Origin of the sequence: Novosphingobium sp., from assembly GCF_027486195.1 — a bacterium.
Taxonomy (GTDB): Bacteria; Pseudomonadota; Alphaproteobacteria; order Sphingomonadales; family Sphingomonadaceae; genus Novosphingobium.
Window position 1 is genome coordinate 1 of record NZ_JAIXPP010000019.1, and the last position, 47,876, is coordinate 47,876.

Genomic DNA, 47,876 nt, shown 5'->3' on the forward strand with positions numbered 1-47,876 from the left:
ATCGCGCACCGCATGCACGGCGCCATCGGCTTCACCATCGAATACGCCCTCAACCACCTGACCCGCCGCCTGATGGGCTGGCGCAGCGAATTCGGCGGCGATGCCTTCTGGGCCGAACGGCTGGGCCGCCGCGTGGGGGGGCTGGGCGGCCATGGGCTTTGGCGCGAGATGGCGGCGCGGACGGACCGGTTGGTGGGGTGAGGTTGCTTTGAGCAATTGCATTAACCGGGCCGTGGCGCATTGACCGAGGGGTTCCACTTCTGAAAGAACAATTGTTCTATCGGGAGGGAACGATGATGAAGGCCAGCGCCACAGCAACCATGCGCGCAATTGCGGTATCTATGCTGCTGATTTTCGCTGCACCGCTGCAAGCAAAATCGGGGTATTGGCTTACCGTCCCTGACGAACTGCGCACGGAGTCTACGCCAATTTCAGCGGTAGTTCATCTCAAGCAGGATTCGTTGCTTGCCGGAGGGGATCCGAGTGTAACTGACAAAATGGATCGGGGGCTGGTCGGGTCGCTCCTGTTTGACGCATTTCAATCTGCTGCCGCAGGTGGTGCGAGAAAGGCTGTCGATTCAGCCAAGGTGTCGGTGCAGCCAGACAAGATAGACGATTTGCTTATCGCATCCATTCGGAAGAGTTTAGCATCGGTGCCTTGGGTGAAGTTGCGTGAGGGCGCCGTCTTAAAAGACAATAGCCTTACAGCCAAGGATGTCTTGCTGGATAACGCCGAAGGTCGCTATCTATTGGATATCGACTGCTCTTATAATCTGAGCAGTCGGTTGCAGTCCGTTTATGCCTACTGTTCGCTACAAATTGCAGCAAAAGACGCTGCGAAGGGATCGGAGAAGCGCTGGTATCCAGTTAATCTTGTTTACATGCATAATGTCGAGGCTGAAATTTCGATCTCGAATCCGGCAAAGGATAATGAGGGGCGTCGTGAGCAATGGCTCAAGAATGACGCGATATTGCTGAGGGAGAACGTCGCAAGGGTTGTTGATACGGTCGGAGGCCTAGTTGGAAAGCAATTGTTACTATCCGCCATCGATTTGGAGAACGCGAAAACCTTTCCCAGGCAGCGTTTGATGACTGGCTATGTCGGTCTTTCGGTTGACCATGCCGGTCCGGTATTTTCTGGGTACGAAAATATTCAGGAGATCATCAAGCCGAATGCAAATACCAATGTCGTTATTTACAAACCAGGAACTGATGGCATGACCCTGTTGCAGAAGCCATTGTTGATGGCGCCCTACAGTAACCTGTATCACAATTTCTCTGTTTCAGCCCCCTAGAGGCGTGGCTCGCGCACTTGGCCACCGCTGCCGGGAGCCGCCCCCCACCCATCCCTTGACCCCACACCCCGCACCCCTTAATCGTTCAGTTAAACGAACGCATACGGGAGTCGGAAAGCCATGGCTGTAGCCTATATCGTTGATGCAGTGCGGACCGCGGGCGGGCGGCGGAATGGGCGGCTCGCTGGGGTGCACCCGGTCGATCTTTCGGCGGCGACGCTCGATGCCATTGTCCGGCGGACGGGGATCGATGGCGCGGCGGTCGAGGATGTGATCATGGGCTGCGTCTCGCAAGGTGGGCAGCAGGCGGGGCAGGTGGGGCGCAATGCGGTGCTCGCGGCGCGGCTGCTGCCGGATTCGGTGCCGGCCGTCACGATTGACCGCCAGTGCGGTTCATCGCAGCAGGCGATCCAGTTTGCCGCGCAGGCGGTGATGTCGGGCACGCAGGATATCGTGATCGCCGCGGGCGTGGAAAGCATGACCCGCGTGCCGATGGGCTCCACCGCGATCTTTCACATGAAAGAGGGGCTGGGCAACTACAAGTCGCCGCAGCTGGAAGAGAAGTATCCGGGCATCATGTTCTCGCAGTTCATGGGCGCGGAAATGATCGTGAAGAAACACGGCTTCACCAAGGATCAGCTCGATGCCTTCGCGCTCTCCAGCCACCAGAAGGCGATTGCGGCGACGCAGGCCGGGGCGTTTGATGGCGAGATCGTGCCGATTGCCATCGAGACGGCGGACGGCCCGGCGATGCATACGCAGGACGAGGGCATCCGCTTCGACGCGACGCTGGAATCCATCGCGGGCGTCAAGCTGCTTTCGCCCGAAGGCCTGCTGACGGCGGCGAGCTCGAGCCAGATCTGCGACGGCGCGAGCGCGGCGCTGATCGTTTCGGAACGGGCGCTCAAGGCCCACGGACTGACCCCGCTGGCGCGCATCCACAACCTGACGGTGACGGCGGGCGATCCGGTGATCATGCTTGAAGAACCGCTCTTCGCCACCGACCGCGCGCTGCAGCGGGCGGGGATGAAGATCGGCGATATCGACCTTTATGAAGTGAACGAGGCCTTCGCCTCGGTGCCGATGGCTTGGCTGAAGCACACCGGCGCGGACCCGGAGAAGCTCAACGTCAACGGCGGCGCGATTGCGCTGGGTCATCCGCTCGGCGCTTCGGGCACCAAGCTGATGTCGACGCTGCTCCATGCGCTGAAGGCGCGCGGCGGCAAGTATGGTTTGCAGACGATGTGCGAAGGCGGCGGCGTTGCCAACGTGACCATTGTTGAAATGATGTGATCCCTCCCCTCCCGCCTGCGGGAGGGGCCGGGGGAGGGTGTGTTGGCCAAGAACCGAACATGCCCCACCCCAACCCCTCCCCTGAAGGGGAGGGGCTAGTCTTTGATTTCAGGAGAAAATTGCCATGAAGCTTGATAGTTCCGTTTCTGCCGTCGTCACCGGTGGCGCTTCCGGTCTTGGTGCCGCCACCGCCCGCGCGCTGGCCGCGAAGGGCGTTAAGGTCGCGATCTTCGACATGCAGAAGGAAAAGGGCGAGGCCGTCGCGGCGGAAATCGGCGGCGTGTTCTGCGAAGTGAACGTGACCAGCGACGAGAGCGTTGACGCGGGCTTTGCAAAGGCGCGCGCGGCCAACGGGCAGGAGCGCATTCTGGTGAACTGCGCGGGTACCGGCAACGCGGTGAAGACCGCCAGCCGCAGCAAGGAAGACGGCTCGATCAAGCACTTCCCGCTCGAAGCCTTCAACTGGCTGATCCAGATCAACCTCGTCGGCACGTTCCGCTGCATCGCCAAGTCGGCGGCGGGTATGATGACGCTTGACCCGCAGGAAGACGGTGATCGCGGCGCGATCGTGAACACCGCATCGGTCGCGGCCGAGGATGGCCAGATCGGGCAGGCGGCGTACTCCGCTTCGAAGGGCGGCGTTGTCGGCATGACGCTCCCCATCGCGCGCGACCTGATGAGCGAGGGCATCCGCGTCAACACCATCCTGCCGGGCATCTTCGATACCCCGCTGCTGGCCGGCGCACCGCAGAACGTGCGCGATGCCCTTTCGGCTTCGGTGCCGTTCCCCAAGCGTCTGGGCCAGCCGGCAGAATACGCGCAGCTTGCGCTGACGATGATCGAATGCGGCTACTTCAACGGCGAGGACGTGCGGCTTGACGGCGCGATCCGCATGGCGCCGAGGTAATGAATAAATAGGGACAGTCCCCTTTTAACGGGGACTGTCCCTATTTTTGGGAGAGAGCCGAAAATGGCCGATTACACGCAGATCCTGCTCGATGTGGCCGACGGCGTCGCGACGCTGACGCTCAACCGTCCGCACAAGATGAACGCCTATACGCGCACGATGATGACCGAGATCATCGACGCGTTCGACCGCACCGATGCCGATGACACCGTGCGCGCGGTGATCGTGACCGGGGCGGGCGACCGGGCCTTCTGCGCGGGCGCGGACCTGACGCCGGACGACGGCGCGCGGCCTTTCTCCGATCCGACCGAGGTGCCGCTGAACGACGTGAAAGTGCGCGATGGCGGCGGATACTGCACCTTGCGCATCTTCAATTCGAAGAAGCCGGTGATCGGCGCGATCAACGGCGCGGCGGTGGGCATCGGTGCCACGATGCAGCTGCCGATGGACTTCCGCCTTGCGAGCACCTCGGCGCGCTTCGGCTTCGTGTTTGCCCGGCGCGGGATCGTGCCCGAGGCGGCCTCGAGCTGGTTCCTGCCGCGCATCGTGGGGATGAGCCAGGCACTGGAATGGTGCATGACAGGGCGCGTGTTCGGCGCGGAGGAAGCGTTGGCCGGTGGACTCGTCCGCTCGCTCCATGCGCCGGAGGACCTGTTGCCCGCCGCCCACGCGCTGGCGCGCGAGATTGCCGACAACACCAGCGCCGTCTCCGTGGCGATGACCCGCGCGATGCTGTGGCGCAATTCAGCGACGCCGCACCCGATGCACGCCCACCGCGTCGACAGCCGCGCGATCTACCAGCTTTCGCGCGGGGCCGATGCGAAGGAAGGTGTGGCCAGCTTCCTTGAAAAGCGCGCTCCGGCCTACCCCGGACGCGTTTCTTCGGATATGCCCGGGTTCTACCCTTGGTGGGAAGAACCGGGCTGGGAATGAAAGAGCAGACGAACGTGGCAACAGTGGGGGAAACCGGCGGAGAACAGCCGGGCGCAAGGGAACTGCTGCTGGAGACCGCCTCGCAGATCATGCGCGAAGGCGACCAGGTCGATATCTCGCTGTCCGAGCTTTCGCTGCGCTCGGGGCTCAATTCCGCGCTGGTGAAGTACTACTTCGGCAACAAGGCCGGGATGCTGGGCGAACTGCTCGACCGCGACATGGTGGCGATCATCAAGTCGGTCGAGGCGCTGCTCGCCAAGGACAGCATGAGCCCGGAAGCCAAGCTGCGGATGCACATCGCGCGCTGCGTCGATACCTACTTTGCGTTCCCCTACCTCAACCGGCTGCTGATGCGGCTGGTGCGCGACAGCGATCCGGCCGAGGCGAAGCGGATTGCCGACAAGTATCTCGCGCCGCTCAACAAGGCCTATGACCGGCTGATCAGCGACGGGGTGAAGGCGGGCGTGTTCCGGCCGATCGATCCGCAGCTGTTCTATTTCACCGTGACTGGTGCGGCCGACCGGTTCTTTTCGGCGCGGCTGGTGCTGCGGCACTGCTTCGATCAGGACACACTGACCGAGGAGCTGCGCGACCGCTATCGCGAGCATACCGTGGACTTCATCATGGCGGGTATTCTGGCCCGGTGACCAATCCGGTGAGAGCTGGATGCGCTTTTGCTTGCGCGGCGCGGCGGCAGGCCTAGAACCGGGGTATGGCTGACACGCAATCCAGGCTGTCCGACTTCATCCCCTATCGCCTCGCGATTACGTCGAACGCGGTCAGCAGCCTGATTTCGGGCGAATATCATAGCGAATTCGGCCTCAAGATCCCCGAATGGCGGATCATGGCCGTGCTCGGCGATGCCGGCCCGCTGACGCAGCGCGACCTCGTGCGCGCGACCTTGATGGACAAAGTGGCGGTGAACCGCGCGTGCAAGATGCTGGGTGAGCGCGCGCTGGTTGCGCGCAGCCCGAACGAGGCGGACGGGCGCTCGCACCACTTGTGGCTGACGGACGAGGGGCGCGCTATGTACGACCGGATCTGGCCCAACGCGCTTTCGACTTACGAGAAGATCTTCGCCGCGCTTTCGCCGGCTGAAACGGCCAAACTGAGAGCGCTGCTCGACAAATTGCTGCGCGCGGTACGCACCATCGAAGGGGAAAGCCCATGAAACTGGCAAGCTTGCCGCAGCGGCGCGACGGCCGCCTGATCGTCGTTTCGGACGATCTCGCCTGGTATGCCGATGCCGATCACGTCGTGCCGACGATGCAGGGTCTGCTCGACGAATGGGAGCGCCATGCGCCCTATCTCGAGGCGCTGGCGATCGAGCTGCAGCACGGGGCGATCCCGCGCAAGCGCTTCCACGAGCGCGAGGCGACGGCACCGCTGCCGCGCGCGTTCCAGTGGGCGGATGGCAGCGCCTACGTCAATCACGTCGAACTGGTGCGCCAGGCACGCGGCGCTCAGCTTCCGGCAAGCTTCTGGACCGATCCGCTGATGTATCAGGGGGGCAGCGACGATCTGCGCGGTGCGCGCGATCCGCTGGTGCTCCGCGATGAGGCGTGGGGCGGCGACCTTGAGGCCGAAGTGGTGGTGGTGACGGGCGATGTGCCGCAAGGTGTCTCTCCGGAAGCCGCGCTCGATCACATCCGGCTGGTTGGCCTTGTCAACGATGTGTCGCTGCGCGGGCTTATCCCCGATGAGCTCGCCAAGGGGTTCGGCTTCGTGCAATCGAAGCCCGCCAGCCATTTCTCGCCGGTGTTCGTCACGCCCGCGAGCCTTGGGGCGGCGTGGACCGGCGGCAAGCTTCATCTGCCGCTGCATGTCGATCTCAACGGTCACGCGTTCGGGCGGCTTGAGGCGGGCGAGGAGATGACCTTCGATTTCGGTACGCTGATCGCGCATCTGGCGAAGACGAGGGCGATCGGCGCCGGCTCGATCATCGGGTCGGGCACCGTTTCCAATCGCGATCCGGACGGATCACCAGGGCGGCCCGTTGCCGAAGGCGGGCGCGGTTATGCCTGCATCGCCGAACAGCGCATGGTCGAGACGATCCGCCACGGCGCGCCGGCAACGCCGTTTCTCCGCCATGGCGATACGGTGCGGATCGAGGCGAAGGATGCCAAGGGCCACAGCGTGTTCGGCGCGATCGAGCAGCACGTGGTGGCGGGGTAGGGAGAGAAGAAACCCCTCCGACCTGCCTTCGGCAGGCCACCTCCCCATTTGTGCTACGCAAAAATGGGGAGGGCCAGAAAAACCCCTCCTCTTTTCCTCCCCATTTTTCCGAAGGACAAATGGGGAGGTGGCAGCGCGAAGCGCTGACGGAGGGGTAATCTACTTACGTCTTCCGGTTGAGGAAGTTGTCGCTGATCGAGCAGGCTGCGGGGCCAAGGATCACGACGAACAGCGTCGGCAGAATGAACAAGATCAGCGGGATGGTCATGATCGCCGGCAGACGCGCAGCCTTTTCCTCGGCGCGCATCATGCGTTCGTTGCGGAATTCTGCCGAGAGTACGCGCAGCGCCGAAGCGAGCGGGGTGCCGTAGCGCTCGGTCTGGATCATCGTCGTCACCACGCCCTTCACCGATTCGAGATTGACGCGATACGCCAGGTTCTCGAACGCGATGCGGCGTTCGGTGAGGAACGAGAGTTCGATCGCGGTGAGTGCGAATTCATCGCCAAGCTCCGGATAAGCTCGGCCCAGTTCGCGCGCGACGCGGCCAAAGGCGGCGTCCACGGTGAGACCGGCCTCGGCGCAGATAACCAAAAGATCGAGCGCATCGGGAAGGCCCTTGCGGATCTCCTTGGTGCGCTTGTTGATGAGGTTCTTGATCCAGATGTCCGGACCCTTGTAGCCGAAACCCACCGCGCCCGCGAACAGGCCGAACTTCTTGAAGGCCGACCACAGCGGGAAATAGTTCACGCCGTAGATCAGCACGCCGAACAGCAGGCCGAGCACGATCGGGCCGATCATCCGGGCGAGAACGACCGCGACGGCCCATTCCTTCTTGCGGATGCCGGCTTGTGCCAACCTCTGCTGAATGTCGTGAAGCTGGCTGTCCTGCAGAACCTTCAGCGATTCGAGGAAGGTCTTGATGCTGTCGGTCGTATCGTTGCGGCGGACGATGCTCTGGCGCTTCTTCGCGTTGACCGTGACGATGCCGGCCTTGAGCTGGTCGCGCCGATCGTTGAGCGCCTTGACGCGCTTGGCCATGGGATCGCGCACCGTGACCGCGGCGTAGATCGCCAGCAGCATCGCCGCGGCGGCGATACCCATGAGGATCGAGCCGACATAGATGACGTCGATGCCGAGGAGCGTTGGGCCGTGCGGGGGAGGGTTGACTGGCATGATGGGTCTCAGATCTCGAAGTTGACCATTTGCTTCATGATCCAGGCACCAATGCCCAGCCACACGAGGCCGCCGACGCCGGCAATGATGAGCCGCTCATCCACGAAGAACTGTCCGAGGTAGCGCGGGTTGATGGAGTAGATCAGCGCGAAGACGATGAACGGCAGCGAGCCGACGATGTAGGCCGAAGCCTTGGATTCCGAGCTCATCGCCGCGATCTTGAGCTTCATCTGCGCGCGCTTGCGCAGCACGTCGGCCAGGTTCGCCAGCGTTTCGGCGAGGTTGCCGCCGGTTTCGCGCTGAATGGCCAGCGTGATGCAGAAGAAGCTGAACTCGGCCATGTCGAGCCGGTTGGCGGTTTCCTGGAGCGCTTCCTCCATGGTGCGGCCAACCTTGATGCGATCGGTGACGAGCTTGAATTCCTCACCCACTGGGCCGGGCAGTTCGTGCGCGACGACGACCAGCGTCTCGGTGATCGGCAGACCCGAACGCAGACCGCGCACGAGCAGTTCGAGCGCATCGGGAAACTTGGCGACGAACCCGACCTTGCGCTTGTTGATCGCGCGGCCGACCATCCAGTGCGGAATGCCCGCGCCCACCAGCACGCCGGCACCGACTCCCAGCAGCAGCGCGCCGGATTTGATGAAGATGAGCAGCGTGATACCGACGGCAAGCCCGATCGAGACGTAGAGATACTGGGAGAGCGTCCAGCCCTTGCCGGTCTGGTGCAGGCGAAGCGCAAGCGCCTCGAGGCGCGAGCCGGAACCCGCCTTCTTGAAGGTCGCGGGTTTGCGGTTGGCCACTGCCTTGCGGTACTGCGCCTCGACCTTGTCCACCGCGCTTTCCGAGTGGCGGAAGCGCACGGTCTGGAGCCGGCGCGAAGCTTCACGGCTTGCCGAGGGGCCGCTCAGCGCGAGGGCCATCAGCAGCAGAACCAGCGCCGCACCGCCGCCAAGGATCACGAGTTGCATCATGTTCATGGCCGGGTCCTGCCAGTTCTCTCAGTACGTGCGGTGCCGGCGCCGTTGGCCCCCGTGCAGGGGTACAAGCGCCGGCCGCGGATCATGCGGGGTTTCCGGCCTTGGCTTTGCCGGAGGAAAGCATCTTCTTGATGTCGAACTTGCCGAGCAGCGAGGTCTTGGCCCCCGGTGCGCCGCCGTTCTTGCTGCCGCCCTTGTCGGCAGCCTTGGCAGGCTTGCCCTTGGCCTTGGTATCAACCACTTCGCCATCGCTGCCGCTGGCGATGATGGCGGTGCCAAGATCGCGCATGGCCGCGCCCGCCTTGCTGGCGCGGTTGGCGGCAACGAAGGTCTGGCCAAGCTTGGCCGCATTGGCGGCAGCCTTGACGTCGTACGGCACGGTGTAGTTGATCTTGCGTTCGATCGAGGCTTCGAAGTCCGAACGGCTGATCTCGCCGATGCCGGAGTGGACCTTGTTGGCCACCACGATCGTTTCGGCATGCTTGGCATTGGTCTTGAGCCACGACAGCAGGCGGATCGCATCACGCGCGCCGGCCAGCGTGAGCTCGGTGACCACGACCACCACGTTCACGTCTGCCAGAAGGTGCGGGAAGTTGATCAGCATGTTCCGCGGCAGATCGATCATGGTCATTTCGAACGCGTGGCGGAATTCCTCCTCCAGTTGAACGAAAGCGCTGCCGTCGGTCATCAGCGGGGCGCTGATCGGGGCTTCGGCCGAAAGGATCGCCAGGTTATCGTTGGCGCGGATCATGGCGCGTTCGATGAACAGGCCGTCGATGCGGCTCGGGTTGTCGATCGCGTCGGTCAGACCGCGGCCCGGTTCGAGATCGAGCGTGAGCGCGCCGGTGCCGAAGTGCACATCGAGATCGAGCAGCGCGGTCGGCAGGCGGTGATCGCTGCTGAACAGCCACGCCAGCGAGGTCGCGATGGTTGAGGCGCCGACGCCGCCGCGCGTGCCGACCACTGCGGTCGAGACGTGGCGCTTGACGGTCGCGCCATCAGCGGACTTGGGCGAGGCGAAGATCGCCTGCGCCTGCACCAGTGCATCGCGCACCTGGCCCGGCGTCAGCGGCTTCAGGAGGTAGTCCTGGATGCCCGATGCGAGCAGGTCGCGGTAGAGCCGCACGTCGTTGACCTGGCCGACCGCGATCACCACGGTGCCCGGCTCGCAGACTTCGGCCAGCGCGTTGATGTCGCTCAGCGGGTCGCCGCTTTCGGAGAGGTCGACCATCAGGATGGCCGGGCTCGCCGCGATCGAGAGGGACTGGATCGCGTTGCGCAGGCCGCCCTTGTTGCACTTTTCCGGCTGCCAGCCCATGTCGGCCGTGACCGGACGCAGCACATCGAGCGCCGCGTCGTCGCACATGAAGGCCGCGAACATATCGCGGTTGGCGGTTTTCCAGGTCGCGCTCATCGATCAGTTACCCCCGGACTTGCTGGAAACGGTCTTCAGGCCCTGCGCGCCGGTGGCCGGCATCTGGCGATAGGCTTCGATCGCCTTGGTGTTGCTCTGGACCAGCGTGGTGCTGCTGCCCTTGGCGCCGTGAACGAGGTCTTCCTTGTTGGCGACCATCGCAGCCATGTTGCTGTTCACCGCGCAGCCGAAGTTGGGCGAGGTGGCATTGTTGGTGCGGTTGTCGATCTTGTCCGACCAGTCCGGGCAGCCCGGCACGCTGGCCTCGGAGCGCGAGACTACGATGCGGGCGGTGCCCGGCGCGATCGCGCCTTCGGTCACCGGGGCGACTTCGGCGAGGAGGATGCCGAAGCGGCCGGCCACCTGCTCGACCGAATTGCGCGTCTGATCCGAATCGACCGGATCATCGAGCGAAACGCGGTCGCCATAACCAAGGCTCAGCGCATCGAGCCAGCCGGCGAGGCGGCGCTGTTCGGAAACGGGCAGGCCGCCGCCGGGGAGCGTCGAGACATCGAACACGTAGCTGGTGCGCTGCACAACGGGCTGACGCACGCTTTCAAGGCTGCGGTTCATGTCGGCAGTGGGGCTGTTGCACGCGGCAAGCGGCAGGCTCAGCACACCGGCAAGGCACAGGACGCGGAAGGCCCCTTTGGCGGGACGAGCGATACGGGGCAGACGAATGGACATGGGGTAGCCCTTTCTCACTGGATGCTGAAGCCGGGCGCCGCATCGGCGCTGGCCTGACGATTGCGGGCAGGACGGTTCGCCTTCTTCGGCGCGGCTGCGGGCGCGGCCGTTGCGCCGGCTGCATCGGGCAGCGGCGCATCGAGCGCACCGACCTTCGGGCCGTTCGACTGGACCGTGCCGGGCGTCTCGGTCGGCTTGGGCCGATCACCGCCCGTCACGCCATCCGATTCCATATGGCCAAGGAACTGCTGGAGCGCTGTCGAGGTCTTGAAGCCGTCGGTGGGCAGCTTGATCTCGCTCGAATCGACCGGGTTGACCAGATAAGGCGTGACCACGATGACCAGCTCGGTCTCGCCCTTGCGGAACGAGGTCGAGCGGAACAGCGAGCCCAGGATCGGGATATCACCTGCGCCGGGCATCTTGGTAATCGTGTTCTGCGCGTTGTTGCGCAGCAGACCTGCGATCATGAAGCTCTGGCCCGAACCCAGCTCGACCGTGGTCTCGGCGCTGCGCACGGTGAGCGCGGAGACCGAGAAGCTGTTGCTGATGATCGCGCCGTCGGACGAAAGCTCGGACACTTCCGGCTTCACCCGCAGCGAGATGCGCCCGTTGGCGAGCACGGTGGGGGTGTAGGCGAGGCTGATGCCGTACTTCTTGAATTCGATCGAGGTGTTGCCGAGGCCGGTCGAAACCGGGATCGGGTATTCACCGCCGGCGAGGAACGTGGCGGTTTCACCCGAGAGCGCGGTGAGGTTCGGTTCGGCCAGCGAAGTGACAAGACCGATGGTTTCGCCCAGATCGAGCGCGCCAAGGACGTTGACACCGAACAGCTTTGTCAGGCCCGTCAGCGTGGACTGGCCCTGCAGCGGCGTCACGTTGGTGCCGTCCATCAGCACGGCCTTGCCGGTCGTGGGATCGAAGCCGTAGCCCTTGACCGAGGTGCCAATGCCGAGCGGCAGGTTGGGGTCGGTGGTGATCGTCGTCGCCGGCGAGCGGCCCTGGTTCAGGCCGAACTTGAAGCCGCTCGAACCGTCGATCGTGGTGAAGTTGGAGCCGACCTGGCGGATCAGCGAGCGGTTCACTTCAGCGAACTTCACATGGAGGTTCACCTGCAGCGGGGTCGCCATCTTGAGGCGGCTGATCACGTTGGTCTTGTCGTCGACGAAGGCCTTGACGAGGCGCTCGGCTTCGGCGGCATCCTCGGGCGCGGCGATCGTGCCGGTGAGGAGCACCGTGTTGTTCATCGTCGAGGTAACGATGTGCGCTTCGGGCATCGCGAGCTTCAGCATCTGGTCGACGCTGTCGATGTTGGTGCCGACGCGGACATTGGCCGACCACACCACGTCACCGTTCGCGTTGCTGGCATAGACTGTGGTCTCGCCGCCCGCCTTGCCGAACACGTAGAGCTGGTTGGTGGACTTCACCTGGACATCGGCGATGTTGTCGTTGGCGACGAACACGTCGGTCATCTTGCCCGGCAGCGTGACCAGCTGGCCGCGACCGATCGAGATCGCGATGCTGCGGGCCGGGCTGGTCACCGTCTGGGCCAGGGCCGGCGCAGGGGCCGAAGCGAGCGCCAGCGGAACCGCGAGGGCGACGAGAGGGAGCAGGCGGGATGCGATACGGGCCTTCATGGTCTTGCCTTTCGCGGGCGCAGTTTGGGCCTTGATGGAAGCGAGGGTGGTCATGTCAGTGGTTCCCTACGCTGACTTCCTGGGTGTCCTTGCCGCGGGTCACGCGGACCACCGGGCCAGGGCTCAGGAGCGAACGGGCAGCGGAGGTCATCGAGCCGCCCGGCATCGCCCGAGGCATCGCGGAGATCGCCTTCGCCATCGCGGCGGCAGCGGCAGCCGGATCGGCATTGTTGACGTTCTTCGGCTGGAAGCGCGACACGTCACCGCCGGTGGCGAAGCTGTTGCCAGTCGCCTCGATGGGCTTCGACATCGCCTGCCGGATGATCCGTTCCTCATCGGCCTTGCTGGCGCCGGTGGGGATCTTGATCTGGCCCAGTGCGATGGCCTGGTCGAGCTCGCTCGAGTTGTCGGCGAGCGAGCGCAGCGAGAGGCTGAGCGTGCCGACGGTCTGCGCCACCGCGATCTTTTCGGCGATCTTGGGCGTGGCTTCCACGGTCACCGTGCTGAAGGTGCGCACGCGGGTCTTGCCTTCGATCTGCTCCTGCTCGGTCGATTGGTCGGTGGCGAGTACGCGCAGGTTGCGCAGGATGGTTTCGGCAGCCCTGAGCGGCTGGCCCACGCCTTTAACCGTCTGGGTGAGAACGAGGTCGATGTGGTCACCGGGGAAGACGAAGCCCGCAACGGCGGTACGCGCGCTCACCGGAATGGTGACGGCGCGCATGCCCGGCCCGAGCGCAGCGGCGAGGAAGCCGCGGTCACCGGGGGAGACGAGGCTGCCCTGGGTCACCGGTTCGCCTGCCGTGATCGGATGGCGCACGACAGTGCCGAGCAGCTTCGACATGTCGGTCTTGTCTTCGGTAAAGTAGACGTCCTGGACAAGGTCCTTCGGCCAGGGCTGATAGCCCATGGCGTCAGCCGTGATGATGGTGCCGGCAGGGAGCGCGCGATTGGCGACGAGCACCTTGGCGCCCAACTGCACCTTCGCGGCGGCCGCTGCCTGCGGCGATGCGGCGCCCGCAAACAGGCTCCTGGCAGCAAAGGCCGTGCCGATCGCCACGATCAGCGCCCCTACCAGCAGCAACAGCTTCTTCCTGTCCATGGCTACAATCCTGCCGTTTGATCCGCCCGCTTGTTTCGGGCAAAATGGTTAATATAGCGTCAGCCTGCCGAAACGGCGTGCAAGGCGCTCCAGTCGGTGGTGGTGATGATCCAGAGTCCGGCGGTCGCGATGGCGATGCCGTAGGGGATCTTGAGCTTGTCCTTCTGGCGCCGCGCAATGTGCCACATGCCCATCGTGATGGTCAGCACGCCGCCCGCGAGCGCCATGATGACCAGCAGCTTGAGGAACAGCAGCGCCGGCATCCACAGTGCCAGAGCGGTGAGGAGCTTCACGTCGCCGCCGCCCATGGCTTTCAGCGCGAAGAGCCCGGCGAGGACGAAGAACGTCACCACAGCAAGGCCGATCTGCAACGCGACCCCCGGCCATAGCGCAAGACCGGATGCCCACCAGAACAACGGTGCACCCGCGGCAATGGCGGCATTCAGCCAGTTGTCGATCTGGCGGCGGCGGATATCGGTGATCGCGGCAACCGTGAGTGCGATTGCCAAGGCCCCGACCAGTCCGTAAACGATGTGAGTTCCCTGCATGGGGGGTCTCATACGAGACAATCACTTACCAAACGGTAACCAAACAGGCGCCGCATATCCGGGCACTTGCGGATGCCGCCAAAGCTTTGTGACAGGAGTGCTGGCGTGAATGCAGTGTTGGACGGCTCCTGCGATATCCGGCGGGCGATACCCGCAACCGCGCGGGAATGGCGCTGGGCTCTGCCCGATGGACACGAGGTTCGCCGCATCAGTTTCGCTCCCCCCGCCGGAAGGGCCCCGCGCGGGTCGATCCTGTTCATGCCGGGGCGGGCGGATTTCTACGAGAAGTATCTGGAAACGTTGGCAGAATGGGCTGCGGCAGGCTGGCATGTGAGCGCGGCCGACTGGCGCGGGCAGGGGGCCTCCGGGCGCATGACGGCGGATCCCATGGTAGGTGATATTGCCGACTTCTCGATCTGGATTGCCGACCTTCGCGCGCTGTGGTCAGACTGGGTGCGCACCACCCCCGGGCCCCATGTTCTGGCTGGTCATTCGATGGGTGGGCACCTCGTTCTGCGTGCGGTGGCAGAGGGTGCGGCAAGCCCCGATGCCGTCGTGCTGAGCGCGCCGATGCTCGGATTCGTCACGGCGATTCCCCAGTTTGTTCAGCATATCTATGGAAAGATCATGTGCCGGATCGGTAACCCGGAGCGCATGGCCTGGAAGACGAGCGAGAAGCCGGGCTCTGCCAGCAACAATCGCATGGACCTGCTGACGCATGACGCGGAGCGCTATTCCGACGAATTGTGGTGGCGCGCGGCGCGGCCCGAGCTCGAAATCGGACCGGCCAGTTGGCGCTGGGTGGAGCGCGCGGCGGCCTCGATCGAAAGCTTGCGCGCGCGCGGCGTGCTCGAAGCGGTGATGGCGCCGGTGCTGCTGCTTGCTGCCAAGCACGATGCGCTGGTTTCGTGGCCGGCCATCGAGCAGGCGGCTGATCGCCTGCCGCGCGGTGAGCTCGTCGCATGGGGCCCCGAAGCGCGCCACGAATTGCTGCGCGAGGCGGATCCGGTGCGGCGGCAGGTCATGGCCGCGATCGGGAGTTTCCTTGATCGCGCAGTTCCGGCAAAGGCGGTCTGAAACCCATGACTGCACACGAACTCTTCGACATCGCCATCGTCGGCGCCGGCATGGCGGGTTCCAGCCTCGCGGCCGAATGCGCCCCGCACGCCCGCGTGCTGCTGATCGAGGCGGAGGATACGCCCGGCTATCACACCACTGGCCGCTCTGCCGCGTTCTGGCACGAGACGATCGGCGGGCCGCAAATCTATCCGTTGACCGCGGCCTCAGGGCCGTGGCTCGCCGAACACGGCTTCCTCAGCCCGCGCGGCGGCCTGCATATCGGGCGCGAGGATCACCGCGCCACGGCTGAGGCCTTCGTCGCGGAGTTCCTGGCCGCCGGTGCGCGAATCGAGCTCATCGGCCGCCGCCAGCTCGAACAGATCGTGCCCGGTCTGCGGCCGAACTGGATCGTCGGCGCGTGGGAGCCCGAATGCGCGGACATCGATGTTGCCGCGATGCACCAGCACTATCTTGCCGCCGCGCGCAAGGCAGGCAGCGTGCTCAGGGTCCGCGCGCGGCTCGATGGCGTGGAACGCACGGGCGCGGACTGGACGCTCTCGTGGAGCGGCGCTGCGGGGCCAGGTGCGGCGCGCGCCGCGCTGCTGGTCAACGCGGCGGGGGCCTGGGTAGATGGCGTGGCGCAGCTTGCCGGGGCCGCGCCGCTCGGCATCCAGCCGCTGCGCCGCTCGATGGTTCAGCTGCGAGTCGATCCGGTCCCGCCGGAGGCGCTGCCGCTGACACTGAGCTTCGACGAGGATTTCTATTTCCGCCCGCAAGGCGGCCGCCTCTGGCTTTCGCCGCACGACGAGACGCCCGACGTGGCGCGCGATGCCGCGCCCGAGGAACTCGATATCGCCATGGCGATCGACCGGATGGAGCAGGCGGTCGATTGGAAGGTGCTCGGTCTGGAGCGGCGCTGGGCGGGCCTGCGCAGCTTTTCGCCGGACCGGCTGCCGGTCTTCGGCTTTGATCCCGCGCGCGATGGCCTGTTCTGGTTTGCCGGGCAGGGCGGCTTCGGCATCCAGACCGCGCCCGCTGCCGCGCGACTGAGCGCACAGCAACTGCTCGGCTTGCCGCGCGATGCGATGACAGAATCGATCGACGCAGCGAGCTATTCGCCCGCCCGGTTTGCCGCGTAGCGCCGCATTTTCGACTCCCACTGGGCTTGCGTCGTGCTAAACCGCCACGGGGTCCGTATATTTACCTAGGGAGTTAAGGATATGGCGCACCGTTTCGAGATCCGGAAGAACAAGGCCGGCGAGTTCGTGGCCTACTTCTGCTACAACGATGAAACGATTTTCTGGACCGAAGGCTACAAGTCGAAGGCCAGCGCGAAGAATGCCATCGATTCGGTGCTGAAGAACGGTCCGGGTGCCGAGGTGGTCGATACGACGACCGACTGAACCGGATCAGGCCGCAATAGCTGCATCGCTGGCGAGTTTGTCCACCCGCTCGTTCTCCGGGTGGCCGTCGTGGCCTTTCACCCAGACCCATTCGATCTTGTGTGGACGGGCCGCGGCGACCAGCGCGCGCCACAGGTCTTCGTTCTTGACCGGCTTGTTGTCCGCCGTCTTCCAGCCCTTCTTCTGCCAGCCGAAGATCCATTTGGTGATCCCGTCGAGCACGTAGCGGCTATCGGTGTGCAGCGTGACCGCGCAGGGCTGCTTGAGCGCCTCCAGCGCGCGGATGGCGGCCATCATTTCCATGCGGTTGTTGGTGGTTTCGCGCTCGCTGCCCGAAAGCTCCTTCTCCACCTCGCCCATGCGCAGCAGTGCGCCCCAGCCGCCCTTGCCGGGATTGCCCTTGCAGGCCCCGTCGGTGAAAATGGCGACGTGCTTCATGCAAAGATCCCCGGATTGGCCGTGTAGAACCCCAGCCGCCGCGCCGGGCCCATCGGGTCCTTGGGGGTGACGAGTGCATCGGCGGGCGTGTTGAGCCAGTCCCACGCGCGGCTCATCGCAAAGCGCATCGCCGCGCCCTCGGCCAGCAGCGGTAGCGCGGCGCGCTCCCCGGCGCTCAGCGGGCGCACGCTTTCGTAGCCTTCGATCAGCGCTGACGAAACGTCGGGCCGGAAGGTATCGTCCTTGTCGAAACACCACGCGACATGCGTGACCGCCAGATCGTAGGCGATGATGTCGTTGCAGGCGAAGTAGAAGTCGATCAGGCCGGTGACCTTGTCGCCCAGCATCAGCACGTTGTCCGGAAAGAGATCGGCATGGATCACGCCGGAGGGCAGGCCAGTGGGCCAGCTTTGTGCAAGGCGCGGCAGTTCATTCGCGACGATCTGCGCGAGTTCGGGATTGATTCGCGCGAGGCCCTCCGCGCCGCAGGCCTCGGCCAGCCGCTGCCATTCCGCCACGCCCATGCCATTGGCGCGGCTGCCGGGGAAATCGGCAGCGGCCAGATGCAGCCGCGCCAGTTCACCGCCCACTGCGCGCGCCTGTCCGGCGGTCGGCGTGCTGACCGAGACGCCGGGCAGGTACTCGATCAGCGCGAGCGCCTTGTCTTCCCCCGTGGGGCCGGGCCGGGTGACATAGAGGTTGCCCTCCCGGTCATGGATCGTGCGCGGCACCGGGCAACCCCTCGCCGCCAGATGATCGAGCAGCGACAGGAAGTAGGGCAGGTCTTCCAGCTCGATGCGGAATTCGTACATGGTGAGGATGAAGCGCGCGCCGCTTCCATTTCCGCCGGTCGTCTCGAGCAGCCAGTTGCTGTTGGAGACGCCCTCCGCGATCCCTTTCGCGGAAACCAGCGTGCCGACATCGAAACGGGCGATCAGCGCGGCCATCTCCTCCGCGCCGAGGTGTGTGTAGACTGCCATGGGGCCAGCTTCAGTCCGCGAGCTGGCGCGGCAGCTTGAACACCATGTTCTCGACCGTGGTGGTCACGGTCTCTTCCTCCACCGTGCGCCACTCCCGCAGCCGGTCGACCACTTCGCGCACCAGCACTTCGGGGGCGGATGCCCCGGCGGTGAGGCCCAGCGTCTCGACCCCGACAAGCCAGCTTGGATCGATCTCGCTGCCGCGCTGGATCAGGCGCGCGGGCGTGCCCTCGCGCTCGGCCACTTCGACAAGGCGCAGCGAATTGGAGCTGTTGGGCGCGCCGATCACGAGCAGGAGCTGGCACCGCGCCGCGATGGACTTGACCGCAGTCTGCCGGTTCGACGTGGCGTAGCAGATGTCCTCGGCGCGCGGGCCGCTGATATCGGGAAAACGTGTCCGCAGCGCGGCGACGATCTCGCGCGTGTCATCGACCGAAAGCGTCGTCTGCGTGAGGAATGAAAGCGCCGTCCCCGCCGGGAAATCGAGCGCGGCCACATCGTCCAGCGTTTCGACCAGCGTGATCGAGCCTTCGGGCACCTGGCCCATCGTGCCGATCACCTCGGGGTGCCCCTTGTGGCCGACGAAGAGGATGTGCCGCCCCGCCTCAACCTGCCGTTCGGCCTGGCGGTGGACCTTGCTGACCAGCGGACAGGTGGCATCAAGCCAGTCGAGCCCGCGTTCGGTCGCGGCGGCGGGGACCACTTTGGGCACGCCATGGGCGGAAAACACCACCGGTGCGCCATCGGGCACTTCGTCGAGTTCCTCGACGAAGACCGCGCCCTTGGCCTTCAGCCCGTCGACCACGAAGCGGTTGTGCACGATCTCGTGCCGCACGAAGACCGGTTGGCCGAACCGGTCGAGCGCGCGCTCGACAATTTCGATCGCGCGGTCGACCCCGGCGCAGAAACCGCGCGGGGCAGCGATCAGCAGCTTGAGCGGGGCCAGATCGGTTTGGGCAAGGCCGCTCTGGGCGGCAGCGGGCGAAGTCGGTGCGGTGGTGGTCATCACGGGCGACCTTAGCAGGGGGGCGCGCCTGCGCAAACCCGCCACGAGGGGGGCATGCAGCATTGCGCCGGGGGAATGCGGTGGCTAGAGGATGCGCTCTACGTTGCCCGAGGATGCCTGAATGACCCCGTCTGCCTTTCGTCCTGCTTCGTTCCGGCGTCTCGCTCCGCTGGCTGCGCTGGCCCTCGTGGGCACGCTGGGCGCGTGCAAGGGCGGCGGCGGCGAGCTGGTGGTGGACGACAGCGTGGGCGTCACCGCGCTGCGCAGCCCGTGCCCCCTGGTGGAAATTCCGGACATGACCGGCGATGTCACGCTGTTTACCGATCCCGGCCGCACCGATGCGGGCGCGATCGATCTCACCGCCTCGATCACCAACCTGCGCAGCACCTGCGATGATGCCAAGGGCCAGACCCAGCTCAGCACCGAAGCCACCTTCGATGTCTATGCGCGCCGCACCGATACGCGGGGCGCGCGCCGGGTGGTGCTTCCTTATTTCTCCGCCGTGATGCGCGGCGGCAATGTCGTCATCGCCAAGCGGCTCGGCTCCGTGACGATCGATTTCGCTGACGGGCAGGAGCGCGCGCAGGCCACGGGCCGTGCCGGTTCGACAGTCGACCGCAGCGAAGCGACGCTGCCCGATAACGTGCGCAAGCTCCTCACCCGCAAGCGCAAGGCCGGGCAGGCCGACGCCGCAACCGATCCGCTTGCGCTCCCCGAAGTGCGCTCGGCGCTCGCCAAGGCGAGCTTCGAGCTGGTGGTGGGCTTCCAGCTCACCGATGCGCAGCTGAAGTACAACGCCACGCGGTAATCTGGCGCGACGCGTCCGCTTCACCAACCGGCGCGCTAGTTTGTTGGCGAACGCGCGCGGTTGGGCTAACGGCGCGCTCATGACCGATACCGCAACCGCTTCCGCTCTTCCCCTCTTCGCCGATTTCGCCGGTGTGATCGACCGCGCGCTCGATGCGCTGGTCGCCGCCGGCACGCTGCCCGAGGGCCTTGCACGAAGCGGCGTGACCTGCGAGCCGCCGCGCGAGGCCAGCCATGGCGATATCTCCACCAACGCCGCGATGGTGCTGGCCAAGCCAGCCGGCACCAATCCGCGCGCGCTTGCCGCCCTGCTGGTGGAAGAGCTGTCGCGCGAACCCCGCGTCGCCTCCGCCGAGATCGCCGGGCCGGGCTTCATCAACCTGCGGCTGGCCGATAGCGCCTGGCTTGCCGAACTCGCGCTGATCGCCGCGAAGGCTGGCGACTATGGCCGCTCCGGGATGGGCGGGGGCAGCATGGTGAATGTCGAGTACGTGTCGGCCAACCCGACCGGGCCGATGCACATGGGCCACTGCCGCGGCGCGGTGGTGGGCGATGCGCTCGCCAGCCTGCTCGAATTCGCCGGGCACCGGGTCACGCGCGAATACTACGTCAACGATGCGGGCGCGCAGGTCGATGTGCTCGCCCGCTCGGTCCACTTGCGGTACCGCGAGGCGCTTGGCGAGGCAGTCGGCGCCGTGCCCGAAGGGCTCTATCCGGGTGAATATCTGGTGCCGGTCGGGCAGGCGCTTGCCGCCGAATTCGGTGATGCCTATGCCAAGGCGCTCGAAGCCGATTGGCTCGTGCCCTTCCGCACCCGCGCTGTCGCAGCCATGATGGACATGATCCGCGCCGATCTCGCCACGCTTGGCATCCATCACGATCTGTTCTCGTCAGAGGCGGAACTGCAGGCCTCGGGCAAGGTCGATGCGGCCGAAACGTGGCTGCGCGCGCATGATCTCGTCTATGATGGGGAGCTTGAGGCACCCAAGGGCAGGCTGCCAGATGATTGGGAACCGGTGGCGCTGCCGCTGTTCCGCTCGACCAAGTTCGGCGACGATCAGGACCGCCCGATCAAGAAATCGAACGGCAGCTGGACCTATTTCGGCGCGGACCTCGCCTACCATTTCCAGAAAGCACAGGCAGCGGACGCGCTCGTTGATATCTGGGGTGCGGACCATGCCGGCACCGTCAAGCGGATCAAGGCCGCCGTCGCCGCGCTGACGAGCGCCGAATCCGGCACGCCCAAGCCGTTCGAGGTCAAGCTCGTCCAGATGGTCCAGCTGATGAAGGGCGGCCAGCCCTTCAAGATGTCGAAGCGCTCGGGCAATTTCGTCACGCTTGCCGATGTCGTCGATATGGTCGGCAAGGACGTGGTGCGCTTCACCATGCTCACCCGCAAGCCCGATGCGCAGATGGACTTCGATTTCGACAAGGTGGTCGAAGCCTCGAAGGACAATCCGGTGTTCTATGTGCAGTATGCCCATGCGCGCATCCACTCCACCTTGCGCAAGGCGGCGGCAGAGGGCTTTGCGCCCGCGCCGGAACATGTCGCGCTGCTCGGTGCGGAGGAGCTTGGCCTCGTCAAGCTCGCCGCGCAGTTCCCGCGTGTGGTCGAAAGCGCGGCCGCCGCGCGCGAGCCGCACCGCGTGGCGTTCTTCCTCTACGACCTCGCCGCCGGCTTCCACGCCTACTGGAACGTGGGGAACGACCGGCCTGACAAGCGCTTCATTGTGGCACAGGATGCAGCGCTGACATCGGCACGACTTTTCCTCGGCGTTCAAATCGGGCAAGTGGTGAAGAACGGGCTGGCCATACTGGGCGTAGAGGCCGCCGAGGAGCTTTGACGCGATGGTTATCAGCGGAGCCGAGGGGACCGGCGAAAGGGACGACAACACCGGCATGCCGATCAATCCGGCAGCTTGGGGTGAAGCAGCGCAGCACGCTGCCGACGAGGGCACCGAGGCGGTGCAGGGCGCAGCGCATGATGCCCTCAGCACGCCCTTCGATGGCGCGCAGGACGATCGCCTCGCCCTTGGCGACGAGGAACGCCTGCCCTGGCTCGAAAGCGCGGACGATGTCGATTTCGACGAACCGGCGGAAGGCAACAGCCGGCTGATCGGCTTTGCTGTGCTGGCGTTCCTGCTGCTGGCAGCGCTGGTTGGCGGCATCTTCGTGATTTCGCACCGGAACGCCGGCTCGGCCGCCGCCGATGGCAGCCTGATCACGGCTGACAAGGAACCCTACAAGATCGCGCCCAAGGATCCCGGCGGCAAGACGTTCGAAGGCACCGGCGATGCGAGCTTCAAGGTGAGCGAGGGCGAGAAGCCCGTTGCCAATCTTGCCGGCAGCACGGCCCCCGGTTCAACGCCCGCCACTCCTGCTCCCAAGCCTTCCGCTGCGGCTTCTGCGCCGGCACCGGCTGGCCCCGCATCGGGCATCGGCGTGCAGGTGGGCGCGTTTTCGACAGCTGCGTCGGCTGAAACGGCGTGGTCCAAGCTCGTCTCCGCGCATGATGCCCTCTCGGGCCTGTCGCACCGCGTGGTCGAGGGCAAGGCCGATATGGCGACCGTGTTCCGTCTGCAGGCCGTGGCGGGAGACTTTGCGGCTGCCAACGCGCTTTGCGCCAAGCTGCAGGCCGGCGGCCTCAAGTGCCAGGTGAAGCGCTGATCTGATTTCCCCTCCGTCAGCCCTGCTGGCTGTCACCTATCCATTTTTCCCGCAGGGACAAATCGGGAGGTGGCCCGCCGCAGGCGGGTCGGAAGGGTTCTTTCCCCCTTTTCCCCCACGATCCACAGCCTCAAACCTTGCGCGCGCGGCGGGATTGGGCGAATCCACTCCCATGCTCCCGGCGATCTTTGGCTTATCGGGCCTCTCTCTCAGCGATGACGAGCGCGCTTTCTTCCGCGATGCCGATCCGGCGGGCTACATCCTGTTTGGCCGCAACGTCGAAAGTCGCGCCCAGCTTCGCGCACTGACGGATGCGCTGCGAGAGCTGCACGGGCGCGAGCGCACGTTCATCTGCATCGATCAGGAAGGCGGCCGTGTCGCGCGGATGAAGCCGCCGGTCTGGGCGGCCTACCCCCCGGGCGCGGCGTTCGACCGGCTCTACGAACGCGCCCCGATCAGCGCGATCGAGGCCGCACGCGCCCATGCCGAAGCGCTGGGGATCGACCTTGCCGAAGTGGGCATCAGCGTCGATTGCCTGCCGCTGCTCGATGTGCGGCAACCGGGCGCGCACGACGTGATCGGCGACCGCGCTCTGGGGCACGAGCCGCTGCGCGTGGCGGCACTGGGCCGGGCCATGCTGGAGGGCCTCGCACGCGCTGGCGTCGCGGGCGTGATCAAGCACATCCCCGGCCACGGCCGCGCCGGGGTGGATAGCCACAAGGAGCTCCCCACCGTCACTGCCAGTGCCGAGGACCTTGAAACCGACCTCGCGCCCTTCCGTAGCCTGAACGACAGCCGGATCGGCATGACAGCCCATGTGCGCTACACCGCGTGGGACGACGAGAACCCCGCCACGCTCTCGTCCACGGTGATCCACGACGTGATCCGCACCCGCATCGGTTTTGACGGCCTGCTCCTCACCGACGATCTCGACATGCAGGCGCTCGGCGGCGCGGTGCCCGATCGCGCTGCGCGGGCGCAGGCGGCGGGCTGCGATATTGCGCTCAACTGCTGGGCGAAGATGGACGACATGGTCGGCATCGCGAGCGCGCTTGCGCCAATGTCTGCCGAGACCGCGGCGCGGCTGGAGCGCGCGCTGGCCGCGACCGGTGATTTCAGCGCCCCGGCCGACCTCGCCCGGCAGGCTGAGCGCACCGAGACGCGCGACCGGCTGCTGGCACTCGCGGCGTGATCGAGGAAGCCGCCCTTGCTGCCCCGCTGGCGGGCGATGATTGGGATGACAGCCCGCTCGATGTACCGCCCGAAGCGCGCAGCGGGGAGCCTGACACGCTGACGCTGGCCATCGACGGCTGGGAAGGGCCGCTCCATCTCCTGCTCGATCTGGCGCGGCGGCAGAAGGTCGATCTGCGCAAGATCTCGATCCTCGCGCTCGTTGATCAATACCTCGCTTACGTGGAACGCGCCGGGGCGCAGCGGCTCGAACTCGCGGCGGATTACCTCGTCATGGCGGCCTGGCTCGCCTGGCTGAAATCACTGCTGCTCCTGCCGCGCGATCCCGAAGTCCAGCCGAGCCCCGAGGAACTCGCGCTGCGCCTGCAACTGCGCCTCCAGCGCCTCGGCGCGATGCGCGAGGCGGGTGCGCGGCTCATGGCGCGCGACCGGCTGGGGCGAGATGTGTTCGCGCGCGGCGCGCCAGAGGGGCTGCGCGTCGACCGGCAGGTCAGTTGGCAGTGCGATCTCTTCGCGCTGATGCAAGCCTATGGCCATGTCCAGCACCGCAATCGGCCCGTTGTCCACATGGTCCGCGCGCGGCCGGTGATGACGCTGGAAGCCGCCATTGCGCGGGTCGAGGCGCTGATCGGCGCGGCGATCGACTGGACCGAACTCAGCCTTTTCCTCCCGGTGCAGGAAGTCGGCGGCGATCCACGCCTTGCTCGCTCGGCGCTTGCCTCCAGCTTTGTCGCCGCGCTCGAACTTGCCAAGCAGGGCAAGGTCGAACTGGCGCAGGAAGCGACTTTCGCGCCGTTGATGCTGCGCCGAGGGCGCGGATGAACCCGCCGGACGAAATCGAACGCGCGGTCGAGGCCGCGCTGTTCGCCGCCGAAGCGCCGATGACCGCTGAAGAGCTCTCACGCCATCTTGGCGGGGCGGACGTGGCCCCCGCGCTCGAAGCGCTGGCCGCCCACTACGCCGGGCGCGGGATCGAACTCGTCATGCGGGGGACGTCCTGGCACTTCCAGACTGCGCCCGATCTCGCTCACTTGCTGCGCCGCGAGCGCGAGGACGTGCGCCGCCTTTCGCGCGCGGCGACCGAGGCGCTGGCGATCATCGCCTATCACGAACCCGTCAGCCGCGCCGAGATCGAGGCGATCCGCGGCGTGCAGACCGCCAAGGGCACCTTGGACGTGCTGATGGAAGCGGGCTGGATCAAGGTTGCGGGCCGCCGCGAAGGGCCGGGCCGCCCGACGATCTACGCGACGACGCCGGCGTTTCTCGCGCATTTTGGCCTCGAATCGCGGCGCGACTTGCCGGGGATCGAGGAATTGCGCGCGGCGGGACTGCTCGATCCGGTCGAGGCAGTGTTTGCCGGAGAGCAGGACGTTGAAACGGGCGGGGAACCGGACGAGGAACCGGACGAAGCAAACGAGGCTTGACGAATCTTCGCGAGCTTGCTGGCAGTTTCCCGCAGGATGTCCTATCTGGAGGGACATAAAGGAGAATACCCATGGGCGCTCTGTCCCTTCCGCATCTGATCATTCTGGCGCTGGTTGTCCTCATCCTGTTCGGCCGTGGCCGCATTTCCGAGATGATGGGCGATTTCGGCAAGGGTATCAAAAGCTTCAAGCAGGGCATGAACGAGGGCGCGGACACGCCGCTTGTCCAGCCGCCCGCGCAGATCCAGCAGCAGCCGGTGGCCCCGGCCACGCCCACCGCCCAGCCAGAGCAGACCGGCTCCGGCCCCGCCGCCTGATCCGCTGACCTCTCAGGCCTGATACGATGTTCGGCATTGCGCCAGACGAGATGCTCCTCGTCGTGATCGTGGCGATCATCGTCATCGGTCCGAAAGACCTGCCGCTTGCATTGCGCACCGCCGGTCGCTGGATCGGCAAGATCCGCCGTGTTTCCGGCCACTTCCGCACCGGCCTCGAAACCATGATCCGCGAGGCGGAGATGGAGGAGATGGAGCGCAAGTGGAAGGAACAGAACGCGGCGATCATGGCGGCTCATCCCGCACCTGATCCAGCCGCAGGCCAGAGCGCCGAGGCAACCGCCGACCAGAACGATCCGCCGCCTCTCATGCAGGCGCTGCCCGCGCCAGCGCCAATCGATCCCGAAGTGGCCGCTGTCGCGCCTAGCGAGCCACTGGCCGAGGCACTGGCCGAGCCGCTGGCCGAATCGGTTGGCGAAATGCTCCCCATCGCCGAACGCCCCGCGCGACCACGGGGCAGCGCATGATGGTTAGCGATATCGACGAGACGCAGGCCCCGCTGCTCGATCACCTGTTGGAGCTGCGCACCCGACTGCTGCGCTGCGTCTATGCCATCGCGATTGCCTTCGTGGTGTGCTTCTATTTTGCCAACCAGATCCTCGCGATTCTGGTCCAGCCGCTGGTCCATGCCTTTCCGGCGGGGCAGGGCAAGCTCATCTACACCAAGCTCTATTCGGCGTTCTTCGTCGACTTGAAGGTGTCGCTCTTCGCAGCGTTAATGGTCAGCTTCCCGGTGATCTCCAACCAGCTTTGGGCCTTCATCGCGCCGGGGCTCTATGCGCGCGAGAAGAAGGCCTTCCTGCCCTTCCTGATCGCGACGCCGATCCTCTTCACGATGGGCGCAAGCCTTGCCTATTTCATCGTGATGCCCACTGCTTTCCGCTGGTTCATCGGCTTCCAGGGGGATCGCGGCGGCCTGCAACTCGAGGCGCTGCCGGGGATCGAGGAATATCTCAATCTCGTGATGCAGTTCATCTTCGCCTTCGGGATCAGCTTCCTTCTGCCCGTGCTGCTGATGCTGCTGAACCGCGCCGGGATCGTCACCCGCGCGCAGCTCGTGGCGGCGCGGCGCTACGTGATCGTCGGCATCACCGCGCTCGCTGCCGTGATCACCCCGCCCGATGTGCTCAGCCAGCTCATGCTCGCGATTCCGCTGATGATCCTCTTCGAAGGCACGCTCGTCGTGATGCGCTTTGCCGAGAACAAGGACGCTGCGGAAAAGGCCAAGGCCGAAATCGCCGGGGCCTGATCGGTCAGTATCGCGTCACACCGAATCCGTGCCGCGGAAAGTGAACGTGAACGATTCCGGTCAACGCGTGTTCGCGGCGGATCACGATGGCCTGGGTGTCGCACCGCAGCAGGGTGCCGTGGCTTGGCATCACACCGTAATCGACCGGGGCCACGTTGACTTCGGTGCCGGGCGGGAAGGCGGGGATGTCGCTGGCCTGCTCGACGGGCAGGGGATCGGCGGCGTGGGCGGTGGCGAGCGCATCGTCCGCCGTGATCGCCTCGCCAGGATGCTCGCCGAACTTGCGCATGCGGTCCATCCAGCCGCTGACGCGGGTGTGGGCTGCGAGCCAGTCGGCCATGCCGCCGCCAGCGTGGATGAACCACAGCATGTGGTAGACCGCGAAATCGGCAACGCTGACGCCTGCACCGAACAGGCAGGCACGGCCATCGCCGAGCTGGGCCTCCATTTCGGCAAGGAACCGGGCGTAGCGCGCCTTGGCCTCATCGACGGCGGGACGGCGAACCTGCGCGCCTTGCGCGAAGTTGGCGCGGTCCTCGGCGAAGGCCTGCGCGGTGGCGGGATCGGCGAAGAAATTGCCCATATTCTCGGGCAGGAAGCGCAGCGTAACGGCGGCCCAGAACAGCTCGGTATCCACCCAGCGCGCTAGAGTTTGCACGGCAAGCAACTGGCTGGCGGGAAAGAGGCTGGGGCCGCTGCCCTTGCTGTCGAGGTATTCGGCAATCAGCGCGGTATCGCAGTAGACGTCCGCGCCGACCTGCAGCACCGGAATGCGCCGGTATCCGCCAGTGAGCGCAATGGTCGCCGGGCGCGGCATGACCATCGATACCTGCAGCGAGCGCCAAGCCAGCCCCTTGGCGCCGAAGATGGCCCGCACCTTTTCCGAGAAGGGCGATTCCGGGTAGTGGTGCAGGATCAGGTCGGTCATTGCCTTGGTTCCTCGGCTGGCGAAGCTGGTGTTCTATCCAGCCAAGGGCGGGTCCGTCCACCATGACTCATGCGCGATCATCCGCCCTTCCGGCAATCGGTCAGGATGCGGCCGAAGTTGGTTCCGTTCACCGCGATGGACACGTCCTTGAAGCTGTACTGCGCGTATTCCTGGACGGTCCCGCTGCCAAACTGGCCGCTCCCGGATCCTCCGTGAACGAAGCGCAGGGCGATGGTTTGCGGACTTTTCGGCAGCCGGGAAAGCAGCTGTTGCAGATTGACATAAACGTCTTGGGAGTTGCTGGCGGGAAGGCGCAAGGTTTCCGCTCCATTCGCGGCTGACTGTTGCCACGAACCAGCAGATGTGGCGGGAAATTCCGTGGCTGGATCAAACGCGGGCTGCGGATCACGATACACCACGGGCTCAGCCTGATCGAGCTTGTAGATCATGGCGTCGAGCGATGGCCCGGTGCCGCTTGAGTTCGAGCCTACCGAACTCGCCGTCAGGGTCAGTTCGTTGTTCTCGGGATGGGAGACGTTGTGAACGCACTTTGCCACAAGGAACAGCGCGCCCGGCACGTCCTCCATCGGAAATCGTGCAGTAGCGGTCGAGGTCGTGATCCCGAGGAAACCGTCCTCGTTGCGAGTATAGTCAAACTGGTCCCCGCGTGGACCTGTCTCGATCGTGCAGGAAGCCAGTGCCGCCCCGGCCAGTGCAGCAAGGGCAAACGAAGGCAAAGGGATCGTTGCCACGCGCATCAAATTCGGGTCCATTGTCTGAAAGAACTGCGGGAAGCCCTGCAAGCAGCGGCCAGTTCCGGGACCTTATATCCGATTCATGCACTTGCAGGTTAACACCGTGCCCGCCCCTACTTCTTCACCGGCTCCGCACCCGCCGCGCCGCCATCGGGCTTTTCGGCGTCCCAGACCTTGCCGCCGCCGACCCAGGTTTCAAACACTCTGGTCTTGCGGATGGCTTCGGGCGTGGCGATCATCGGGTCGGTATCGACGAAGATGAAATCGGCGCGCAGCCCCGGGGCGAGGCGGCCGAAGCGCTTTTCGGCGAACCCGGCGTAGGCGGCCTGCGCGGTGTATCCGGCCAGTGCCGTCTCGCGGCCGACGCGTTCCTGCGGCTGCCAGCCTTGCGGCGGCTGGCCGTTTTCGTCCACGCGGCTGATCGCGGCGGCAAAGCCGGCCCAGGGATCGGGGAGCTCGACCGGGCTGTCCGAGCCGAAGGCCAGAACCGCACCGTTCGCCTTCGCCGAAGCCCAGGCGTAGGCACCCGCCAGCCGGTTCGGCCCGAGCCGGGCCTCCGCCATCAGGCGGTCCGATGTCTGGTGGACGGGCTGCATCGAGGCGATGAGGCCGACCGACTTTGCCACCCGCGCGGCAATCGGCCAGTCGGCAGGATCGATCACCTGCGCATGCTCGATGCGCCAGCGCCGGTCACCCTTGTAGGTCTGCGCAAGGTCTTCCATCGCACCGAGCAGCACCGCGTTCGCCTCGTCACCGATGGCGTGAACGGCGATCTGGTATTGGTCCATCGCCGCGCGGCTCATCAGATTGCCGAGCTGCGTCTGCGTGAGGCGGGGGAGGCCGCGCGTATCGGGCTTGTCCGCGTAGGGCGCCTTGAGCCAGGCCCCGCGCGATCCCAGCGCGCCGTCCATATAGAGCTTCACGCCGTTGAGCCGCAGCCGGTCTGCATAGAGCCAGGGCGAGGGGCCAGGGCCACCGATCTCGACCGTGTTCTCGATCCCCGAGCCATAGGCCATGATCCGCACGTAGAGCGTGTTGAGGTCCCCCGCGCGGCGGAAGGTCTGCCAGTCTTCCATGGTCGAGCCCATGTCGGCCACGGCGGTGAGGCCGCGCCGGTAGAACTCGCGCTGGGCGAGCGCGAAGGCAGCGTCGTAATCGCGCGCTGTTGGCGGCGGGACATGCGCGCCGACGAGATCGGAAGCGTTGTCGACCAGCACGCCCGCCGGGCTGCCATCGGCAAGGTGGATGATTTCGCCCCCACTGGGCGCCTTGCTTGCGGCGGTCACCCCGCCCGCCTTGAGTGCTGCGGTATTGGCCCAGCCGGCGTGCCCATCGGCGCGTTCAAGCCAGACGGGGCGGTCCGCGACCACGGCATCAAGTTCTGCAGCGGTCGGAAAGCGGCCAAGCTTCCAGCGCTCCTGATTCCAGCCGCGCCCGATCAGCCACGGCCTGTCGGGGTGCGCCTTGGCATAGGCGGCGATTTTCTCGAGCGCCTCGGCAAGGCTGTTCGTTTCCGAAAGGTCGAGCGTCAGCGCGGCAAAGCCCGTGCTCATCACGTGAACGTGCGCATCGATCAGGCCGGGCAGCATGATCCGCCCCTTGCCGTCGATGCGATACTGGAAACCCTTCTTCGGCGTCTTCTCGCCTTCGTGGATCAGCGCCTTCACCACGCCGGCATCGTCCATCAGCATGGCCTTGAACCGCTCGACATGGCCGTCCGCGCCGATGGTCTGGCCGGCCACGTTGTCGATCAGGGTGTCGGCGTGGGCGGGGGCGGCGAATGCCAAAGTTGCGAAAGCGGCGAGGCCAAAACGGACCATCAGTTGTTCCCCCGGCGCGGCAGGCGGCGGATCAGGGCGCTCGTGTCCTGCCGTCCGCCGCCCAGTGCCTGCACATCGGCGTAGAACTGGTCGATCAGCGCGGTGGTGGGCACGCTGGCCCCCACGCCGCGCGCTTCCTCGATGGCGAGGCCGAGGTCCTTGCGCATCCAGTCGACCGCGAAGCCGAAATCGAATTCGTCCTTCGCCATGGTGTGCCAGCGGTTGTCCATCTGCCACGATTGCGCAGCGCCGCCGGAGATCGCCTCGAAGACTTTGTCGAGATCGAGCCGCGCCGCCTGCGCGAAGCGGATAGCCTCGGCAAGGCCCGCGATGGCACCGGCGATGCACATCTGGTTGGCCATCTTGGCGGTCTGCCCCGCGCCGGGCTTGCCGACATGGACCACGCGCTTGGCATAGGCGGACAGCACTTCGCGCGCCGCATCGACCGCCTTTTCGCTGCCGCCGCACATGATCGAAAGCGTGCCCGCTTCGGCGCCCGATTGCCCGCCGGTGACGGGCGCATCGACGCAAAGAAGCTCCTTGTCGCGGCCCTCGACCGCAATCTGGCGGGCAATTCGTGCCGAAACGGTGGTATGATCGATGAACAGCGCGCCCCGCTTCAGCGTAGAGAACACGCCGGTGGGACTGAGCACAACGTCCGAGAGATCATCATCGTTGCCGACGCAGGTGATCGCCACGTCCGCACCCTCTGCCGCTTCCGCCGGGCTCGTGGCCACGCGCACGGCAAGCCCCGGATTCGCGGCCTGCCAGGCCTGTGCCCGCGCCGGTGTGCGGTTGTAGATGGTGAGGTGATGGCCGGCAGTGCCGAGATGGCGGGCCATGGCCCCGCCCATTACGCCAAGACCAAGGAAGGAAACGTTGAGCGGTAGGGAAGCTGCGTCTGTCATGCCCGGCGTTCTAGCCGCTTTGCCGCGCGCTGCCAGCCAGAATCGCGCCACCTCCGCGCAAACGGTGCTTGCCGCGCGACGGTGCCGCGGGCTAGCGCGCCGCCCATGTCTAGCACTTCTGGGTCTCGCACTTCTGGATTCGCCGCGTTTGCCGCGCCTGCCTTCTGGCTCTGCCTGACCGGCGCGGTGACGCTGGCCTTGCTTCCCCATGCGACCAATCTTCCCGAACTGAACGACAAGGCGCAGCACATGCTGGCCTTTGGCACGCTCGCGCTGCTCGGCGCGTTGGCGTTTCCGCGCTTTCCCAAGCTCCACCTGGCCGAGCGGCTGTCGTTCCTCGGCGCGCTGGTCGAGGTGCTCCAGGCGATCCCCTCGCTCCACCGCGATTGCGATATCCGCGATTGGATCGCCGATACGATCGCGATCGTGGCCGTGCTGGCCTTGCTCCACCTGTTCAATCTGCCTCGACGCAAGCGCTGATCGCGACGAAGGTTCCCTTCAGGGCAGGTTTCGATTAGGGGCCGTAGCCCATGAACACGACGACAACCGCCGCCCCGCTGCTGACCCTTGATGATGTGCGCGCTGCTGCCGCGCGGATCGCCGGACAGGTCGTGCGCACGCCCACGCTGCACAGCAAGACGTTGAGCGAGATTACCGGCGCGGAGATCTGGCTGAAGTTCGAGAACCTGCAGTTCACCGCCGCCTACAAGGAGCGCGGCGCGCTCAATGCGCTGCTCCAGCTGAGCGAGGAACAGCGCGCGAAGGGTGTGATCGCGGCTTCGGCAGGCAACCACGCGCAGGGGCTTTCGTATCACGGCACGCGGCTTGGCATGCCCGTCACCATCGTGATGCCGCGCACCACGCCCACGGTGAAGATCATGCAGACCGAAAGCGTCGGCGGCAACGTCGTGCTCGAGGGCGAGACGTTCGACGAGGCCTATGCCCACGCCCGCAAGCTCGAGGCCGAGCGCGGCATGACCTTCGTCCATCCCTTCGACGATCCCCATGTGGCCGCAGGGCAAGGCACCGTCGCGCTCGAAATGCTGGAGGATATTCCCGGGCTTGATACGCTGGTCGTACCGATCGGCGGGGGCGGCCTGCTTTCGGGCATGGGCACCGCCGCGCGCGGGATCAAGCCTTCGATCGGGCTGGTCGGTGTGCAGGCCACGCTGTTCCCCTCGATGTATGCCAAGCTCAAGGGCCTCGATCTGCCCTGCGGCGGCGATACGATCGCCGAAGGCATCGCGGTGAAGGAGCCTGGCACGTTTACGTCCGCCGTGCTCAAGAAGATCGTCGACGATATCGTGCTGGTGAGCGAGCCGGCGCTGGAAACCGCCGTCGCGGTGCTGCTGCAGATCGAGAAGACCGTGGTTGAAGGCGCGGGCGCAGCCGGGCTGGCCGCGGTGATGACGCATCGCAAGCGCTTTGCCGGGCGCAAGATCGGCCTCGTGCTGTGCGGCGGCAATATCGATACGCGCCTGCTCGCCAACGTGCTGCTGCGCGATCTTGCCCGCTCCGGGCGCCTTGCCCGGCTCAGGCTCACCCTGCAGGATCGGCCCGGCGCGCTGTTCAAGGTGGTGGAGGATTTCAACCGCCACCAGGTCAACATTCTCGAGGTCTGGCACAACCGCATCTTCACCTCGCTGCCGGCCAAGGGCCTTACCGCGGAGATCGAATGCGAGGCGCGCGACCGCGAGCAGATCGATCTGCTGGTCGCGAGCCTGCGCGCCAAGGGCTATGATGTGACGCAAGTGGAACTCGGTTAAGCCTCTTTCGTCACACTCCCGGCCGTTCGCATCCCGTTTCGGTACGGTCACCGGCCTGTCTGGGGCACGGCTGCGAAATCCCTGCCGATTAACTACCTTTGATGGTTAATCGCTCTTTCACCAATCGCCCGGGTAAGGCATGTTGCCTCTGTCAGCGCTGCAGGATGGTCCGGCGGCGCGAGAGGATACCGCCCAGGCCGTGACTGCGCCCGTCCGCTTTCCCCGCTTCTTCGTGACGAGCCCGATGCCGTGCCCCTATCTGCCGGGGAAGACGGAGCGAAAGGTGTTCACGGAGCTCAAGGGCCCCAATGCCGACGAGCTCAACGATGCGCTGGGCCGCATCGGCTTTCGCCGCAGCCAGACGGTGGCCTATCGCCCCAGCTGCATCGATTGCTCGGCCTGCATTTCGGTGCGCGTGGCGGCGGGTGAGTTCGTGCCTTCGGCCACCCAGCGCAAGAACCTCAAGCGCAACAGCGATCTCGTCGTCTCCGCGTGCAAGCCGTGGTCCACGCCGGAACAATTCGAGCTGCTCCAGCGTTATCTGGCCGCGCGCCATCCCGGTGGCGGCATGGCCTCGATGGACGAGATGGACTTCGCCGACATGGTCGAGCACACCCCGGTCCAGAGCTTCGTGATCGAGTATCGCGAGCCTGGTGTCGACGGGAAGCCCGGCAAACTCGTCGGCGCATGCCTGACCGACCGTCAGGGCGATGGGCTGTCGATGATCTACAGCTTCTACGAACCCGATCATGCCGAGCGCCGGGGGCTTGGCAATTTCATCATTCTGGACCACATCCTTCATGCCGCCCGAATTGGTCTTCCCTATGTCTATCTCGGATATTGGGTCGAAGGATCGGCGCGGATGCAGTATAAGGTCCGCTATCGGCCGCTCGAACGGCTGGGCCGCGAAGGATGGGAACGCTTTGACCCCGATGAGCAGGCCCGCGCGATCGACCGCGCTGCGACCGCAGGGGGTGCGGATCGGCGAATCGCGGACGATACCGGCAAGGACGGTCTTGCCGCCGCACAGGCACAGTACCGCCAGATCTGAAGCCTGGCGGGCCTTCCTGCCGGCCCTTCTGCTCGCCATTCTGCCGCAATTGGCGCACGCCCAATCGCGAGATGCGGATCAGGCGCTTGAGGATCTGATCCCCGATTCCGCGCTGGACGATCCCAAAACCTGGGCGAACCAGACCGATGCTGCCAAAGTCCCCGTGCCCGATCCGAGCACGCTGCTTTCGCCCGATGCAATCGCGCCGCTGACCGGCATTCCCGCGATTACGCTGGCCTGGCCCGATGCGGCGGAGCTGCCGCCGATCGAGTTGCTCACGCCCGATGCGGATATCGGCGAGGCCGCCGAACAGGCCAAGGCCGCCGGCGAGGCGCTGGCGACTGACGCCGATCCGGGTAGCGGGCGCGGGATCGGCCAGATTCCGGGCGCAAGCCTGTTCCCGGTTACGCCGCAACTGGCGCTCGCCTTTCCGCCGGACGTCGAGACCTTGCCCGAGCGCGAGGCCGTGACCACGCGCTTCGGCACGCTCGCCACGTTGCGCAAGTTCGGCAACGAGGAAGACAACCTCGCGCAGCTGACCCGGCGCGCGCGGCAGGACACCGATCTGCTGCAACAGGTCCTGAGGGTCTATGGCTACTACGACGCCGAGGTGTTCCAGAGCACGACCGGTTATGCGGCGCCGGCCGAAGGCAGCGGGCCGGGGCCGGCAATCGATCTCAAGAAAGTCGGCGTGCGCTTCGATGTGCGCCCGGGGCCGCGTTATACTCTCTCGCGCATCGACCTGGGCGATATTGCCGCCGCGCACGATGCCGCTGCGCTGACGCGCGCCTTCGCACTCGCGCCGGGCGATCCGGTCAATACCGACCGCATCGTTGTCGAGCGCGATCACCTGATCACCGCGCTCGGCGAAGGCGGCCATGCCTTTGCCAAGGTGGGCGAACCCGATCTCACGATCGACCATGCGGTGCGCACTGGCGATCTGATCCTGCCCGTCACCAGCGGCGGGCAATATGTGATGGGTGAGATCCACAGCTCGCTGCCCGATTACCTTTCCGCCCGCCACCTCGCGCGGATTGCCCGCTTCCGGCCGGGTGATCCCTTCCGCAAGTCGCGTGTCGATGATCTCAGGCAGGCGATCCTGGCAACCGGCCTCGTCTCGGCAGTCACGGTCACGCCGAGGGAAGTCACCCCGGCGGCCAATCCGCAGCCGGGCGTCGCCGATGTCGACGTTACTCTGTCCAAGGCGCCGCAGCGCACGATTGCCGGGCTCATCGGTTATTCGAGCGGCGAGGGCCTGCGGGTCGAGGCGAGCTGGGAGAACCGCAACATGTTCCCGCCCGAAGGCCTCGTGCGCTTCCGCGGCGTGGTCGGTACGCGTGAGCAGCTGGCGGGCGCGACCTATCGCCGCAACAACTTCTTCGGGCGTGATCAGGTGCTTACCGCCGATCTCTATGCCCAGACCCGGCGGACGGACGCGTATCAGGCGCGCACCCTCTCGTTCTCGACGACGTTCGAGAAGCAGACGACGCTGATCTTCCAGAAGGCCTGGGTGTGGTCCGCCGGGTTTGAACTGCTCGCCACGAGCGAACTGCCCGCCGCCGCCGGTTCCACCCGCACCACCTATTTCATCGGCGCGCTGCCCTTGCGCGGCGCCTATGACGGCAGCAACGACCTGCTCGATCCGCGGCGCGGCGTGCGCGTTTCGGTGCGGCTGAGCCCTGAAATCTCGGTGCAGAACGGCATGAAGTCCAGCTACTTGCGCGCGCAACTCGATGCGAGCGCCTACCAGCCTGTCAGCAGCCGCGTGGTGCTGGCAGAGCGCGTGCGGCTGGGCACGATTCCGGGCACCGATGTCAATTCCATCGCGCCTTCGCGGCGGTTCTATGCCGGCGGCGGCGCATCGGTGCGCGGCTTTGCCTATCAGGCAGTCGGCCCGCGCGATGCTCTCGGCAATCCGAGCGGCGGGCGCAGCCTGTCCGAATTCTCGCTGGAAGCGCGCGTGAAGACCGGGCTGATGGGCGGCGCGGTCAGCGTGGTGCCGTTCGTCGATGCGGGCACGGTGGGCACCACAGCCTCGCCCACGGTCAACGGCCTCAAGGTCGGCGTGGGCCTTGGCCTGCGCTACCAGACCAGCTTCGGCCCGATCCGCATCGATCTGGGCACGCCGGTCAATCCCTCGAAGGGCGATAGCCGCATCGGCGTTTACGTCAGCCTCGGGCAGGCGTTCTGATGGCGAGTGCCGCGCCGCCCGAGCCGCCTGCCGCTCCGCTGCCGCGCAAGGGGCCGGTTCGGCGCGTGCTCGGCTGGGGCCGCGGGCTGCTCCTTGCCGCGCTGCTGTTCGTGCTGGCGATCGGCGGCTCGATGGTCGTGCTCGATTCCTCGCTCGGTCACCGCTTCGTGGCGGACCGCATTGCCGCCATCGTGCCGGGTTCGGGCCTGCGCATCCGGATCGGGCGGATCGATGGCACGCTGCTGGGTGCGATGAGCCTGCACGAAGTGGTGCTGAGCGATCCCGACGGGCGCTTCATGGTCGTGCCCGAAGCGACACTCGATTGGCGTCCGCTCGCCTGGTTCGGGCTTGATCCGCGTTCGGGGCTGTTCAAGGGCCTCGATATCCGCTCGCTGATCCTCAAGCGCGCCACGCTGCTGCGCGCGCCCCGCCTCAGGCCCGGCGATCTGAACGAGCCGATACTGCCCGATTTCGATATCCGCATCGGCAAGCTGGCGGCGGAAAACCTCGCCATTGATCGCGGCTTGACGGGAGAGCGGCGGCGGATCGACTTTGCCGCGGTCACCGATATCCGCCGCGGACGGGCGCTGGTCAGCCTTGGCGGACGGCTGGGCGGACGCGACCGGCTGCGCCTGCGGCTCGATAGCGAGCCGGATCGCAACAGGTTCGCGCTCGATTTCATCTACAACGCGCCGAAGGACGGCCTGCTTGCCGCACTGACCGGGCTGAAGCGCGACATTTCCGCGCGCGCGGGCGGCAAGGGCACGTTTCAGGAGTGGCACGGCTGGAGCGCGGCGACCGAGGGCGGGCGCAAGCTGGCGGCATTCCAGCTCGAGAACCGCAGCGGGCGCTACAAGCTGGCCGGGCAGGTCTTCCCTGGCGATCTGCTGGGTGATGCCGCCCGGCGCGCGAGCGGCGGCAAGCTTTCCATCGTGGCCGACGGAACTGCTGGCGGCGGGGTGCTGCGCGGGCGGCTTTTCGCCGGGGGCGCTGCGCTCAGGGCCACGGCGGAGGGCGGGCTCGATCTCGTGAACAACCGCGCCGAAGCGGTCAAGGTCCGCGCCGTTCTCGCGCGGCCGGAGCTGCTGCTGGCCGGCACCGGCACCGAACTGCAGGGCGCGCGGCTCGATGCGACGGTCGATGGCCGCTTCGCTGCGCTTGCGATCATCCACGACCTGCGCGCCGCGCGCCTGCGCAGCGGAACGGTGCTCGCCGAGGGGTTGCGAACGGCGGGCACGGCCTATTGGGACGGCAAGCGCCTGCGCCTGCCGCTCGCGCTCACGGCGCAGCGGCTGAAGACCGGACAGGCCATGGTCGATCCGCGCTTGCCGGGTGCGCGTCTTTCCGGCGACCTTGTGCTGACTGGAAGCAAGCTCACGTCGGACCGGCTCGATCTCACGCTGAAGGGCGCGTCTGCCAGGCTGGTCCTCGATGGCGATCTGGCGCGCAGCCGTTTTGCCCTCTCCGGCCCGGTAACCGCGCGGGGGATCGCGCTGCCCGATCTGGGCATGGCCGATGGCGAGGCGCGCATTGCGCTCACCGTGGGGGGCGGTCAACCGTGGCTGCTCAGCGCCGATGGTGCCGGGCGCATGGCGCGGATCGACAATGCCACGCTGGCCAACCTGACGGGCGGCAATGTCCGCGCGCGGGCTTCACTCACCCTAGGTGGCAGCCAGCCGCTGATCGTGCGGCGGGGCGAGCTGACTTCGGCGAAGCTCACCATGGCGCTGCGCAGCTGGACACAGGCGAACGGCGTGACGACGCTGGCCGGGCAGGGCCGCCACCTCGAATACGGGCCGTTCACTTTCGATGCGGCGCTGGCAAAGGATGGCCCGCGCGCCACGCTCGTGCTCGCCGATCCGCTCCCGGCCGCCAGTCTCAAGGACGTGCAACTTGCGCTGAGCCCCGAAGGTGATGGCTTCCGCATTGAAACCAAGGGGGATTCGCGGCTGGGGGCCTTCAGCGGTCTCGTCCTGCTCACGGCGCCGAAGGACGCGCCGGTGCACCTCGGGATCGAGCACTTCACCGTCTACCAAACCCGGATCACCGGCAGCGTCGATATCGGCAAGCAGGGGGCGACGGGCAGTCTGGCGCTCGCGGGGGGCGGGGTGACCGGCACCATCGACCTCGCACCGGACGGGGCGGGCCAAGCGCTCAAGGCCGCGATCACGGCGCGCGGTGCCCGCTTTGGCGGTGAAAACCCGATCGCGGTCGGCAATGCCGAGATCACCGCCGACGGACGCATCGAAGGCGGTGACACCACCTTGCAGGCCTCGCTCAAGGCTGAGGGGATCAGCGCGGGCAAGCTCTTCATCGGCCGGCTTGCAGCGGACGCCGCGCTCGTCAACGGATCGGGCAGCGTCACCGCGTCGCTCGCCGGGCGGCGCGGCACGAGCTTTGCGCTGCAGGGCACCGCCGCCTTTTCGCCCGACAAGATCGTCGCCTTCGTCGCAGGGGACTATGCCGGGCGCGCGATCTCGATGCCGCGCCGCGCGGTGCTCGAGCGCGAGCCGGATGAAGCGGGTGGTGGCGCAGCGGCCGGCTGGCGGCTTCAGCCCACGCAGATCGATTTCGGGCGGGGCAGCGTGATTGCCAGCGGCCATGTGCTGGGCGAGGCGACCCAGCTCAAGCTCATGCTCTCGCGCATGCCGCTTTCGGTGCTTGATATCGTGCTGCCGGATCTCGGGCTAGGCGGGCTCGCCTCAGGCGTGATCGACTATGAGAACGACCACCTCGGCGCGCCCTCGGGCCATGCTGCGGTGGAGCTCAAGGGCCTCACCCGCTCGGGCCTTGTCCTGACCTCAAGGCCGCTCGACCTGGCGCTGGTGGCGGAGCTCAATCCCGCCGCGCTGCAGGTCCGCGCGGTGGCGCGCGAAGGCGCGGCGATGCGCGGGCGGGTGCAGGCGCTGGTGACCGACCTGCCGCGCGGCGGCACCATGCTCGAGCGGCTGCGGGGCGGCAGCCTCAAGGCAGAGCTGCGCTATAGCGGCCCCGCCGAGGCGCTGTGGCGGCTCGCCGCGATCGAAGTGATCGACCTCACCGGCCCGCTCGGCGCTGCGGCAAGCGTCACGGGTTCGATCGACCACCCGGTGATCACCGGTGCAGTTGCGACGCGTGCGCTGCGCGTCCAGTCGAACCTCACCGGCTCTGACGTGCGCGATGTCGAAGCGCTCGGCAGCTTTGCCGATGCCCGGCTCAGCCTGGCCCACTTCAGCGGCACAACGCCCGGTGGCTCGGGGGGTGGTGGCACGGTCAGCGGTAGCGGTACGGTCGATCTCTCCAATCTGGCGACGCGGGGCGTCGGGCTCGATCTCAGGCTGGCGGCCACGAACGCGCTGCTGATTAACCGCGACGACATGGCCGCGACCGTGACCGGGCCGCTGCGCCTTATTTCCGACGGCATCGGCGGGACGATCGCCGGACGCGTGCATATCGATCGCGCGCGCTGGACGCTGGGCCGCGCCAATGTGACCGAAGCGTTGCCCGCGATCACCACGCACGAAATCAACCAGCGTGCCGACGTCGCCCCGCCGCGCGTGCCCTACACACCGTGGAAGTACCTGATCGACGCCGCCGGCGCGGACCGCATCGATGTGCGCGGGCTCGGCCTCGAAAGCGAATGGGGCGCCGATGTGCGCTTGCGCGGGGATACCGCCAATCCGCAGATCTTCGGCAGTGCCGATCTGGTGCGCGGTGGCTATGAGTTCGCCGGGCGGCGCTTCGATCTCACGCGCGGGCGCATCCGCTTCGTCGGCGAAGTACCGGTCGATCCCCGGCTCGATATCGTTGCCGAAGGCGATGCCAACGGGGTGAGCGCCAAGATCGCCATCAGCGGTTCGGCGCTCAAGCCGCAGATCGCATTCAGTTCGGTCCCCGCGCTGCCCGAGGAAGAGCTGCTTAGCCGCATGCTGTTCGGCAGTTCGATCACCCAGATTTCCGCGCCAGAGGCGGTTCAGCTCGCCTCCGCGCTCGCCAGCTTCCGCAGCGGCGGCGGGCTCGATCCGATCAACAAGGTGCGCAATGCCATCGGACTCGATCGGCTGCGCATCATCAGCGCCGATGCCTCGGTCGGGCGCAGCACGTCGATTGCGGTGGGCAAGTACATCGGCCGCCGCATCTTCGTCGAGCTGATCACCGACGGGCGCGGCTACAGCGCGACTTCGGTGGAGTTTCGCATCACGCGGTGGCTGGTGCTGCTCGGCACGATCTCCACGATCGGCGACGAAAGCCTCAACCTCAAGGCATCCAAGGATTATTGAGGCGGAAGTAGCCCTCTCCCCTTCAGGGGAGAGGGTTGGGAGAGGGGCAAGCGCTTGCAAGGCCCCTCTCAACTTCGGCTAGGCAGCACGCTGCCAAGCCTGCGTATCTCTCCCCTGAAGGGGAGAGAGCTCCACAAGTCGCTTACGCCCCGGCGATGGTCTTCAGTTCCATGAAGTCCTTCAGGCCGTAGACGCCGCCCTCGCGGCCGTTGCCCGACTGCTTGTAGCCGCCGAAGGCACCGCCCTTGACGCCGCCCCACTGGTTGACCGCGACGAGGCCCGCGCGCAGGCGGCCGACAATGCCCTTGGCGGTCTCGACATCGCCAGTCACGACTGCCGAAAGCCCGTAGGCGGTGCGGTTCGCCAGCTCGATGCCATCCTCGATGCCGTCATAGGTGGTGATCGTGGCAACCGGGCCGAAGGTTTCCTCGCGGAAGATCGTCATGTCTGGCGTCACGTCAGAGAACACCGTCGGGCGGATGAAGTAGCCGCGGTTGACGTTGTCGGGCAGGCCCGGGCCGCCTTCGAGCAGCGAGGCGCCCTCGGCGATCGAGGTGTCGATCAGCGACTGGATCTTGGTCCACTGCGCCTTGTTCACCACCGGCCCGATGTGCGCGCCGTCCTCGGCCGGATTGCCGACCTTCACCGCCGCGAAGTAGTTCTTCACGAAAGTCTCGGCCTCTTCCTTGCGCGACTTGGGAACGAGCAGGCGGGTGGGGGCGATGCAGCTCTGCCCGGTGTTGGCGACCACGCCCTGCAGCGTGCCAGGCAGCGTCGCGGCAAAGTCCGCGTCCTCGAGAATGAGGTTGGGTGACTTGCCGCCCAGTTCCTGATGCACGCGCTTCACGGTGTCAGCCGCGTTCTTGGCGATCTGGATGCCGGCGCGGGTCGATCCGGTGAAGCTCACCATATCGACATCGGGGTGCACGGTTAGCGCCACGCCGACGCCGAGGCCATCGCCCTGCACGAGGTTGAACACACCTGCCGGCACACCGGCCGCATGCATCACCTCGGCAATGATCACCGCGTTCGAGGGGCATTCTTCCGAAGGCTTGAGCACGATCGTGTTGCCCGCAGCGATGCACGGCGCGATCTTGGCGCAGATCTGGTTGAGCGGCCAGTTCCACGGCGTGATCGCGGCGACGACGCCGATGGGTTCATGCACGAAGCGGGCGTTGGCACCGGGAACGGGCGATTCCCATTCAAAGCCTTCAAGCGCCTCGAGCGTGCCGAGGATGTAGCCGATGCCAGCGCCCACCTGTGCGGTGCCGGCAAAGCCGATCGGCGCGCCCATTTCTTCGCTGATAACCTTGGCGAAATCGGGAATGCGCTTCTTGTATTCGTCGAGAATGCGCACAAGCAGGGCCTTGCGCTCTTCCACCGGGGTGGCGGCAAAGGCGGGGAAAGCGGCCTTGGCGGCGGCGACGGCCTTGTCGACATCGGCCTGGCTGCCCAGCGTGATGACCGCGCAGGCCTCTTCGGTCGCGGGATTGATCACCTCATGGCGCTTGCCGCCTTCGCTATCTACCCAGGCGCCGTTGATGTAGTGCTGCAGATGCTCGCGCATCAGTTTTCTCCCAAGATTGTCGGATTGCCAAACGGTTGAGCCGTGTGCCCGACGATGACAAGTCCGGTACGTGATTGCAACGTATTTGGCGACGGATCGGACCATCCGCAAGGATTGGCCGGAATGGCCATGCCTACCCCCCGATACCAACCCATCATGTGCAGGATCGGGTGCCACGGGCCTGCTGATGGCTATCACAACACATCAACCTTGACCGGTCACGCTTTAGATAGTCGCGAAAGCCGCAAGATTCGAAACATTTGGCTCCACACGCGTAGCCCGCGCTAACCGTTTCTTTCCATCCTGTCGGTAAGTCTGGCTCGATGGGTCTTGACCACCTCAGCTGCGGTTCTGCCGCGCGATCGTCTGTGCGCAATCTGCGCACCGGCTGGATCGCGCTTGCGACGTTCCTTGCGCTGATCGCGCTGTCTGCGCTGCTGGTCGCGGTTTTCACCCGATCGACCCGTATCGCCGACGAACTCGCGCGCGAGGACGAGCGGGTGCTCGTCACCCGCTATCTCGATCAGCTGGGCAGCCAGATCGTTGCGGCGCAAAAGGTGCAGCTGACCTGGGATGATGCCATGCGCAATGCCGTGCTGGCGGACAACGAGGCTTGGGCGAACCACTTCCTCGGCGATTTCGTCTGGAACAACCTCGAGACCGACGCGATGTTCCTGGTCCAGCCCGATGGGTCGCTGGTGCACGGCTGGGCGCAGGGGCGGCCGACCGGGGATGCCGGCTATCAGGAAGTGCGCTGGCATGTCGAGGACCTGATCGACCGGGCCAAGCACAACGTGCCCCTGGGCGGGCGCATCGCGGGCATGAAGAAGCTGGCCGATATCGATTGGCCGGTGGCCGCATCGGGCCAGCCGCTCAACCGCTGGGCGGCGACGCCGGTGCTGCGGCATGGTCGGCCGGCGTTCCTCTCGGTCGTCGCGATCGTGCCCGACAACGACTATACCCTGCTCCGCCGCGAGCCCAATTACGTGGCGACGCTGCGCTACCTCGATGGCTCGATCCTTACCAAGATGGGCAGCGACCTCGTGCTGCGCGATCTCAGCTTCGTGCCGGATGAAGCGCGGATCGGCACAGCCAATGCCGTGCCGCTGAGCACTGCTTTCGGCGATCACATCGGCTGGATCACCTGGACAGCCAAGGTGCCGGGGCCCAAGATCGTCCAGCGCACCGCACCGGTGCTTGCCGCGTTCATCCTGTTCTTCCTCGGCGTGGTCGCGGGCGGCGCGGTGATCGTGCGTCGCATGCGCCTGACGGCGAACGAGCTCAAGGCCAGCGAGGCGCAGGCCCAGCACAATGCGCTGCACGATGCGATGACCGGCCTGCCCAACCGCGTCTACTACATGCAGCGCCTGCGCACCCTGCTCACCGAATTCTTTGAAGGCGAGGCGCAGGGGAACCTGTTTGTCGCCTATATCGACATCGATGGCTTCAAGCTGGTCAACGATACCATGGGCCATCACGTGGGCGATGAACTGGTCCGTATGGTCGCCCACCGTCTGCGCGAGGCGCTGCCGCGCGAGGCCTTCATCGCGCGCTTCGGCGGCGATGAATTCGTGTTGCTCCACGCCAGCGGGGATGGCGCGCGCGCTGCAGACCAGCTGGGCAACAAGATCATGCAACTGATGCGCAGGCCCTTCCTGATTTCGGGCAATACGCTCGAAGTTTCGGTCAGCTGCGGGATCAGCTGGGGGCCGGAACAGAGCGAGGACCCCGGCGAACTGCTGCGCCGCGCCGATATCGCGCTCTACCGCGCCAAGCAGCGCGGGCGCGGGCGCTATCGCCGCTTCACGCCGGATATGGACGCAAGCGTCAAACTGCGGCGCGAAATGGAAATGGAGCTGCGCCTCGCGATCACCCGCGGCGAGCTCTCGGTCGCCTACCAGCCAGTGGTCGAAACCGGCTCGGGCATTATAGGCGGATTCGAGGCGTTGCTGCGCTGGAACCACCCCGAGCGCGGGGAGATCCGTCCGGACCTCTTCGTGCCGATCGCCGAGCAGGGCGGCCTGATGATCCCGCTTGGCACATGGGTGCTGCGCCATGTCTTCACCGAGTGCCGCGACTGGCCGGACTGCGACATTTCGGTCAACCTCTCGCCGCTCCAGATCATGGCGGGAGATTTCCTGCCGATGCTCGCGGGTCTGCTCGAAGAGACCGGCATGAACCCGCAGCGGCTGGTGTTCGAAGTGACCGAAGGCGTCATGCTCGATCGCAGCGCGCACGTGATCGGCGTGCTGCGCGAGCTCAACCGTATGGGTATCCGCGTTGCGCTCGACGATTTCGGGATCGGCTATTCCTCGCTGTCGTACTTGCGCTCGTTCCAGTTCGACCGGATCAAGATCGACCGCTCGTTCGTCTCGAACATCGAGCGCGACCGCGATGCCCACTCGATCCTCTGCGCGATCACCACGCTGGGCAAGACACTGCGGATGAAGGTCGTGGCCGAGGGTGTCGAGACCGAAGTGCAGCGTCTGCTGGTGCAGGCCGCCGGCTGCGAGTTGGTGCAGGGCTATCTGTTCTGGGCCGCGCTCCCCGCCGAAGAAGCGCGCGGTCTGCTCGCGGATCGGGAAATCGAAGCGGCGCTGCGCCGGGCCTCCTGATCGCGCCGTTCAGGGCTTCTCGTTCGCGGGATCGGGCAGGATCGTCATGTCGGACGCCTGCCAGGCGGGCGCGACGCTGACAGTGAATTCGAGCCGAGTATCGGCATCGATGCGGTGCGGCACGCCCGGCGGCAGCAGCACGACCGACCCTTGCGCAACGTCCTGCACCTTGCTGCCGATGGTGACGCGGCCCTTGCCGGCGGCGACCACCATCGCTTCGCTGCCTTCACGCGTCACCGTCAGCGGGATCGCAGCGCCCTTCTGCAGCACGAAGCGGGCGACGCTGATCGCTTCGGAACGCTGCGGCGCGGTGCGGCCAACCAGTTCCTCGACTGCTACCGGGGGCACCAGCGCAGGCTTGGGCGCGGTGCTGTCCGCCGGGCGGCGGGCAGATTCGTCGCGGGTGAGCCCTGCGATCTCGGCGGCGAACTTCGGGTAGAGCGCCGTCAGTTCGTCGCGGTAGCCCGGTTCGTAGTCGGCATATTCGAAACCGGGCGAGAGCGTGTTGGCGCCGAAGCTGTACGCCGTCTGCGGATCGCCGATGGGCCGCGCGCCCATCCACGTGCCGCGCGGCACCATGATCTGCGGCTCCTCGCCCTTCAGCACATTGCTGCCCCAGATCCGCGTCTCGCCGTGCCCATCGGGATAGAGCAGCAGGATCTGCGCCGGGCTGCCGCCGTAGAAATGCCAGAGCTCATCGGTGGCGAGCCGGTGCATCGCGGAGAAATCGCTGCGCGTGAACACCGCGTAGATGGCCGTATAAGCCCAGCGCTTGCCCTTGTAGCGCTCGGCCAGCGCGCCTTCGATCACGTCGTCGCTCTTGAAGGTCTGCAGGAACCACGGCCCTTCATGGGGGATGTTCTGCATGTGATAGTGATCGATGATCGCGCGCGCAGCCGGTGGCATCGGATCGGCTGCCACAGGCTCGGCAGCTGCATGGGAGCACCACAGCAGCGCGGATACGGCAAGAAGCGGTCTGTTCATGGGTAAAGCTGTTGGCAAATCAGAAAGGGCTTGCCTACCCGCAAAACGGTATCAGCCGGCGCTGGAAGCGGTCTCGGCGCTCGCCGTCAGGGTCCCGGACGTCGATGCGTGCGGATAGATGAAGCCCTTGGCCGCGCTCGGGCGCAGGCCCAGCGAGCGGGTCGGCGCATACCACACGCGCACTTCGCTCCAGTCACCCGCAGCTGAAACGTCCACCGCCATCACGCCGCGCTCGACCATGCCGGGGCGCGACCAGTTGGCATGATCGATCAGGATGTGGCGATCATCGACGACCTTGCGGACGACCGCGACGTGGCCATAGGGCATCGAACGGGTGCCGGCGAAGGCGAGGACAGCACCAGCCTTGGGCGCTTGGCCGCGACCGTAGCGGCCTTCCGCGTTGCCCCACCAATCGCGCGCATTGCCGCTGAGCTGCACGTCCGAAATCTGGCGCGCGTAAGTCACGCACTGGAGCCGGGCCTGCGCTGCCGAGGGCAGGGCGAACATTGAAAGGAGTGCGAGAAGGGCTGCGACCACGTTCTTGAGCATGTGCAGCATCTCTAAGGATCCGGGCCGATTCGAGGAGTCCGGGGCGGCTCCGTTCATCCTGCCGCAATCACCGTTCATCCCGAGTCCATGTGGGTCTGTGGAAAAAGATCACAGCAAGGCACAAAACTCCCGTCCGTTCCTGTCGAACGGAAATCAAGTTGCCGCTTCCCGGCGCAGGTGCGGGAAAGTTAAATCAGCCTTGATACAAGACGGCGCAGGCCTACCTTTCTCCCGTCGCCACTCAAGAACACATCATCACACTTGACAAAACGAACCATATAGGTTATACGCCCCACCCAGATCGGGAGCAAGCTAGGCCGGCCTTGCCCTCGCTCCTTTGGCCGTAACACGCCAACGCGACCGGTGCGGGCTGCGGGTTCAAGGTGGGGCGGTCTCCCCCAAGTCCTTGGCCAGGCAAACTACCGCGCCAGCACAGGATCATGGCACCCGCCGCGCTTTTGCCCGGCGCGAGCAAAGACCGGTACGCCAGCGAGCCGCTACCCCGGTCCCGGGCCATGATCGACCAATAGGCTGCGCCGGACCGCTTCTGCCCGCCCGGCCACTCGCACCCTGCGCAGAACACGACGCCCTCCCCGCAGCGCCAGTGCAGGCGCCGCACCGGTCGCGCGATCACCCCTCCTGCCCGAACCCTGCGCCGGCGCACCGCCAAATCCAACAGGCTGGCACCCCGAACCCCAACCCCAACTCCCACCTCGTCATTCCCGCGTAGGCGGGAATCCACAGCCACAAACGCAGCGCCAGTCGCTCTGGATTCCCGCCTGCACGGCAATGACGAAGGTAAGAAATAACCACCAAGCCCCGTCACCCCGTGCTTGACACGGGGTCTGGCTGTTCTTCTGGCGTCGCGCCCGAAAAGAAAGCCAAGGCCCGGATCAAGTCCGGGCCGACGATACTGTCCGGGGTCGGCTCGCCTCGGCCCGTTGAGCAGGTTCGAGCGACTGTTTGCGCCCAGGTGCGGACACTCTCTCGACGGGTATCATGACGGTCATGTTCGAATGGTTGCGCAAGAAACTCCTGAACCATCCCCCCCTGAGCAAGTGGAGCGTGCGCTTTCGGGATGGTGTAATCGTGACGAGCGACGGTGGAGGCGGTGAGCGCATGCTGCCCCTTTGTGAGCTTCGCCGGGTTGTAGTAGCTACCGATGATAGCGGCCCTTGGGGAGCAGACGTCGTATTCCTGCTTTACTCAACCGAGGCCGATCCTGTCGGAATATTTCCGCTCGAAGCCGATGGACGAGATAACTTCGTAAAGTGGATGGGAACCCAACCCGGCTTCAAAGATCGCGAACTCGCGAAAGCGATGGGTTCGACGCGGGTCGCACGGTTCGACGTTTGGTCATAGAGCCGAACAGCAGCTAACCAGCAAAAACAGCCATAAACCGCCGGGACGCAAGGGCAATGGCTCTTGCCCGCCGGAGGCACCCTTCCTCCTGAAACCCGAAACGAAAAAGGCGCCCAGTTTCCCGGACGCCCCTTTCTGACCAAGCGCTGAAAATCAGGCGCTGTAGTACATGTCGAACTCGACGGCCGAGGGCGTGGTTTCCCAGCGCATCACTTCGGGCCACTTGAGTTCGATATAGGCTTCGATCTGGTCCTTGGTGAACACGCCGCCCTGGAGGAGGAAGTCGTGATCGGCGACCAGCGCGTCGAGCGCTTCGCGGAGCGAACCGCAGACGGTCGGCACTTCGGCGAGTTCGGCCGGCGGCAGATCGTAGAGGTTCTTGTCCATGGCTTCGCCCGGGTGGATCTTGTTCTTGATCCCGTC

General features: G+C 66.0%; 43 protein-coding genes and 2 pseudogenes. 27 read left to right on the plus strand and 18 right to left on the minus strand.

Annotation, left to right across the window (positions count from 1 at the left end; translation table 11 throughout):
* From Q0071_RS03980 to Q0071_RS04015, 8 genes and pseudogenes are all read left to right on the plus strand, one after another.
* Nucleotides 1-201 (plus strand): annotated as a pseudogene (locus tag Q0071_RS03980) (hypothetical protein); the annotation flags it as partial.
* A gap of 92 nt (nucleotides 202-293) precedes the next feature.
* Nucleotides 294-1,295, plus strand: coding sequence for a hypothetical protein (locus tag Q0071_RS03985; RefSeq protein WP_298165560.1), 1,002 nt, complete (start codon nucleotides 294-296; stop codon nucleotides 1,293-1,295).
* Between the two features lie 120 nt (nucleotides 1,296-1,415).
* The gene (locus Q0071_RS03990; RefSeq protein WP_298165563.1) at nucleotides 1,416-2,588 is read left to right on the plus strand and encodes an acetyl-CoA C-acetyltransferase; all 1,173 of its coding nucleotides are present in this window, start codon (nucleotides 1,416-1,418) and stop codon (nucleotides 2,586-2,588) included.
* A 124-nt stretch (nucleotides 2,589-2,712) separates the two neighbouring features.
* Nucleotides 2,713-3,495 (plus strand): SDR family NAD(P)-dependent oxidoreductase, encoded by a 783-nt coding sequence (locus Q0071_RS03995; RefSeq protein ID WP_298165565.1) that lies wholly within the window; start codon nucleotides 2,713-2,715, stop codon nucleotides 3,493-3,495.
* Between the two features lie 63 nt (nucleotides 3,496-3,558).
* Nucleotides 3,559-4,428 carry a crotonase/enoyl-CoA hydratase family protein gene (locus Q0071_RS04000; RefSeq protein WP_298165567.1) on the plus strand — a complete coding sequence of 290 codons (870 nt, stop codon included), beginning with the start codon at nucleotides 3,559-3,561 and terminating at the stop codon, nucleotides 4,426-4,428.
* Nucleotides 4,425-5,075, plus strand: a complete 651-nt coding sequence (locus tag Q0071_RS04005; RefSeq protein WP_298165569.1) for a TetR family transcriptional regulator — start codon at nucleotides 4,425-4,427, stop codon at nucleotides 5,073-5,075. Before Q0071_RS04000 ends, Q0071_RS04005 begins: the two co-directional genes overlap by 4 nt.
* Before the next feature lie 65 nt (nucleotides 5,076-5,140).
* Nucleotides 5,141-5,599, plus strand: a complete 459-nt coding sequence (locus Q0071_RS04010) for a MarR family winged helix-turn-helix transcriptional regulator (RefSeq protein ID WP_298165571.1) — start codon at nucleotides 5,141-5,143, stop codon at nucleotides 5,597-5,599.
* Complete coding sequence (locus Q0071_RS04015; RefSeq protein ID WP_298165573.1) at nucleotides 5,596-6,603, plus strand: fumarylacetoacetate hydrolase family protein; 1,008 nt, start codon at nucleotides 5,596-5,598, stop codon at nucleotides 6,601-6,603. Before Q0071_RS04010 ends, Q0071_RS04015 begins: the two co-directional genes overlap by 4 nt.
* A 163-nt stretch (nucleotides 6,604-6,766) precedes the next feature.
* On the opposite strand, the gene Q0071_RS04020 is transcribed toward Q0071_RS04015, so the two are convergent.
* The 7 genes from Q0071_RS04020 to Q0071_RS04050 form a co-directional block, all read right to left on the minus strand.
* The gene (locus Q0071_RS04020; protein WP_298165575.1) at nucleotides 6,767-7,777 is read right to left on the minus strand and encodes a type II secretion system F family protein; all 1,011 of its coding nucleotides are present in this window, start codon (nucleotides 7,775-7,777) and stop codon (nucleotides 6,767-6,769) included.
* An 8-nt stretch (nucleotides 7,778-7,785) separates the two neighbouring features.
* Nucleotides 7,786-8,757 carry a type II secretion system F family protein gene (locus tag Q0071_RS04025; RefSeq protein WP_298165577.1) on the minus strand — a complete coding sequence of 324 codons (972 nt, stop codon included), beginning with the start codon at nucleotides 8,755-8,757 and terminating at the stop codon, nucleotides 7,786-7,788.
* 82 nt (nucleotides 8,758-8,839) lie between these two features.
* Nucleotides 8,840-10,171, minus strand: coding sequence for a pilus assembly protein CpaE (locus tag Q0071_RS04030; RefSeq protein WP_298165579.1), 1,332 nt, complete (start codon nucleotides 10,169-10,171; stop codon nucleotides 8,840-8,842).
* Nucleotides 10,172-10,174: 3 nt separating this feature from the next.
* The gene (locus Q0071_RS04035) at nucleotides 10,175-10,858 is read right to left on the minus strand and encodes a CpaD family pilus assembly protein (RefSeq protein ID WP_298165581.1); all 684 of its coding nucleotides are present in this window, start codon (nucleotides 10,856-10,858) and stop codon (nucleotides 10,175-10,177) included.
* Between the two features lie 14 nt (nucleotides 10,859-10,872).
* The gene (locus Q0071_RS04040; protein WP_298165583.1) at nucleotides 10,873-12,546 is read right to left on the minus strand and encodes a type II and III secretion system protein family protein; all 1,674 of its coding nucleotides are present in this window, start codon (nucleotides 12,544-12,546) and stop codon (nucleotides 10,873-10,875) included.
* 1 nt (nucleotide 12,547) lies between these two features.
* On the minus strand, nucleotides 12,548-13,591 hold the full coding sequence (cpaB, locus tag Q0071_RS04045) for a Flp pilus assembly protein CpaB (protein ID WP_298165585.1): 1,044 nt from the start codon (nucleotides 13,589-13,591) through the stop codon (nucleotides 12,548-12,550).
* Between the two features lie 59 nt (nucleotides 13,592-13,650).
* Nucleotides 13,651-14,139 (minus strand): prepilin peptidase, encoded by a 489-nt coding sequence (locus tag Q0071_RS04050; RefSeq protein ID WP_298165587.1) that lies wholly within the window; start codon nucleotides 14,137-14,139, stop codon nucleotides 13,651-13,653.
* A 105-nt stretch (nucleotides 14,140-14,244) separates the two neighbouring features.
* On the opposite strand from Q0071_RS04050, the gene Q0071_RS04055 reads away from it, so the two are divergent.
* The 3 genes from Q0071_RS04055 to Q0071_RS04065 all read left to right on the plus strand — a co-directional run bounded on the left by Q0071_RS04055 (nucleotide 14,245) and on the right by Q0071_RS04065 (nucleotide 16,601).
* The gene (locus Q0071_RS04055; RefSeq protein WP_298165589.1) at nucleotides 14,245-15,216 is read left to right on the plus strand and encodes an alpha/beta hydrolase; all 972 of its coding nucleotides are present in this window, start codon (nucleotides 14,245-14,247) and stop codon (nucleotides 15,214-15,216) included.
* A gap of 5 nt (nucleotides 15,217-15,221) precedes the next feature.
* A complete protein-coding gene (locus Q0071_RS04060; RefSeq protein WP_298165591.1) occupies nucleotides 15,222-16,337 on the plus strand; it encodes an FAD-dependent oxidoreductase in 1,116 nt (371 codons plus the stop codon).
* A gap of 81 nt (nucleotides 16,338-16,418) precedes the next feature.
* Nucleotides 16,419-16,601: a DUF1508 domain-containing protein gene (locus Q0071_RS04065; protein ID WP_298165593.1), complete on the plus strand. Its 183-nt coding sequence runs from the start codon at nucleotides 16,419-16,421 to the stop codon at nucleotides 16,599-16,601.
* 6 nt (nucleotides 16,602-16,607) lie between these two features.
* Here Q0071_RS04065 and rnhA read toward each other — a convergent pair whose 3' ends face one another.
* From rnhA to ispH, 3 genes are read right to left on the minus strand one after another with little or no spacing between them, the layout of a single operon-like run.
* Nucleotides 16,608-17,039 (minus strand): ribonuclease HI, encoded by a 432-nt coding sequence (gene rnhA, locus Q0071_RS04070; protein ID WP_298165595.1) that lies wholly within the window; start codon nucleotides 17,037-17,039, stop codon nucleotides 16,608-16,610.
* Nucleotides 17,036-18,019: a homoserine kinase gene (gene thrB, locus Q0071_RS04075; protein ID WP_298165597.1), complete on the minus strand. Its 984-nt coding sequence runs from the start codon at nucleotides 18,017-18,019 to the stop codon at nucleotides 17,036-17,038. Before thrB ends, rnhA begins: the two co-directional genes overlap by 4 nt.
* 10 nt (nucleotides 18,020-18,029) lie before the next feature.
* A complete protein-coding gene (gene ispH, locus Q0071_RS04080; RefSeq protein ID WP_298165599.1) occupies nucleotides 18,030-19,025 on the minus strand; it encodes a 4-hydroxy-3-methylbut-2-enyl diphosphate reductase in 996 nt (331 codons plus the stop codon).
* 121 nt (nucleotides 19,026-19,146) lie between these two features.
* Here ispH and Q0071_RS04085 point away from each other — a divergent pair, with 121 nt between their 5' ends.
* The 9 genes from Q0071_RS04085 to tatC all read left to right on the plus strand — a co-directional run bounded on the left by Q0071_RS04085 (nucleotide 19,147) and on the right by tatC (nucleotide 26,698).
* Nucleotides 19,147-19,833, plus strand: coding sequence for a hypothetical protein (locus Q0071_RS04085; RefSeq protein WP_298165601.1), 687 nt, complete (start codon nucleotides 19,147-19,149; stop codon nucleotides 19,831-19,833).
* Nucleotides 19,834-19,912: 79 nt separating this feature from the next.
* On the plus strand, nucleotides 19,913-21,676 hold the full coding sequence (gene argS / locus Q0071_RS04090; RefSeq protein WP_298165603.1) for an arginine--tRNA ligase: 1,764 nt from the start codon (nucleotides 19,913-19,915) through the stop codon (nucleotides 21,674-21,676).
* 4 nt (nucleotides 21,677-21,680) lie between these two features.
* On the plus strand, nucleotides 21,681-22,499 hold the full coding sequence (locus Q0071_RS04095) for an SPOR domain-containing protein (protein WP_298165605.1): 819 nt from the start codon (nucleotides 21,681-21,683) through the stop codon (nucleotides 22,497-22,499).
* 172 nt (nucleotides 22,500-22,671) lie between these two features.
* Nucleotides 22,672-23,691: a beta-N-acetylhexosaminidase gene (nagZ, locus tag Q0071_RS04100; protein WP_298165607.1), complete on the plus strand. Its 1,020-nt coding sequence runs from the start codon at nucleotides 22,672-22,674 to the stop codon at nucleotides 23,689-23,691.
* 98 nt (nucleotides 23,692-23,789) lie between these two features.
* Nucleotides 23,790-24,512 carry a ScpA family protein gene (locus Q0071_RS04105; RefSeq protein ID WP_298165642.1) on the plus strand — a complete coding sequence of 241 codons (723 nt, stop codon included), beginning with the start codon at nucleotides 23,790-23,792 and terminating at the stop codon, nucleotides 24,510-24,512.
* Nucleotides 24,509-25,114, plus strand: coding sequence for an SMC-Scp complex subunit ScpB (scpB, locus tag Q0071_RS04110; RefSeq protein ID WP_298165609.1), 606 nt, complete (start codon nucleotides 24,509-24,511; stop codon nucleotides 25,112-25,114). The genes Q0071_RS04105 and scpB overlap by 4 nt, the downstream gene beginning before the upstream one ends.
* A 71-nt stretch (nucleotides 25,115-25,185) precedes the next feature.
* Complete coding sequence (gene tatA, locus Q0071_RS04115) at nucleotides 25,186-25,431, plus strand: twin-arginine translocase TatA/TatE family subunit (protein ID WP_298165611.1); 246 nt, start codon at nucleotides 25,186-25,188, stop codon at nucleotides 25,429-25,431.
* Nucleotides 25,432-25,457: 26 nt separating this feature from the next.
* Nucleotides 25,458-25,916 (plus strand): Sec-independent protein translocase protein TatB, encoded by a 459-nt coding sequence (gene tatB, locus Q0071_RS04120; protein WP_298165613.1) that lies wholly within the window; start codon nucleotides 25,458-25,460, stop codon nucleotides 25,914-25,916.
* Entirely contained in the window at nucleotides 25,916-26,698 is a 783-nt protein-coding gene (gene tatC, locus Q0071_RS04125) for a twin-arginine translocase subunit TatC (RefSeq protein WP_298165644.1), read from the plus strand. The genes tatB and tatC overlap by 1 nt, the downstream gene beginning before the upstream one ends.
* Before the next feature lie 4 nt (nucleotides 26,699-26,702).
* On the opposite strand, the gene Q0071_RS04130 is transcribed toward tatC, so the two are convergent.
* From Q0071_RS04130 to Q0071_RS04145, 4 genes are all read right to left on the minus strand, one after another.
* Nucleotides 26,703-27,626, minus strand: a complete 924-nt coding sequence (locus Q0071_RS04130) for a glutathione S-transferase family protein (protein ID WP_298165616.1) — start codon at nucleotides 27,624-27,626, stop codon at nucleotides 26,703-26,705.
* A 77-nt stretch (nucleotides 27,627-27,703) separates the two neighbouring features.
* Complete coding sequence (locus Q0071_RS04135) at nucleotides 27,704-28,429, minus strand: hypothetical protein (RefSeq protein ID WP_298165618.1); 726 nt, start codon at nucleotides 28,427-28,429, stop codon at nucleotides 27,704-27,706.
* A gap of 65 nt (nucleotides 28,430-28,494) precedes the next feature.
* The gene (locus Q0071_RS04140; RefSeq protein WP_298165620.1) at nucleotides 28,495-30,201 is read right to left on the minus strand and encodes an amidohydrolase family protein; all 1,707 of its coding nucleotides are present in this window, start codon (nucleotides 30,199-30,201) and stop codon (nucleotides 28,495-28,497) included.
* Nucleotides 30,201-31,109 carry an NAD(P)-dependent oxidoreductase gene (locus Q0071_RS04145; RefSeq protein WP_298165622.1) on the minus strand — a complete coding sequence of 303 codons (909 nt, stop codon included), beginning with the start codon at nucleotides 31,107-31,109 and terminating at the stop codon, nucleotides 30,201-30,203. Before Q0071_RS04145 ends, Q0071_RS04140 begins: the two co-directional genes overlap by 1 nt.
* A 105-nt stretch (nucleotides 31,110-31,214) precedes the next feature.
* Between Q0071_RS04145 and Q0071_RS04150 the strand changes: the two genes are divergently transcribed.
* From Q0071_RS04150 to Q0071_RS04170, 5 genes are all read left to right on the plus strand, one after another.
* Nucleotides 31,215-31,589 (plus strand): hypothetical protein, encoded by a 375-nt coding sequence (locus tag Q0071_RS04150; protein ID WP_298165624.1) that lies wholly within the window; start codon nucleotides 31,215-31,217, stop codon nucleotides 31,587-31,589.
* Between the two features lie 50 nt (nucleotides 31,590-31,639).
* Nucleotides 31,640-32,875 carry a threonine ammonia-lyase gene (locus Q0071_RS04155; RefSeq protein ID WP_298165627.1) on the plus strand — a complete coding sequence of 412 codons (1,236 nt, stop codon included), beginning with the start codon at nucleotides 31,640-31,642 and terminating at the stop codon, nucleotides 32,873-32,875.
* A gap of 199 nt (nucleotides 32,876-33,074) precedes the next feature.
* Nucleotides 33,075-33,926, plus strand: a complete 852-nt coding sequence (locus tag Q0071_RS04160) for an arginyltransferase (RefSeq protein ID WP_298165646.1) — start codon at nucleotides 33,075-33,077, stop codon at nucleotides 33,924-33,926.
* A gap of 49 nt (nucleotides 33,927-33,975) precedes the next feature.
* The gene (locus tag Q0071_RS04165; RefSeq protein WP_298165630.1) at nucleotides 33,976-36,117 is read left to right on the plus strand and encodes a BamA/TamA family outer membrane protein; all 2,142 of its coding nucleotides are present in this window, start codon (nucleotides 33,976-33,978) and stop codon (nucleotides 36,115-36,117) included.
* Nucleotides 36,117-40,376, plus strand: coding sequence for a translocation/assembly module TamB domain-containing protein (locus Q0071_RS04170; RefSeq protein WP_298165632.1), 4,260 nt, complete (start codon nucleotides 36,117-36,119; stop codon nucleotides 40,374-40,376). The genes Q0071_RS04165 and Q0071_RS04170 overlap by 1 nt, the downstream gene beginning before the upstream one ends.
* 142 nt (nucleotides 40,377-40,518) lie before the next feature.
* On the opposite strand, the gene Q0071_RS04175 is transcribed toward Q0071_RS04170, so the two are convergent.
* Entirely contained in the window at nucleotides 40,519-41,943 is a 1,425-nt protein-coding gene (locus Q0071_RS04175) for an aldehyde dehydrogenase family protein (protein WP_298165633.1), read from the minus strand.
* 368 nt (nucleotides 41,944-42,311) lie between these two features.
* On the opposite strand from Q0071_RS04175, the gene Q0071_RS04180 reads away from it, so the two are divergent.
* Nucleotides 42,312-44,558 (plus strand): EAL domain-containing protein, encoded by a 2,247-nt coding sequence (locus Q0071_RS04180; RefSeq protein ID WP_298165635.1) that lies wholly within the window; start codon nucleotides 42,312-42,314, stop codon nucleotides 44,556-44,558.
* Nucleotides 44,559-44,567: 9 nt separating this feature from the next.
* On the opposite strand, the gene Q0071_RS04185 is transcribed toward Q0071_RS04180, so the two are convergent.
* Nucleotides 44,568-45,542, minus strand: a complete 975-nt coding sequence (locus Q0071_RS04185) for a cupin domain-containing protein (RefSeq protein WP_298165637.1) — start codon at nucleotides 45,540-45,542, stop codon at nucleotides 44,568-44,570.
* 51 nt (nucleotides 45,543-45,593) lie between these two features.
* A complete protein-coding gene (locus Q0071_RS04190) occupies nucleotides 45,594-46,100 on the minus strand; it encodes a CHAP domain-containing protein (RefSeq protein WP_298165639.1) in 507 nt (168 codons plus the stop codon).
* Between the two features lie 990 nt (nucleotides 46,101-47,090).
* Between Q0071_RS04190 and Q0071_RS04195 the strand changes: the two genes are divergently transcribed.
* Nucleotides 47,091-47,453: a hypothetical protein gene (locus Q0071_RS04195; protein ID WP_298165640.1), complete on the plus strand. Its 363-nt coding sequence runs from the start codon at nucleotides 47,091-47,093 to the stop codon at nucleotides 47,451-47,453.
* 153 nt (nucleotides 47,454-47,606) lie between these two features.
* Here the strand turns inward: Q0071_RS04195 and glnA are convergent.
* A pseudogene (gene glnA / locus Q0071_RS04200) lies at nucleotides 47,607-47,876 on the minus strand (glutamine synthetase); the annotation flags it as partial.

Excerpts from the sequence above, each read along its gene's own strand:
- tatB (WP_298165613.1), top strand. The coding sequence starts at position 25,458 with ATGTTCGGCATTGCGCCAGACGAGATGCTCCTCGTCGTGATCGTGGCG.
- Q0071_RS04195 (WP_298165640.1), top strand. The coding sequence starts at position 47,091 with ATGACGGTCATGTTCGAATGGTTGCGCAAGAAACTCCTGAACCATCCC.
- Q0071_RS04020 (WP_298165575.1), bottom strand. The coding sequence starts at position 7,777 with ATGCCAGTCAACCCTCCCCCGCACGGCCCAACGCTCCTCGGCATCGAC.
- Q0071_RS04060 (WP_298165591.1), top strand. The coding sequence starts at position 15,222 with ATGACTGCACACGAACTCTTCGACATCGCCATCGTCGGCGCCGGCATG.
- Q0071_RS04065 (WP_298165593.1), top strand. The coding sequence starts at position 16,419 with ATGGCGCACCGTTTCGAGATCCGGAAGAACAAGGCCGGCGAGTTCGTG.
- Q0071_RS04015 (WP_298165573.1), top strand. The coding sequence starts at position 5,596 with ATGAAACTGGCAAGCTTGCCGCAGCGGCGCGACGGCCGCCTGATCGTC.
- Q0071_RS03990 (WP_298165563.1), top strand. The coding sequence starts at position 1,416 with ATGGCTGTAGCCTATATCGTTGATGCAGTGCGGACCGCGGGCGGGCGG.
- tatC (WP_298165644.1), top strand. The coding sequence starts at position 25,916 with ATGGTTAGCGATATCGACGAGACGCAGGCCCCGCTGCTCGATCACCTG.
- Q0071_RS03985 (WP_298165560.1), top strand. The coding sequence starts at position 294 with ATGATGAAGGCCAGCGCCACAGCAACCATGCGCGCAATTGCGGTATCT.
- Q0071_RS04145 (WP_298165622.1), bottom strand. The coding sequence starts at position 31,109 with ATGACAGACGCAGCTTCCCTACCGCTCAACGTTTCCTTCCTTGGTCTT.
- Q0071_RS04000 (WP_298165567.1), top strand. The coding sequence starts at position 3,559 with ATGGCCGATTACACGCAGATCCTGCTCGATGTGGCCGACGGCGTCGCG.
- Q0071_RS04155 (WP_298165627.1), top strand. The coding sequence starts at position 31,640 with ATGAACACGACGACAACCGCCGCCCCGCTGCTGACCCTTGATGATGTG.
- Q0071_RS04010 (WP_298165571.1), top strand. The coding sequence starts at position 5,141 with ATGGCTGACACGCAATCCAGGCTGTCCGACTTCATCCCCTATCGCCTC.
- Q0071_RS04140 (WP_298165620.1), bottom strand. The coding sequence starts at position 30,201 with ATGGTCCGTTTTGGCCTCGCCGCTTTCGCAACTTTGGCATTCGCCGCC.
- Q0071_RS04040 (WP_298165583.1), bottom strand. The coding sequence starts at position 12,546 with ATGACCACCCTCGCTTCCATCAAGGCCCAAACTGCGCCCGCGAAAGGC.
- nagZ (WP_298165607.1), top strand. The coding sequence starts at position 22,672 with ATGCTCCCGGCGATCTTTGGCTTATCGGGCCTCTCTCTCAGCGATGAC.
- Q0071_RS03995 (WP_298165565.1), top strand. The coding sequence starts at position 2,713 with ATGAAGCTTGATAGTTCCGTTTCTGCCGTCGTCACCGGTGGCGCTTCC.
- Q0071_RS04005 (WP_298165569.1), top strand. The coding sequence starts at position 4,425 with ATGAAAGAGCAGACGAACGTGGCAACAGTGGGGGAAACCGGCGGAGAA.
- scpB (WP_298165609.1), top strand. The coding sequence starts at position 24,509 with ATGAACCCGCCGGACGAAATCGAACGCGCGGTCGAGGCCGCGCTGTTC.
- Q0071_RS04030 (WP_298165579.1), bottom strand. The coding sequence starts at position 10,171 with ATGAGCGCGACCTGGAAAACCGCCAACCGCGATATGTTCGCGGCCTTC.
- Q0071_RS04130 (WP_298165616.1), bottom strand. The coding sequence starts at position 27,626 with ATGACCGACCTGATCCTGCACCACTACCCGGAATCGCCCTTCTCGGAA.
- thrB (WP_298165597.1), bottom strand. The coding sequence starts at position 18,019 with ATGGCAGTCTACACACACCTCGGCGCGGAGGAGATGGCCGCGCTGATC.
- Q0071_RS04185 (WP_298165637.1), bottom strand. The coding sequence starts at position 45,542 with ATGAACAGACCGCTTCTTGCCGTATCCGCGCTGCTGTGGTGCTCCCAT.
- Q0071_RS04035 (WP_298165581.1), bottom strand. The coding sequence starts at position 10,858 with ATGTCCATTCGTCTGCCCCGTATCGCTCGTCCCGCCAAAGGGGCCTTC.
- ispH (WP_298165599.1), bottom strand. The coding sequence starts at position 19,025 with ATGACCACCACCGCACCGACTTCGCCCGCTGCCGCCCAGAGCGGCCTT.
- tatA (WP_298165611.1), top strand. The coding sequence starts at position 25,186 with ATGGGCGCTCTGTCCCTTCCGCATCTGATCATTCTGGCGCTGGTTGTC.
- Q0071_RS04150 (WP_298165624.1), top strand. The coding sequence starts at position 31,215 with ATGTCTAGCACTTCTGGGTCTCGCACTTCTGGATTCGCCGCGTTTGCC.
- Q0071_RS04190 (WP_298165639.1), bottom strand. The coding sequence starts at position 46,100 with ATGCTGCACATGCTCAAGAACGTGGTCGCAGCCCTTCTCGCACTCCTT.
- Q0071_RS04025 (WP_298165577.1), bottom strand. The coding sequence starts at position 8,757 with ATGAACATGATGCAACTCGTGATCCTTGGCGGCGGTGCGGCGCTGGTT.
- Q0071_RS04175 (WP_298165633.1), bottom strand. The coding sequence starts at position 41,943 with ATGCGCGAGCATCTGCAGCACTACATCAACGGCGCCTGGGTAGATAGC.
- Q0071_RS04170 (WP_298165632.1), top strand. The coding sequence starts at position 36,117 with ATGGCGAGTGCCGCGCCGCCCGAGCCGCCTGCCGCTCCGCTGCCGCGC.
- Q0071_RS04095 (WP_298165605.1), top strand. The coding sequence starts at position 21,681 with ATGGTTATCAGCGGAGCCGAGGGGACCGGCGAAAGGGACGACAACACC.
- Q0071_RS04085 (WP_298165601.1), top strand. The coding sequence starts at position 19,147 with ATGACCCCGTCTGCCTTTCGTCCTGCTTCGTTCCGGCGTCTCGCTCCG.
- Q0071_RS04050 (WP_298165587.1), bottom strand. The coding sequence starts at position 14,139 with ATGCAGGGAACTCACATCGTTTACGGACTGGTCGGGGCCTTGGCAATC.
- cpaB (WP_298165585.1), bottom strand. The coding sequence starts at position 13,591 with ATGGACAGGAAGAAGCTGTTGCTGCTGGTAGGGGCGCTGATCGTGGCG.
- rnhA (WP_298165595.1), bottom strand. The coding sequence starts at position 17,039 with ATGAAGCACGTCGCCATTTTCACCGACGGGGCCTGCAAGGGCAATCCC.
- argS (WP_298165603.1), top strand. The coding sequence starts at position 19,913 with ATGACCGATACCGCAACCGCTTCCGCTCTTCCCCTCTTCGCCGATTTC.